The 57,312-nt window shown below is 69.0% G+C and carries 52 protein-coding genes and 3 pseudogenes (1 of these 55 only partly in view); 30 read left to right on the plus strand and 25 right to left on the minus strand.

What is annotated here, in order from left to right; translation table 11 throughout:
- Nucleotides 1-370 precede the first annotated feature (370 nt).
- From BIV23_RS54070 to BIV23_RS47030, 6 genes and pseudogenes are all read right to left on the minus strand, one after another.
- Nucleotides 371-1,452 (minus strand): IS630 family transposase gene (locus tag BIV23_RS54070; RefSeq protein WP_425443539.1). Its coding sequence is split into 2 segments (ribosomal slippage): nt 371-997 and nt 1,000-1,452, totalling 1,080 coding nucleotides; the frame shifts between segments, so codons are not numbered across the junction.
- 24 nt (nt 1,453-1,476) lie between these two features.
- Nucleotides 1,477-1,825 (minus strand): annotated as a pseudogene (locus BIV23_RS47025) (transposase); the annotation flags it as partial.
- Between the two features lie 178 nt (nt 1,826-2,003).
- Entirely contained in the window at nt 2,004-3,206 is a 1,203-nt protein-coding gene (locus BIV23_RS29190; protein ID WP_071383979.1) for a cytochrome P450 family protein, read from the minus strand.
- Nucleotides 3,203-4,426 (minus strand): MAB_1171c family putative transporter, encoded by a 1,224-nt coding sequence (locus BIV23_RS29195; RefSeq protein ID WP_071383980.1) that lies wholly within the window; start codon nt 4,424-4,426, stop codon nt 3,203-3,205. Before BIV23_RS29195 ends, BIV23_RS29190 begins: the two co-directional genes overlap by 4 nt.
- A gap of 4 nt (nt 4,427-4,430) precedes the next feature.
- Nucleotides 4,431-4,964: a hypothetical protein gene (locus BIV23_RS29200; protein WP_071384032.1), complete on the minus strand. Its 534-nt coding sequence runs from the start codon at nt 4,962-4,964 to the stop codon at nt 4,431-4,433.
- A 174-nt stretch (nt 4,965-5,138) separates the two neighbouring features.
- A complete protein-coding gene (locus BIV23_RS47030) occupies nt 5,139-6,101 on the minus strand; it encodes a hypothetical protein (RefSeq protein WP_143079136.1) in 963 nt (320 codons plus the stop codon).
- Between the two features lie 1,121 nt (nt 6,102-7,222).
- Here BIV23_RS47030 and BIV23_RS47035 point away from each other — a divergent pair.
- From BIV23_RS47035 to BIV23_RS29240, 7 genes are all read left to right on the plus strand, one after another.
- Nucleotides 7,223-7,732 carry a GntR family transcriptional regulator gene (locus BIV23_RS47035; protein ID WP_079173455.1) on the plus strand — a complete coding sequence of 170 codons (510 nt, stop codon included), beginning with the start codon at nt 7,223-7,225 and terminating at the stop codon, nt 7,730-7,732.
- 266 nt (nt 7,733-7,998) lie between these two features.
- On the plus strand, nt 7,999-8,502 hold the full coding sequence (locus BIV23_RS49760) for a hypothetical protein (protein ID WP_143079137.1): 504 nt from the start codon (nt 7,999-8,001) through the stop codon (nt 8,500-8,502).
- 155 nt (nt 8,503-8,657) lie between these two features.
- Nucleotides 8,658-9,284 (plus strand): DUF5819 family protein, encoded by a 627-nt coding sequence (locus BIV23_RS29220; RefSeq protein ID WP_071383982.1) that lies wholly within the window; start codon nt 8,658-8,660, stop codon nt 9,282-9,284.
- Nucleotides 9,284-10,321, plus strand: a complete 1,038-nt coding sequence (locus BIV23_RS50575) for a hypothetical protein (protein ID WP_071383983.1) — start codon at nt 9,284-9,286, stop codon at nt 10,319-10,321. Before BIV23_RS29220 ends, BIV23_RS50575 begins: the two co-directional genes overlap by 1 nt.
- Nucleotides 10,314-10,682 carry a thiol-disulfide oxidoreductase DCC family protein gene (locus BIV23_RS29230; protein WP_071383984.1) on the plus strand — a complete coding sequence of 123 codons (369 nt, stop codon included), beginning with the start codon at nt 10,314-10,316 and terminating at the stop codon, nt 10,680-10,682. Before BIV23_RS50575 ends, BIV23_RS29230 begins: the two co-directional genes overlap by 8 nt.
- The gene (locus BIV23_RS29235; RefSeq protein ID WP_071383985.1) at nt 10,670-11,908 is read left to right on the plus strand and encodes a M23 family metallopeptidase; all 1,239 of its coding nucleotides are present in this window, start codon (nt 10,670-10,672) and stop codon (nt 11,906-11,908) included. The genes BIV23_RS29230 and BIV23_RS29235 overlap by 13 nt, the downstream gene beginning before the upstream one ends.
- An 84-nt stretch (nt 11,909-11,992) precedes the next feature.
- Nucleotides 11,993-13,936 (plus strand): S53 family peptidase, encoded by a 1,944-nt coding sequence (locus BIV23_RS29240; protein WP_079173458.1) that lies wholly within the window; start codon nt 11,993-11,995, stop codon nt 13,934-13,936.
- 30 nt (nt 13,937-13,966) lie between these two features.
- Here the strand turns inward: BIV23_RS29240 and BIV23_RS52300 are convergent, their stop codons facing one another.
- Complete coding sequence (locus BIV23_RS52300; RefSeq protein ID WP_245790690.1) at nt 13,967-14,329, minus strand: hypothetical protein; 363 nt, start codon at nt 14,327-14,329, stop codon at nt 13,967-13,969.
- 257 nt (nt 14,330-14,586) lie between these two features.
- Nucleotides 14,587-15,615 (minus strand): PDDEXK family nuclease, encoded by a 1,029-nt coding sequence (locus BIV23_RS49765; protein ID WP_071383988.1) that lies wholly within the window; start codon nt 15,613-15,615, stop codon nt 14,587-14,589.
- Between the two features lie 855 nt (nt 15,616-16,470).
- On the opposite strand from BIV23_RS49765, the gene BIV23_RS50580 reads away from it, so the two are divergent.
- A complete protein-coding gene (locus BIV23_RS50580) occupies nt 16,471-17,034 on the plus strand; it encodes a hypothetical protein (protein ID WP_071383989.1) in 564 nt (187 codons plus the stop codon).
- A 236-nt stretch (nt 17,035-17,270) separates the two neighbouring features.
- On the opposite strand, the pseudogene BIV23_RS52305 reads toward BIV23_RS50580, so the two are convergent.
- Nucleotides 17,271-17,510 (minus strand): annotated as a pseudogene (locus tag BIV23_RS52305) (transposase); the annotation flags it as partial.
- Nucleotides 17,511-17,624: 114 nt separating this feature from the next.
- Here BIV23_RS52305 and BIV23_RS50585 point away from each other — a divergent pair.
- The gene (locus BIV23_RS50585; protein ID WP_177240080.1) at nt 17,625-17,768 is read left to right on the plus strand and encodes a hypothetical protein; all 144 of its coding nucleotides are present in this window, start codon (nt 17,625-17,627) and stop codon (nt 17,766-17,768) included.
- Between the two features lie 344 nt (nt 17,769-18,112).
- Here the strand turns inward: BIV23_RS50585 and BIV23_RS29260 are convergent, their stop codons facing one another.
- Both BIV23_RS29260 and BIV23_RS29265 read right to left on the minus strand, forming a co-directional pair.
- The gene (locus BIV23_RS29260) at nt 18,113-19,690 is read right to left on the minus strand and encodes a S1 family peptidase (protein WP_071383990.1); all 1,578 of its coding nucleotides are present in this window, start codon (nt 19,688-19,690) and stop codon (nt 18,113-18,115) included.
- A gap of 290 nt (nt 19,691-19,980) precedes the next feature.
- Complete coding sequence (locus BIV23_RS29265) at nt 19,981-20,436, minus strand: hypothetical protein (RefSeq protein WP_245790691.1); 456 nt, start codon at nt 20,434-20,436, stop codon at nt 19,981-19,983.
- Nucleotides 20,437-20,743: 307 nt separating this feature from the next.
- Here BIV23_RS29265 and BIV23_RS53285 point away from each other — a divergent pair, with 307 nt between their 5' ends.
- Together BIV23_RS53285 and BIV23_RS49770 are read left to right on the plus strand one after the other, a co-directional pair.
- A complete protein-coding gene (locus BIV23_RS53285) occupies nt 20,744-24,784 on the plus strand; it encodes a polymorphic toxin-type HINT domain-containing protein (protein ID WP_079173460.1) in 4,041 nt (1,346 codons plus the stop codon).
- Complete coding sequence (locus tag BIV23_RS49770) at nt 24,774-25,139, plus strand: hypothetical protein (protein WP_143076689.1); 366 nt, start codon at nt 24,774-24,776, stop codon at nt 25,137-25,139. The genes BIV23_RS53285 and BIV23_RS49770 overlap by 11 nt, the downstream gene beginning before the upstream one ends.
- Before the next feature lie 496 nt (nt 25,140-25,635).
- Here the strand turns inward: BIV23_RS49770 and BIV23_RS29275 are convergent, their stop codons facing one another.
- Nucleotides 25,636-25,965, minus strand: a complete 330-nt coding sequence (locus BIV23_RS29275) for a hypothetical protein (protein ID WP_071383993.1) — start codon at nt 25,963-25,965, stop codon at nt 25,636-25,638.
- Between the two features lie 78 nt (nt 25,966-26,043).
- Nucleotides 26,044-26,481 carry a transposase gene (locus BIV23_RS53635; protein ID WP_079173469.1) on the minus strand — a complete coding sequence of 146 codons (438 nt, stop codon included), beginning with the start codon at nt 26,479-26,481 and terminating at the stop codon, nt 26,044-26,046.
- On the opposite strand from BIV23_RS53635, the gene BIV23_RS29285 reads away from it, so the two are divergent.
- Nucleotides 26,384-27,031, plus strand: a complete 648-nt coding sequence (locus BIV23_RS29285) for a thymidine kinase (RefSeq protein ID WP_071383995.1) — start codon at nt 26,384-26,386, stop codon at nt 27,029-27,031. The genes BIV23_RS53635 and BIV23_RS29285 overlap by 98 nt on opposite strands.
- 20 nt (nt 27,032-27,051) lie before the next feature.
- Here BIV23_RS29285 and BIV23_RS29290 read toward each other — a convergent pair whose 3' ends face one another.
- Nucleotides 27,052-27,843 (minus strand): VOC family protein, encoded by a 792-nt coding sequence (locus BIV23_RS29290; RefSeq protein ID WP_071383996.1) that lies wholly within the window; start codon nt 27,841-27,843, stop codon nt 27,052-27,054.
- 321 nt (nt 27,844-28,164) lie between these two features.
- On the opposite strand from BIV23_RS29290, the gene BIV23_RS29295 reads away from it, so the two are divergent.
- The gene (locus tag BIV23_RS29295) at nt 28,165-29,016 is read left to right on the plus strand and encodes a sulfurtransferase (protein WP_071384035.1); all 852 of its coding nucleotides are present in this window, start codon (nt 28,165-28,167) and stop codon (nt 29,014-29,016) included.
- Between the two features lie 70 nt (nt 29,017-29,086).
- Here BIV23_RS29295 and sepH read toward each other — a convergent pair whose 3' ends face one another.
- Nucleotides 29,087-30,148, minus strand: a complete 1,062-nt coding sequence (gene sepH, locus BIV23_RS29300) for a septation protein SepH (RefSeq protein ID WP_071383997.1) — start codon at nt 30,146-30,148, stop codon at nt 29,087-29,089.
- Between the two features lie 508 nt (nt 30,149-30,656).
- Between sepH and BIV23_RS29305 the strand changes: the two genes are divergently transcribed.
- A complete protein-coding gene (locus BIV23_RS29305) occupies nt 30,657-31,400 on the plus strand; it encodes a hypothetical protein (protein WP_079173462.1) in 744 nt (247 codons plus the stop codon).
- Here the strand turns inward: BIV23_RS29305 and BIV23_RS29310 are convergent.
- On the minus strand, nt 31,324-32,643 hold the full coding sequence (locus tag BIV23_RS29310; protein WP_071384036.1) for a D-arabinono-1,4-lactone oxidase: 1,320 nt from the start codon (nt 32,641-32,643) through the stop codon (nt 31,324-31,326). The genes BIV23_RS29305 and BIV23_RS29310 overlap by 77 nt on opposite strands.
- Nucleotides 32,603-33,837 (minus strand): annotated as a pseudogene (locus BIV23_RS50590) (MFS transporter). The gene BIV23_RS29310 and the pseudogene BIV23_RS50590 overlap by 41 nt, the downstream one beginning before the upstream one ends.
- Before the next feature lie 182 nt (nt 33,838-34,019).
- Between BIV23_RS50590 and BIV23_RS29315 the strand changes: the two are divergent.
- Both BIV23_RS29315 and BIV23_RS29320 read left to right on the plus strand, forming a co-directional pair.
- A complete protein-coding gene (locus BIV23_RS29315) occupies nt 34,020-35,147 on the plus strand; it encodes a ferrochelatase (protein ID WP_071383999.1) in 1,128 nt (375 codons plus the stop codon).
- Nucleotides 35,148-35,155: 8 nt separating this feature from the next.
- Nucleotides 35,156-35,971, plus strand: coding sequence for an inositol monophosphatase family protein (locus tag BIV23_RS29320; protein WP_071384000.1), 816 nt, complete (start codon nt 35,156-35,158; stop codon nt 35,969-35,971).
- A 120-nt stretch (nt 35,972-36,091) separates the two neighbouring features.
- On the opposite strand, the gene BIV23_RS50595 is transcribed toward BIV23_RS29320, so the two are convergent.
- On the minus strand, nt 36,092-36,265 hold the full coding sequence (locus BIV23_RS50595; RefSeq protein WP_167381439.1) for a hypothetical protein: 174 nt from the start codon (nt 36,263-36,265) through the stop codon (nt 36,092-36,094).
- Between the two features lie 417 nt (nt 36,266-36,682).
- Between BIV23_RS50595 and BIV23_RS29325 the strand changes: the two genes are divergently transcribed.
- From BIV23_RS29325 to BIV23_RS29340, 4 genes are all read left to right on the plus strand, one after another.
- Nucleotides 36,683-37,336 (plus strand): response regulator transcription factor, encoded by a 654-nt coding sequence (locus BIV23_RS29325; RefSeq protein WP_003993508.1) that lies wholly within the window; start codon nt 36,683-36,685, stop codon nt 37,334-37,336.
- 5 nt (nt 37,337-37,341) lie between these two features.
- Complete coding sequence (locus tag BIV23_RS29330) at nt 37,342-38,589, plus strand: sensor histidine kinase (protein ID WP_071384001.1); 1,248 nt, start codon at nt 37,342-37,344, stop codon at nt 38,587-38,589.
- Between the two features lie 390 nt (nt 38,590-38,979).
- Nucleotides 38,980-39,276 carry a DUF4193 domain-containing protein gene (locus tag BIV23_RS29335; protein ID WP_071374226.1) on the plus strand — a complete coding sequence of 99 codons (297 nt, stop codon included), beginning with the start codon at nt 38,980-38,982 and terminating at the stop codon, nt 39,274-39,276.
- A gap of 13 nt (nt 39,277-39,289) precedes the next feature.
- On the plus strand, nt 39,290-40,195 hold the full coding sequence (locus tag BIV23_RS29340; protein WP_107471299.1) for a hypothetical protein: 906 nt from the start codon (nt 39,290-39,292) through the stop codon (nt 40,193-40,195).
- Here BIV23_RS29340 and BIV23_RS29345 read toward each other — a convergent pair.
- Nucleotides 40,192-40,671: a DUF3093 domain-containing protein gene (locus BIV23_RS29345; protein ID WP_071384002.1), complete on the minus strand. Its 480-nt coding sequence runs from the start codon at nt 40,669-40,671 to the stop codon at nt 40,192-40,194. The two genes, BIV23_RS29340 and BIV23_RS29345, sit on opposite strands and share 4 nt — an antisense overlap.
- Nucleotides 40,672-40,783: 112 nt before the next feature.
- Here BIV23_RS29345 and BIV23_RS29350 point away from each other — a divergent pair, with 112 nt between their 5' ends.
- The 7 genes from BIV23_RS29350 (at nt 40,784) to BIV23_RS29380 (ending at nt 47,338) form a co-directional block, all read left to right on the plus strand.
- A complete protein-coding gene (locus BIV23_RS29350; RefSeq protein ID WP_071384003.1) occupies nt 40,784-41,368 on the plus strand; it encodes a PaaI family thioesterase in 585 nt (194 codons plus the stop codon).
- A complete protein-coding gene (gene dut / locus BIV23_RS29355; protein WP_071384004.1) occupies nt 41,365-41,916 on the plus strand; it encodes a dUTP diphosphatase in 552 nt (183 codons plus the stop codon). The genes BIV23_RS29350 and dut overlap by 4 nt, the downstream gene beginning before the upstream one ends.
- A gap of 1 nt (nt 41,917) precedes the next feature.
- Nucleotides 41,918-42,676 carry a DUF3710 domain-containing protein gene (locus BIV23_RS29360; protein WP_071384005.1) on the plus strand — a complete coding sequence of 253 codons (759 nt, stop codon included), beginning with the start codon at nt 41,918-41,920 and terminating at the stop codon, nt 42,674-42,676.
- Nucleotides 42,677-42,868: 192 nt separating this feature from the next.
- Nucleotides 42,869-45,424 carry a sensor histidine kinase gene (locus BIV23_RS29365; RefSeq protein WP_071384006.1) on the plus strand — a complete coding sequence of 852 codons (2,556 nt, stop codon included), beginning with the start codon at nt 42,869-42,871 and terminating at the stop codon, nt 45,422-45,424.
- On the plus strand, nt 45,421-46,107 hold the full coding sequence (locus BIV23_RS29370; RefSeq protein ID WP_071384007.1) for a response regulator: 687 nt from the start codon (nt 45,421-45,423) through the stop codon (nt 46,105-46,107). Before BIV23_RS29365 ends, BIV23_RS29370 begins: the two co-directional genes overlap by 4 nt.
- Before the next feature lie 58 nt (nt 46,108-46,165).
- Nucleotides 46,166-46,564, plus strand: a complete 399-nt coding sequence (locus BIV23_RS29375; RefSeq protein ID WP_079173464.1) for an OB-fold nucleic acid binding domain-containing protein — start codon at nt 46,166-46,168, stop codon at nt 46,562-46,564.
- A 3-nt stretch (nt 46,565-46,567) separates the two neighbouring features.
- On the plus strand, nt 46,568-47,338 hold the full coding sequence (locus tag BIV23_RS29380; RefSeq protein ID WP_071384008.1) for a DUF3159 domain-containing protein: 771 nt from the start codon (nt 46,568-46,570) through the stop codon (nt 47,336-47,338).
- 88 nt (nt 47,339-47,426) lie between these two features.
- On the opposite strand, the gene BIV23_RS29385 is transcribed toward BIV23_RS29380, so the two are convergent.
- The 3 genes from BIV23_RS29385 to BIV23_RS53290 form a co-directional block, all read right to left on the minus strand.
- On the minus strand, nt 47,427-48,098 hold the full coding sequence (locus BIV23_RS29385; protein ID WP_071384009.1) for a potassium channel family protein: 672 nt from the start codon (nt 48,096-48,098) through the stop codon (nt 47,427-47,429).
- A complete protein-coding gene (locus BIV23_RS29390; RefSeq protein ID WP_071384010.1) occupies nt 48,098-48,769 on the minus strand; it encodes a potassium channel family protein in 672 nt (223 codons plus the stop codon). Before BIV23_RS29390 ends, BIV23_RS29385 begins: the two co-directional genes overlap by 1 nt.
- A 221-nt stretch (nt 48,770-48,990) precedes the next feature.
- A complete protein-coding gene (locus BIV23_RS53290; RefSeq protein ID WP_281250172.1) occupies nt 48,991-49,119 on the minus strand; it encodes a hypothetical protein in 129 nt (42 codons plus the stop codon).
- 161 nt (nt 49,120-49,280) lie between these two features.
- Here BIV23_RS53290 and BIV23_RS29395 point away from each other — a divergent pair, with 161 nt between their 5' ends.
- On the plus strand, nt 49,281-51,356 hold the full coding sequence (locus BIV23_RS29395) for an APC family permease (protein ID WP_071384011.1): 2,076 nt from the start codon (nt 49,281-49,283) through the stop codon (nt 51,354-51,356).
- A gap of 132 nt (nt 51,357-51,488) precedes the next feature.
- Nucleotides 51,489-52,820 (plus strand): class I SAM-dependent RNA methyltransferase, encoded by a 1,332-nt coding sequence (locus BIV23_RS29400; RefSeq protein ID WP_071384012.1) that lies wholly within the window; start codon nt 51,489-51,491, stop codon nt 52,818-52,820.
- Between the two features lie 8 nt (nt 52,821-52,828).
- Here the strand turns inward: BIV23_RS29400 and BIV23_RS50600 are convergent, their stop codons facing one another.
- The 3 genes from BIV23_RS50600 to BIV23_RS29410 all read right to left on the minus strand — a co-directional run bounded on the left by BIV23_RS50600 (nt 52,829) and on the right by BIV23_RS29410 (nt 55,420).
- Complete coding sequence (locus BIV23_RS50600) at nt 52,829-52,972, minus strand: hypothetical protein (protein ID WP_177240078.1); 144 nt, start codon at nt 52,970-52,972, stop codon at nt 52,829-52,831.
- 181 nt (nt 52,973-53,153) lie between these two features.
- Nucleotides 53,154-54,662 carry a sensor histidine kinase gene (locus BIV23_RS29405; protein WP_079173465.1) on the minus strand — a complete coding sequence of 503 codons (1,509 nt, stop codon included), beginning with the start codon at nt 54,660-54,662 and terminating at the stop codon, nt 53,154-53,156.
- Nucleotides 54,659-55,420, minus strand: a complete 762-nt coding sequence (locus BIV23_RS29410) for a response regulator transcription factor (protein WP_071384013.1) — start codon at nt 55,418-55,420, stop codon at nt 54,659-54,661. The genes BIV23_RS29405 and BIV23_RS29410 overlap by 4 nt, the downstream gene beginning before the upstream one ends.
- Before the next feature lie 409 nt (nt 55,421-55,829).
- Here BIV23_RS29410 and BIV23_RS29415 point away from each other — a divergent pair, with 409 nt between their 5' ends.
- A protein-coding gene (locus tag BIV23_RS29415; RefSeq protein ID WP_071384014.1) for an IucA/IucC family protein crosses the window boundary here: on the plus strand, nt 55,830-57,312 show its 5' portion. Its footprint extends 92 nt past the window's final position; the window shows 1,483 of its 1,575 coding nt (coding positions 1-1,483); it begins with the start codon at nt 55,830-55,832; its stop codon lies off the right edge, out of view.

The following is a 57,312-nucleotide window of genomic DNA, read 5'->3' on the forward strand; positions in this document are numbered from 1 at the left end:
GTTTCACGAAAATCTTGCCAGGGCCACATTCCGGTGTACGCCGACAATCAGCACCACGATTGCCCGTCGCAGCCGGATCGGATCCTTCGAGGTCCGGCCGATCCGCTGCAGTCTCCGGCCCTCCTCCATGCTCACTGGCCGGACAAACACTCCCGGACGACGCCCCACGCCACCTCCAAGATCAGACCCTGGGAGACAGCCTGACGGGCAACCGGTAACGGATCAATTACCGGGTCGACCCTCCGAGCAGAGCCACTAGAACCAGGCGAACCGCCTGACTGCACACTCAAGCCTGGGACGGCGTCTCCAAGGCGGGAAACGATCACCTTCGAGACGGGAAGCGATCTTCACAAGGCCGGGACGCCACAGCTCACCCTACTCGTGAACACCCCATGGTCAGGCCGGTGGGTGGCAGACAGCCGTCGACCAGGTGGGGCCGGTACTGGATCTTCTTCAGCTTCCGCTTGATCACGCGGGTGAGGTGCGTGAGGTCGGCGGCGGCGAAGTCGGCCAAGTGCCGCTTGAGAAGCGACCAGATTCCCTCGGCCGGGTTCAGCTCCGGTGCGTAGGAGGGCATCTGGAAGATCTGTAACCAGTTCTTGTGTTCCTCGGCGAAGTCGGCCAGCTCCTTGACCAGGTGCACGTTCAGGTTGTCCCAGCACCACACCACCGGGGTGCCGAGCTGCAGGTGGGTCATGACGATCAGGTCGCGGTACTGGCGCCAGGAGAACGCCTTTGGCTCGCCCCGGCGCCCGTGCCAGATGTGCAGCTTGAAGAAGAACCGGGAGCGGTGTCCGGCGCGGTAGCAGACCACGCCGGCGATGTTGACCCGTCCCCGGTTGCGGCCGCGCACCCGCACCACCGGTCGGGCTCCGCGCGGTGCCCAGGTGTGTCCCTTCGGCGGCCTCAGCCCCTGACCTGCCTCGTCCTCGAAGCAGATGTGGGCGCCCAGGTCCGCCGCGGTCCTTTTACCTGCGGCCACACCTCGGCCTTCCACATCTCGATCGCCTCGTCGTCGCGTTCGATTGACCGCCGCAGGGGCACCTGCGCGGACCAGCCGTGCCGCCGCAACAGCTTCCACACGCCCTGGATCGTGTACCCGACGTGGAACATCCGCCCGATCAACAGCTTGACCCGCTTCAACGTCCACCCCTGGAACTCGTCGTCCCAGCCGTGCGCGAGCGGGCCCCGCTTCAACTCCCGCTCCAGCCGCTCCCATTGCCTGGGGCTCAGCCGTTCCACCGAGGCCGGCCCCTTCGAGCGCAGAGCGTCCGCACCGCCCTCCTCCCACTCCCGCCGCCAACGTCTCACCGACCGCGACGTCACCCGAAGCTCCCTCGCGACGGCCTCGGTCTTCTCACCACGAGCGAACCGCTCGGCCGCCTCAAGACGCACCCGCTCCCGCTTTTCCTGCCCCTTGGGCGTCAGCCCGCCCCCATGCGCATACCGCATGACGACGTCGTACCGCGGCCATCAAGAACCGTCACGGCCCATGGGACTCCGCGAGTTCAACCTGAGTATCTCCACCGGCCCGACGTCGGTCAGCACCGTCTTGGAGCGTTTGCCATTGCGCGAGTTGCCGCCGTTCTTGCCGGCTGGATAGTGTTTGTCATAGCCGAGGTGGTCGGTGATCTCGCCCTCCAGGGCGGACTCCAGCAGCCGCTTGGTCAGCTGCTGCAGCAGCCCGCCCTCGCCGGTCAGCTGTAGACCCTCGGCCTGGGCCCGGGTGCACCAGCTCGTCGATCGACTTGTCGTCCACGGCCTTCGCCGACACCGCTTCTGCCGACTCGACAGACGTCGGCGCGGACACGTTCTCACTGGTCATCAATGCATCTTCCATGACCGGGAGTTACACCGAACGTCTTACAGTCCCTGATCACGGACCCGGACGCGATCAGACCACCGGACATCGCGAGTTCAACCTGAGTAATTGATGGCTCGGTTGCGAAGGAATGGCTTGGTGTACTGATGCGATGAAGGGGGTGGGAGCCCCCCTCATCGGATCAGTAAGTCACCACAGGGAGGCTGCGCAGTCCCCGTTTGTGAAACGTCGGCAACCACTCCAACTCGTCAGGGTCTACCGCCAGTTCAAGCACACGGAACCGTTCCAGGAGGGACCGTACGGCGATTTCCGCTTCCATCCGTGCGAGCGGGGCGCCAATGCAGTAGTGCACTCCGTAGCCGAACGCCAGGTGAGTTGGTGCACGGCCTGGGTTGAACACGTCGGGAGACGCGAACTCTCGCCCGTCCCGGTTCGCCGAAGCGATGGAGACCCACACTCGACTGCCAGCGGGGATGAGAGCGTTCCCGATGCTGACATCTTCGAGGGCAAAGCGGCGCACTGCCAGTGCGAAAGGAGGGTTCCAGCGCAGCGTCTCCTCGACTACCGACCGTATCGGGATGGCGCCACCTCGGACTGCCGTGAGGAGTCGGGGGTGCAGCAGCAGGCTCAGTGCTGTGTTGCCGATGAGATGTACGGCGTTGTCATAGCCGGCGAACAGAGTGAGGAACGCCAGGGAGACGAGTTCAGGCTCGGTGAGTACGTCGTGGTCGTCGCGTGCCTGGACGAGGGCAGACAGAAGGTCCTCGGTTGGACTGTTTCGTTTGTCCTCGATGACCCTTTTGAGGAATTGCTGCATCTGCCTCATCGCAGTGCGTGACTCCGTTGCCGCTCCCGGCGCTGGTGAGAATAGTGTGTCGGTCCAGGCCCGAAAGTCGCGCCTCGCTGTCTCCGGGATGCCGAGGAGTTCGCAGATGACGCCCATCGGCAGTGGGACGGCCAGGGCGTGGACGAGGTCTAGGCGAGGGCCGGTCATGGTGGTGAGGAGTTCGTCGGTCAGCTTCTGGATGCGCATGCGCAGGCCCTCGACGCGACGGGGAGTGAATGCCTTGGCGACGAGTCGGCGCAGGCGAGTGTGGTCGGGTGGATCCATGTTGAGCAGGTGAGCGTCGAGCTCGGGGGGCATGGAGGATCTGTACTCGCCGCTGGTCTCGGCGTTTGCCTTGTTCAGGGAGAGCCGGGGGTCTGCCAGAGCCGCACGGGCCTCGGCGTACCGGGTGATCAGCCACACGGGTTCGCCGTCGGGAGTGGTGGTGCGGTGGACCGGGGCGGTTTCGCGGAGCTGGGCGTAGGCGCCATGTGGGTCGGCGAGGAGTGCTTCACTGAGCAGTGACGAGACGCTGGCGGTCCGTTCTGTGCTGCTCATGCGTCTGTTTTCGCCGATAGGAGCCGCTTGAGAACGGCGGGGATGACGGCGGAGGTGTTGAAGGCGTCGGCGACCCGAGTCAGACGAGCACCTTCCTTGTTGAGGTCGCCGTTGGCGGCATCGTCGAAGTCTGTGCCGTTTCCCCCTGACGCCTCGTGGCCGGTGGACCGAGCCTGAAGGGCTGCTGCGATGTGCGCGGCTTCTGCGACGGCATCCGCCTCGTCACCGGTGATGTTCTGGTTCGCCGCTACTTCTCGTGTCATGCGGCTGATTTCCGGGTCATAGTGGGGACGAAGTCTCATTTCGCCGTCGAGTATCTCGATCACCTGGCGACTGAGGAAGAACCGGAGGTCGCGAGCCAGTTCCCTGCGGGAGGCTGGCGGGGCGACGAGGACGACTTCGGGGAAGGCACGGGTGATCGCCTGCCAAAGGGGGTAGCGGCGGTGGAAGGTGCGGTAGTCGGACATCCATGCCATGGCCCTGCCGAGGCCGACGCCCCAGGCGGGCATGGTGAACCCTACGGCGAAGAGTGCCGCCGAGATGCTGGCGAACATGGGGGCGACAACGGAGTTGACGAAGCCGAGTGGGGAGATGCCGAGCTTGTCCCAGATAAGGGAGATGACCTTGGGCAGGCAGTAGCCCAAGCCGGTGACTGCTCCCACGGTGACGATGCGCAGGCCGCGGCGCAGCCACGGCTGGCCGACGATCTTGGAGTAGCGCCAGCAGAGCCGGATCAGGCCGATCATGCTGACCGTGAACAGGGTCTGGTGGACGAGGAGGAACTCCCAGATGTACGCGGTCTTGGCATAGTGAACGTCGAAGTCAAGGGCGTGCGACGCGTCGGTGGCGCCCCCAAGAAAGAACAGCACCCAGTTCGTGGTGACCGTGGCGATGGCGTATCCGAGGATCAGCCGGTGACGGAGCCGGACCTTCGACTGCGCAGACGACCAGCTGACGAGGAGGGCCAGGAAGGAGGTGAGGCAGACCTCCACGGTGGTGTAGATGATCAGCGAAGTGATGTTGGGCGTGCCGAACAGGGCATCGACACGTACGTACACCGCGGGGGTGGCGAAGCCGAACGGTGCGGCGAACGTGGCGATCGCCAGGCAAAGCCGCTGCAACTCCTTGTTGCGCCAGTCGCGGGCCAGGTCCCTCAGTTTGAAGGCGAATGCGCTCCAAGTGATCAAGGAGAGCATCCCGTAGACGACGTTGAATAACACTCGGCTATGTCCTTGGTGTGGAACTGCGCCCCAGAGCGCGCTCGAGGTGACTGACGAGGTTGACCACGTCCTCCGAAAGACTTGTCGTCGGCCGGGGAGCGGCGTTGGTGGCCTGCAGGGGGATCAGCGAGGCAACAAGCTCGGCAGCCTTCTCCTCGCTCCGGTCGTAGCAGGTGCGCCCGAGGACGGTGCGCACGAGCGCAGGGTCGATGTTGGGCAGAAGGAGTCGGGAGACCTCTTCCTCCTCTGCCGGGGTGGACTCGTGCTCGCAGAGCATGTGGCCGATCTCGTGGAGGACGATGTGGCCTTGGTGCGCCTTTCTGGCCTCCGCCTGGTAGATGACGTAGTCCACGTCGGGGGTGGCGACCCACATGCCGCACAGGCCTCGGTCGGCGGGTAGCGGCATCGGCACGAGCGAGATGGGCCGTCCGCGGCGTTCCTCTATCTGGTCAACGAGGGCATTGATGTTGAACGGCTCGGGGATGTCGAGTTGCCCGACCAGATCGGCGCAGTAGCGACGCAGCTCCCTGTCGTTCATCCCCGCTCCCCCCGGGTCGGCCCACTGCCACTGGACAAAGACCACTTTCGTGCTCCCCCCTCACCACCACCGCGGCGCCTGCCTCGCTCGGCAGCGGCGGAAGGTCGCATGGACCGCCGGACCCAAACCAGTTGGCTGCAGTGGAGCACCTTCGTATACCGCCCTACCAGCAGCTCACATCCGTTGCCTCTTACTTGCCCGCTGCAGGTGCTGGATCACGGGGACGAGGGCAGCAAGCGCCTCCTCGTCCAGGTCGGCAACTGCCCGTAGAGCGATCTGGCGGGGGCCGATGCCCTGGGACTTCAGTGTCTCCACCAGGTTGAGATCCGCGGAGACCTGAGAAGCTACTTCGTCGTTGACGAAGTAACCGACGGGTACGCCGAAGAAGGTGGCGAGCGCATCGAGTTGCTCAGGACTCGGCGAAGTCCAGGTGCCGTGTCGTAGCTGCTCGACTTGTGCTGCTGCGATCTTGACCCCGTGCGCAGTGATTGTCTCGGCAACCTCGTGCGAGGTGTACGTTCCACGCCCCCTCGGGTGCATGACGGCGAAAAGGCGGTTCAGTCTCGCCGAGAGCTCCGGGACGGCGGACGGCGGCTGTGCAGGCCTCGGCGGGTTCTCGACGTCCGCCTCCCGGGGTGGGGACACCGCCACTTCGCGCTCTGCCGGCGAAGTGGCCGAACCATCGACCTCCGGCCCCCCTGACGTCTCCTGCAGCGCGGCCAACATGAGCAGCAGTACACGGTTGAGGGCCTCAGCAGCCGGCGCGGTGAAGAACGCCTCGCCCCCCTCGACTCCGAAGAATCCCACCAGGCCGTGCAGCAGTTCAACACTGGGTACTTTGTCGCCGGAGCACACCTGGCGTGCCCAGAAAGAGGAAACACCCAGCTGTCGGGAAATACTGCCAGCCAGGTCTGACATGGGCTTTCCGGTGCGCGCCAAGTATGCATCAGCGAGGACCTTGATACGGGCGCTGACCCGGGCGGCCACGGTGTCAGACGGAATCTGGCCGCCTCCGAGCAGGACGGCGACGGTGTCTTCGGGCAGCGCCGCCTTGGCTGCCAACTCCCTGATGTCGAGCACTTGCGATCGATTCATGCCCCGTTCTTTGAGCAGTGCCTCGAGACGCGCAAGCGTCATCGGCAGCGGTGAGGCAGAGCCCACTGAGACACTCCCAGGCTACGGGTGGATTAGGTTGGTCTGCGCATGGCACCCTACAGTGCCCCTGGTCGCAGGCTCAACGATCATTTATCGCCGAAAAAGAGATCGCTGCGCATCGGTCCGCTCGTGCTGGCAGAACGTTGCGAGGCAGTGCGTTGCTACTCGACATCTGTCATGGCCGGCGCTGTTGGTGCAGCTCCGCAAATGCGGCACGCTGTCACCCCTGTTGCGGGGGCCGTTGGTGCGGCCCGTGACCTGCCCTACGAGGTGCCGGATGGCCGTAGAGGGGGCGTGGGTGAGTCCGCCACGTCAGGTAGCACCTGCAGCGCCGCGCTGTCTGGTCTAACGCCAGGTGTGCAAGACCAGCAGATGGGGTCCACTGCATCCTTCAACGATCCTTTAGCCGAAAACGATCGTTGACATTGCTTATGGGACCTAGCACGATCCTGGCGAGTCGAGCCGTGTCCGATGGGCAACTTCCTGTGACGGACACGCCATGATCGTTCGCTTTTCAATCGTTGAATCGGAGACGTGTATATGCATGCGCCAACTGTGCGGACGGCGCTCCAACTGGCTGAGGACGACTTCACCAAAGCGGATGTGGCCGAATTTCATCGCTTGATGGCGGAGATGGTCGTGGTGTGCAAGGCGATCGGGGAGCTGTACAAGCCTGGCAGCGAATGGGCCCCTACCGCCTCTGGTCTCCTTGACCAGTTCGAGGAATCCATCCAGGTCACCGCTGATATTTCTCGGCAGCTAAACAAGACGCGCAGGGGTATCCGGAGAATTACCGACAGGGCCCGTACACGCAGGGACAGCGGTCATGGCGGCCGCTGCGGGCATACGTGGTGGCCCTAGGGAGGCAGTGCCTCGGCACGGCTGGCCCTGCAAGCCCCATGCCTGGATCTGCCTGGCAGTACTTCGTCCTTGGCCCGGTACCTGCCCCGCCGCCGCTGCCAGAGCCAGAATCTGTCAAGTCGATGCCCGAACGTCACGCCGACTGACCTCCGGCGGACGCGTGGTGCGGCAACACTTCGACGACTCTTCGAGTCTGTGCCGCACTGGTGCACTGAAGGAAAGCACAAGGGGGAAACGCTCTGATGACATCCGTACCACATCCGCCCGCGTCCAGTGCCGATCCACTTGGCAAGGACAGTAGAGCCGGCGCCGCACCAGGTTACGGGTCGGCGCTCTACACCCGGATAGGACGCAAGCTCAAGAAGGAGATCGTGTCCGGTGTGTATGCACAGGGGGCGTACCTGCCTTCGTCGGGCGAACTCGGAAAGTTGTACGGCGCGAACAAGAACACCGTCCTCCGGGCACTTCGGATGCTGCGCGCCGAAGGGTTGATCGACTTCGGCCGGGGCCGTGGCGCGGTCGTGGTGCACTCGGCGCACAAAGTGGGCCTCGCGGAGATATCGGAGCAGCTCCGTCACGTCGTGAACCTTGCCGACGTCTCCGGGATTTCGCGGGCTGCTGTCGTGGCTGCAATACAGCGGATTCCGCCATCGCAACGCCCGCGCACCACTGGGGCCTTGCCCGCCGCGGCGGCCCGACGTGGGGGATCGGACCGCACAGCGTTCAGGCCGCACGGGCGTGGTGCCGCGTGACGGCGGCACCACCGAGACAGTGGCAAGGAAGCTAATACGCAGGGTCACAATAGTGCCAAGGAAGCTATCTCTCCTGGCCGATGACCCCTTCGTCCGCGATGACTCGGAGCAAGGGCAAAAGACCAGGCAGCGCCGTAGCCCGAGGGGCGGTTGATGTAATCTCCGTGGCGACCACGCAGCGTACAGGAATCATTCTTTCATTGATCGTGTCATTCACCCGCGCCTAGATTCACTGGCGGGCGCCGCGACCGGCATGACCGAGGCAAGTGGGCAAGACCGGATCGCGGTCTGACCGACCATTTCCGGAACGCTTAATTCCGGAGCACACCCACAACAAACGAGGGGAACACATCGTGATGAGAAAACGGCTCCTGGCCGGCGCTGTTTTGGTGCCCGTTGTCGCCGCCAGCATTTCTGGCCTGCTGGCAGCGAGTGCCAATGCGGCAGCACTTCCGCAGCAGAAGGTCGCTGCTCAGCAGTCGATGGCCAGTGCGACGGTTCTTGGTAAGGGCGCGCAGCCGCAGTTCCTGCAGAACGTCGCCGGCGACATGGTGGCGGCAATGGCCGGCGCCGCGTCGAAGGACCTGTACGACGGAACCAAGAAGATCGTCACCAAGACGAAGACCATCGTCACCAGGACGAGGAGCAGCTCGGAAGAGTCGTCGTCGTCCAGCGACTCGTCGTCGTCGTCCAGCGGTGGCCCGGTGACCAACTCTGCGGCGTTGCACGGGGCCATCCCCGGCGATGTGCAGTTCAACGCCACGAACTGAGCCAATCGCGTGCATGCCCGGCGCCCCATCTGGGTGCCGGGCATGTTTCTGGCGAATGTAGGAGTGGATTTCTCATAGCGATGAATGAACTCACAACAGCCGCATCCGGTCAACCACCCCTTGGGACCCATGTGCTCACAAGGCTGCGGATATCCGTGCTGCTCGCGCTGGTCCCTGTGATGCTGTTCACTGCCGCCTGTCTCGTCTACAACGCTCCCAACTCGCCGGCCAAAGCCCGCGTGGCGCGGCCGGTTAACCGGTTTATGGGTGCGTACTTCGAGCAGGACTGGCAGCTGTTCGGCCCCAACCCTGGCACGAGCGTGGATCTGGTGTATGTGGAGGCCCGGATCAAACCTGCAGGAAAAAACGAGGTCGTGCAGACCCAACCGGTTGAGATAGAGGATGCCATCGATCGGACTCCACGGGACTTCCGCGTGAATCCCACGAAGCTTCCCGGCGTGATGCTGGGGTTCAACGAGTTCGCGACCAAGTACATCAAAGAAAAAGAAGAGGTCGACCAGCTTCCGGCGTCCCGTCGTGCGCAGGCTGTGAAGTACCTCGCGAGCGATTTCGCTCCGGACTTCGACGAACTACAGCGATTCTTGTCGGTGCGTGCCACATCGCTGTTCCCTAACGCCCGCATCATCTCGATTCGAGCCACGTTCCGCAGTAAGCCCATCACGCCGTTCGCCAGCCGGTACGAGTCACCGGCGCCGAAGCAGAAGATCGAGGGGCGGCTGCAGACGTCGTGGCTGACCTACGTACCGGGAGTGGCTGACTGATGGGTACGGTACGTGCCGCGTTGGCTCGGCTGGACGCGGTGATACTGAGGTTGGCCTGCCGCGAGCACCGGCTGATCGGTATCGCGTTGCTGCGGATCGTCATCGGATTCGCGACGATCCTGTACTGCCTCGCCGACTACTCCAACCGCCAGTTCTTCTGGGGGCCTCACTCATACGACTCGCCGGCGGTCGCGTCCAAGCTGCTTCCGCACTGGGGGTTTTCACTCTTCCTGGCAAGCGACTCGCAATGGTGGTTCGAGTTTCTGTTCCATGCGACGATCGTGGTTGCCGCCGCGTTCATGGTCTTCGGGGGGCGTGCGCTCACGCTGCTCCAGGCGGTGATGATGTGGTCCCTGCACTTCCGTAACCAGGACGTTCTCGAGGGCGGCGACAACCTTGCCCAGATCCTCATCATCTTCATGGTCTTCACCGTGTCCAACGCTTATTTCGCCCCCGGTGCGAAGCAGCGGCGAGCGGAACTGCTCGGTGACGACAGGCCAACACTGCGGACGAGTCTGCACAATCTGGCCGCCTACTTGATCGTGTTTCAGACGGCTGTTCTTTACTTCACCGCCGGGTACTGGAAGATCACTGGCAAGGTGTGGCAGGACGGTGTCGCGATGTACTACATCACGCGACTGACCGGGTTTCAGATGTCGCCGACGTTCGCTCACTGGATGAGCAGCGCCTACCTCGGCACGTTCGTGTGCTACTTCACCATCGCGATCGAACTGGCGCTTCCCTTCGCGATCCTGTCCACCCGCCCTTGGGTGCGCAAGAGCAACACCATCGCATTGGAGGGGATGCATCTGGGCATCATGGCCTTCATGGGCCTGGTGTGTTTCGGTCTGCTGATGGTCGGTGCGGACTGCACTTGCCTGAAGGATGAGGACTACCGGTCCCTGGGGAAGCGGGCCAGGCGCGTCAGAGACGCCGTCATCGTCCGGTTGGGGCTTGCCACCGTCGGCCCCCGTACCGCCGTGGCGTCTTCGGGTGTGCTCGACAGTGCCTCCCGTCAGGAGGTCCACCATGCATGATGACGAAGCGCTGGTTGTCTTCGACGGGACCTGTGGGTTCTGCCGTGCGGCGGTTGCTTACCTCCAAAGGCGCCTGGTCCTTGCCGCTGCCTGTCGCCCCTGGCAGGGCCTGGACCTCGATTCGGTCGGGCTGACCGAATCCGACACGCGCCAGAGCATGTGGTACGTGTCCACCAGTCGCCGTGAAAGCGGTCCGATGGCCTTCGCGGCCTGGTTCGCCACGGGCAACCGTACAGCCCGCCTCATCGGCCGTTTCCTGAGCCTTCCTGGTGCCCGGCACCTGGCGCAGGCCGTCTACTGGCTGGTGGCCCGCAATCGCCACCGTATCCCGGGCCCATGGGAGCACGCGTGCACGATCTGAACGAAGACCACCACACCCGCGCGGTCGCGCGGGCGGTTGAGGAACTCCTCAATGCGCCGGCCGATCAACGGGCTCGCCAGGCACCTCACCTGATCAGCGAAGTGGGCGCCGCACGCCTTGAGAGGATCATCGCCGCAACCCGCACGAGGATCGGAACCGAACAGGCCGAGGTGACGTACACCCACCGGCGAGGGATGACGATCAACGGACCCAAGGGCCGTGTCGCGGCCTGGGGCAGCCTGGACGGCGAGGGGCGGTTGGCTGGTCTCCTCATCGACGCCTCAAGTGTTCCGCGATGGTGGCCGAGTGGGATTCCGATCCGCCTGGTGTGGGCCACCGCCGCGTTCGGCATGTGGGTGTACTCGATGGTGGACCTGTCCATCGGTGACGCTACGGCTCCGACAATGCTCACCTGGTTGTCCTACGCCGTGAGCGCACTGCTGGGCTGCCTGCTGCTGATCGGCTTCTCCGCTCCGAAATGTTTCCCGCGGTGGGTCCGCTTGTTCCCGTACGTCGTCCTGGGCATCGTTGCGGCCACGTTCGTGTGGCTGCTGGTGTTCCGGGGCGTCCCCGTGGGTCACGGCGGACTCGATCAGGTTGGCTACAGCCACATCGCCCTGCTCATCGCCGCCCTGGTGTTCCTTGCACGGGGTCGCGGCCACCGGTGGGGGCAGCCGGTCTCCACATCCTTGCACTTTCCCCTGACGGGGCCCGGTTGGTACGTCGCACAGGGCGGCGGCAGGTTCCTGAACCACCACCGGACCGTTGCCGCCCAGCGAGGCGCGATAGATCTCGTCAAGACGGGACCTAACGGGACGAATACCGGCATGTTCCGGTTCCTCGTCCCCTCCCGTGACCTGGACTCCTACCTTGCCTACGGGCAGCCGGTCCTGGCCCCGTGCAGCGGGAGCGTCGTCACTGCTGTCGATGGCGTAGCCGACCAACCCCCCGGCCGCATCCATTACGGGCCGCTCTACGGCAATCACGTGATCATCGACACCGGCCATGAGCACGTGGTTCTGGCGCACCTGCGGCTGGGGACCGTCAGCGTCACCGCGGGAGATGTGGTGTGTGTCGGCCAACTCCTCGGTGAGGTCGGCAATTCGGGGCGCAGCACGGAACCGCATCTTCACATTCATGCCGAACGCGACGGAATGGGCCTGGATCTCCAGTTCATCGGAGTGGCCGGTGGGCTGTACCGAGGTCGAACCATCCCCGCCCAATAGTCGCGTTGTTCACCATTCCGTCACGGCACCGCCCTCGTTGCTGGGGCGGGCACTTTTGCCGTTCACCAGACAGAAGGCATCCTGGTGTTCACTCGAATACATAAAGCCGCCGCGGTGGTATCAGCGGTCCTCGTCGTCACCGCATCAGCGAGTGCTGCCCACGCCGCCGGCCCGTCCACCCGCCATGTACTGGCCGGATCACATCCCGCCTACGCCGCGCCTGCCAGCGACCAGGGTCCGATACCCGGCGATGCGACCCTCACCGCACGTCTCTACCTGGGGTACCGCAATCCTGACCAGTTGTCGACGTTCATTCGAACCGTCACGGATCCCCAGTCCCCTCGCTACCAAAACTTCATCTCGCCCGAGGAATTCGAGCGTGAATACGGACTCACCGCAAACCAGCGCAGGAACATCGCCCGCTGGCTGACCGGCGCCGGACTGAAGATCACAGCGGACACCTCGCACTATGTCCAGGTGAGTGGCCCGGAGCAGGCTATGAAGTCCGCACTGGGAACGAGCATCCACCGCTATCAGACTTCCTGGGGACCGATGCAGGCCCCGGCGGCCGACGTGAGCTTGCCGCAGTCCGTCGGTGATGCCGTCGTGGCCCTCACCGGCATCGGCGAACCCCCAGCCGCGATGCCACTCGGCCACCCGGCCCCGGCCCCGGTCGAGAAGGCCACGTGCTCCGATTACTTCGGACAGCACACCGCCGATGGTCTGCCGCCCGCCTACGGCAAGCCGGTGTCGTATGCGCCGTGCCCCTACGTTCCGCGCCAGCTAAGGGACGCCTACGGTGTCTCGGCATCCGGAGCGACCGGGAGGGGACGCACGGTCGCGATCGTCGGTGCCTACGGATCCCCCACCATGGCCTCCGACGCCGACCGTTACGCCAAGGTCACCGGCGACCATGCGTTCCGCCAAGGCCAATACCGTGAACACGTCACGCCTGCTCACTGGAAGGTGACCCCCGCCTGCGCACCACCCAGCCAATGGGCGGGCGAACAGGCCCTCGACGTCGAGATGGCGCACGGGTACGCCCCGGACGCCAATGTGCTGTACGTGGGCGCCAACTCCTGCCTGGACAGCGATCTCATGGACGCCGAGGCCTATGTCCTCGACCACCATAGCGCCGATGTGATCTCCAACTCCTGGGCGGAAATCATCCATTCTCAGCGAGCACACCTCACCCCTGGCTTGGTGAGCGCGTGGAACATGCTGTTCGAGCAGGCGGCAGCTGAAGGAATCGGTGTCTACTTCGCCGCAGGCGACTGCGGAGACTCCTCTCCGCAAGCTGCCGGCACCGGACTCAACTGCGACAAGAACACCACGCAAGCACAGGCCGACTTCCCCAGCGGTTCGCCATGGGTGACTTCCGTGGGCGGTACAACCCTCGCCCTGACCCGGAAGGGCGGCTACGGCTGGGAGACCAGCATGGGAGACGACCTGTCGATCCTGTCAGGCAACCCGAAGACAGCCTGGACACCACTACCAGGTGTGTTCGCCTTCGGGGGCGGCGGCGGACCCAGCGACTTCCCGCAGCCCTGGTATCAGCGCGGCGTCGTCACCGAATCCTTGGCGAACGGCCGTCGTGTCACACCTGATGTGGCTGTGGAGGGGGACGGCGCCGTTCCAGTCGCCGTCGGCTACACCACCGGGGGTGCATTCCATGTGATCGGCTACGGTGGAACCTCTGCCGCCTGTCCTGCCTTCGCCGCCATCCAGGCCGACGCCGAGCAGAAATCCGGCCGCAGTATCGGCTTCGCGAACCCCTTGCTGTACTCCCTTCACGGCACGGGCGTGTTCCACGATGTGACGGACCGCCCATCGCCGGCACAGGGCAGACCGGTCTCCGTCGTACGGGACATGGGGCCGACGGCCCACCCATATCGCTACATCCTCTATACCCTGGGCCGGGACTACGGCCTTCGCGCCACCAGTGGCTTTGACGACGCCACGGGCCTTGGGACACCCAACATCAATTACCTACGGTACTTCCAGCGGGGAGGCACCCGGCCCCAATAGTCGGGTAGCTGGAGCAGGAGATGCTACTGGTCACAGCGACAGGCCGATGCGGTGGGCCAGGCCCCGCAGGTCACGTGTGGCATGGGACGGCAGTTTCCGAGCGGTGAGGAACTCGACGGTGTGCCTCACCAGGGCGTTGGCGCGGATCCGCTGCGGGGCGATCTCCTCGGCGATCAGCAGAGCCGCGACCGCCTCGGCCTCCCGACCTCGGATATGCGCCAGGGACCGGCCCAGGTCGAGGCGCTCCTCACCAGGGACGGAGCCGACCCGCTCCACCCCGGTTTCGCACTCGTGGAGATCGACAGGCGGCAGGACTTCGCCCACCGTCTCGGCGGGGACACGGAAACAGGAGAACGGGGGGGCGCGTGTGATCTGGGCGGTGGTGCAGCTCAAGAGGTGGGGCCGCTGGCCGCAGGTTTGAGGTTGGGGGGCAGGATGGGTGACGGGCGCGATATGCGGCGTGGTTCGCCTTCCTGCGGGGAGTCGCGGTGTCTTTGGCATCCAGCGACGCGGCTGCACCGGCGCTGACCTGGAATCCCGTGTTGGTCGTGGGGATGGTCGCCGCCTGAACCGCGCGGACGGGATTTTTCGGCAAGCGCAGGGATCCCCTTGGGCACGGGTGGTTCTGGCCGTAGTGAAGCGGGCCGCCTCTACGGTGAGGTGGTGGCGGCCCCCGGGGTCTCGGTGTCCTGCTTGCGTATGGTCCGCCAGAGGGCGGCGAGGTGGGTTTCCATTGAGTAGCTCGCCACGCCGCCCGGCAGCCAGTTGATGCCGACCGGCCATTGGTTCTGCGTGAAGCCGTGGGCGGGGTTTTTCAATCGCATGGTCAGGCCAGCCAGTTGACCGCGGACCGAGCCCTTGGTGACGCCTGCGTGTGTGGCGACTTCTTCGACACCTACGTGTCCGGCGTCCTCGACGGCACAGAGGTCCAGGAGCGCGATTGTGGAGGGGTTGCCCAGTTCGGCGAGGCGGCGCAGGGAGTCCTCGTCCCATGGTGCTCCCGGATCGTCGGTGGTGGTGGCGGGGGAGTCCGGGCGGCGGCCGATGGTGAACTCCTCGACGTCCGGAACTGGGTACAGGCGGCTGAAGGAGACGACGGTCTGCTGGTTGCCGAGCCGGTAGGGGCGGAAGCGGATGAGAGAGATGTCGACGTGTTGTTCGCTGAGCCAGACTACGGTTGCGGTGACCGAGGGCGGGAAGTCGGAGGCGATCAGGACGATCCTTGGATGGCGGATGGTCTCGGCCGTCAGAAGGAATTCGGTGGTGAGGCGGTTGAGGACGGAGTCGGTGTCGGCTTCCTGGCCGCGGCGGCGTCTGTCCGACGCGTACAGTTCCGCGACGTCCTGGGGCGTGAGACGGCTGACCATCGCCGCGTAGGTGATTGCCTGCATGTGGATGCTGTGCGGCGCGGTCTCGCGCTTGAGCTCGGCGACGATCAGGTGTCCGTCCGGGGCGATGGCCAGGAGATCCAGCCGGTCCAGTACCCGGTCTCCGTTGGCGGCCTGCCAGCCGTCGTACTCGCTGGTAATGATCTCCACGCCTGGTCCCAGAATGGTGGGGTTGGCCAGGATCCACTCCTGCAAGTGCGCGCGTTCCTGCAGTTCAAGGACCGGCAGGGTCACGCGGTCGACGGGTGAGGCGGTGCTTCCGTCAACCGTGAACAGGACCTCGTCGTACACATTGGCTCCTGGCTTGCGTGGTCGGGCGGTACGAGGCTACGGCCGGGCTCTTGCTTCCGCCCCCGCTTTCGGTGGGGCGGGGCGGCACGATGGGACCAACACCGCCGGCCGCGAGAACGTGTGGACACTTTGGTCTCGGGCGGGGACCGAGACGAGGTGTCCCTATGACTTTGGTCAACGGGTGGTCAGGCCGCGAAGGTGTGGTCGGCAATGTTGCACTTCGTCGGCGGAGTCATGGTGGGGCAGGATACCGGCGGGTCGTAGCCTTCTACGTGGATTCAGCTGTGGAGGCGCTTGCGAGGGCAGCGCGCCCCGAGACTGGTCTCCATGACGCGTGAGCGGGTCGGAGGGAGAGGAGCTCGGGTGCCGTCAGCGGAATCCGGTATGCGACGTCCTCGCGGGCCTCCTTCCGCTCTCCAATTCCTCGACCGCCGCGGACACACCAAAGGAACTCTGGTCATGCCTCGGCGGCGCGTTCCCACGCACCGCTGTAGGGCCGCGGATGCATATCCCGGACATCTCATCTCGGCAGCTATGTCGAACTGGCTGTGCCCGGGCCGTTCTTGAGGTCGTTGGCGAGGTTCTGGAGCGCTGCCCAGGCTTCGGGGTCGGTGCCGCTGCCCAGTGGGTAGGTGGGGCGCCGAGTTGCCGGGGCTTTGCGGCGAGGGGTGGGCGGCGGGCGCGGGTGAGGCCGATGGCGCGAATGTCGCGTGGGCCGAGAGTGAAGGGGAAACCACTCTCGCGTACTTTACCTGTACTTTGGGTGATCCCGACTAGTGCGTTAACCTCGTCGTGTCTGACCCATGGCCCGGACCAGGCCATTGGGGCGCCATTGGCGAACAGGGGACCACCATCGTGCGCAAGCGCACCACAGCCGCCACGGCCGTCGCCGTACTGCTCACCGCCGCATCAGTCGGCGGTTGCGGTGCGAACTCGGACACCGGCCCCAACTCGGCGGCCATCGAGGCGAGTTCCGCCACGTCGTCGGCGGATACCGCACCCGCCGACTGGGGCAAGGGTGACTACGAGAAGGCGATGAAGCACCTCACCCGGACCCTGCGCGATGCGGACGCCGAACTCGTCGACAGCGGCTTTCCGAACGTCATGGACGGCCTGAGCCGGACCTTCCGCACGCCCGGAGACCGCCCGTACCGCCTCGACGTCGACTGTGCAGTGCCAGGCACCGACGAGCTCACCCTCGCCCTCAAGCGCGGGGGTGAGGAGCAGGACTGGGCGGTGACCTGCAACGACCGGGAAGCGGACCGGTTCAACGTCCCCGCCGCCGGCGAGCCGTTCACGGCATCGATCGCCGCACCCGACAGCAAAACGACCGGCATCATCCACTGGCGGCTGGTCACCGTCCGCGAGGACCAGGCCGCGGGCGACTGCGGCGACGACATCAAGGGCTGCGATGGCTGAGCGCGAGCCGACTCACCTTGGTTCAAGGTGAGTCGATCCCGAAGCGTGGCGCGACATTTGCATACCGCCTCCAGGACCAGCTCCAGGCGGGTCAGCTCACGCACCGAGGCGAGCAGGTAGGTGGAGTCGGTGCGCTGCCGGCCCCGGGCCTTGACCAGGCCGGCATCCTCTAACCGTGCCAGCACGAGATCGAACAGGGCATCGGCGCGGCCGGCCTCAGCCAGCCGCTCACGGAAGTCCGATAACACGCCGTGATGGAAGCCCGGATCGTCCAGATCCAGCGCGCAGGCGTACTTGAAGTCGATGCGGCAGCGCACCGCCTCGGCTGCCTGCCGGTCCGAGAGGTTCAGCAGTAACTGCAACACGCTCACCGTGGCGAGTCGGGCCGGGGATAACCCTGGTCGCCCATCGGGCGGGTACCAGGTGGCGAAGTCATCGTCACGCCACAGTCCGTCCAGCCGGTCCCGTACCCACATCGCGGTCGTCCCCGCGGGATTACTCGCCCGCTCCACCTGCGCGGTCAGGGACGGGACTTGCTCACCGGAACGGGGGCGCAGCGACACCGACTCACCTCATGCAGACGAACGACCTTGGACACCAAGTCGAGCCTGCCCGACAACCACGCCGACCCGCCTACGAACCCCAAGATCCCCGACTGTGTCTCTCAATGGAAGCTGAACGTGACCAGCGCCGAGAAGACCGCCATCGGCTCCATGCTCGACAGCTGCTCTTGATCACCAGCCGGCCACCTGAACGCCGCGTGCCGCCGGTACACGAAAGGGTCCACGAAAGCGGCATACTTCCCGAACCGCGGGGCTATCACAGCAGCGGCCGCCTCGACGGGGGATGCGAGACGGCCGCTGGAGCCAGTGTGGCACAGAGGCCTCGACTGCCGCGTAGGCCGCCGGCCTCCTCGGTCAGGGCGCGTCCGGCCCGCAGCTCTCCCCGTAGCGCGGGCCGGACACCACGACCCGTCTCGCTATGACACGCGTCCCAAAGATGGGCGGCGCGTCCGCGCTGATGAGGAGAGTGGTGGAGAGCCCGGTTGTGGGCACCCTCGGGAGCTTTGTCCCTTGCGTCAGTTGGCCGGTGCGAGGGGGAGCTCGTCGTGTAGGCCCTTGGTGTCGACGTCGGGGAAGAGGCTGACGTGTCCGTCGGTCCAGCGGACGATGATGTCGTCGGCGGCGGTGTTGGCGGTGAAGGCGCCTGCGGCGACCACGGTGGCGTTCTTCCAGTACGACTTTGCGGGGCGGATCTTGATCTCGCCGGGCAGGGTCCTGGTGGTCGTGCCGGGGTAGACGGTGGTTTCGCCGTCGACCCAGCGCACCAGCAGGTCATCGGTGTTCTTGCCGGTGAAGGACCCGGTGGTGAGCTGGGAGGCGTAGGGCCAGGTGGTGTTCTTGGCGACGGTCTGGGTCTGCTTCTTCAGTCCGTTGGCGGCCACGTCGCTGAAGACGGAGACGTGGCCGTCCTTCCAGTCGACCAGGAGGTCGTCGCGGCGCCCGCCAGCGGTGAAACGGCCGCCGGTCAGCAGCTGGGCGTCGTCCTTCCATGTGGTGTTCTTCGGCGGGGCGAGCTGCTTCTCGCCGTGGAAGCCCTTGGCGTCCACGGTGGGGTAAAGGGTCATCTCGCCGTCGATCCAGCGCACCACGACCCCGTCCGTGCCGCCGCCCGTGTTGACGCTGGTGACCGCGAGGGCCTTGGCCCAGATGCTCTTCCTGGGCTGGAGCCGGTACTCGGCGGAGAACGGGTGGGCGGGGTCGGTGCCGTCGCCGCCCTGGTAGAGGGTGACCTCGCCGTCGTCCCAGACGACGATCAGGTCCATGCGGCGACTCCCGGCGGCGGCGCCGGTGAAGTAGCCGGCGGTCATCTGCACGGCGTGCTTCCACGGCGCGTTGGCGAACGTGGTGCTGTAGGCGACCTGCTGCACCCAGGAGGCCAGGTCGTCGACGCGGGCGGCTGCGGCCCCGGTACGGGTCTCGGCCGGGTCACTGCCCAGGCAACCGCCCTGCCAGGAGCGGCTGTTGATGCCGACGATCGCGGCGCGGCCGTCGGCCGTGGTCAGCGTGGGGCCACCGGTGTCCCCCTGGCAGACGGCGGCGCCGTCGGACCTCGCCGCGAGGTCCACGGTGGTGGCGCCCACGTTCTGGACGGTGAAGGTGGCCGCGTGCGCCTGGTCGGGTACCCACTCGTCGCGCGTGCGCCCATAGCCTGCGGCCTGGACCTCGTCCCCGGCACCGGGCGCGCTGCCGGCCACCGCGACGGGGGTGATGCCGCTGACAGGCTTGGCCAGTTGGGCCATCACCACGTCACGTTCGGTACGGGGTACGAGGTTCACCACCTGCTGGGCGGTGCCGCCGATGGTGGCCGTCGTCCTCAGCTTCGGTGCGCCGGGGGCGAGGGTGGCGCCCGGGGTGTCGGCGAAACAGCTCGCGGCGGTCAGCAGCCACTGCGGAGCCACCAGCACGGCCGAGCAGCCGCGCTGGTCGCCGATGTGGTTGCCGATGTCGAGGCGGGCGAGGGAAGCCGCGGTGACTGCGGGGGTCTGCGGGCCCGATACGGCGGTCGCGGGCGTGGCCGACACGGCGGTGGCAGCCAGGGTGGCAGCGGCGATCAGGCCGCCGGTCCGCGCGGCGTGCGGGCGAAAGTCGGACATGGAGTTCCCCGTTTTCTGTGAGGTCGGTGAGAAGAGGAGGCGAGTGAGCCTGGTCGGCTCGCGAGAACCCGGTGCCGGCAGGAGGGCCGGCGCGCCTTCGGGTTGATCAGCCCTCATCGGCTGCCGCTGGCACACCGGGCGAACGGCGACGTGGTGGATCGGTCGGTATTCGGCGTCCGCTGTGGCCTGTCGGGAGCGGCAGGCTGTCGCGCTGCCTGCGAGGGGTGATGACGCGTGGCGCGGGAGAGGCGCGAGGGGCGGATCCGTCGGCGGCAGCGCTCACGCAGGGATCAGCTGGTGACGCGGAGTTCGACGAGGACGGACTTCTTGCTGGTGTCGCCTGCCTCGCCGACCGGTGTGTAGTCATTCTTCGGGGCGTTGACGACGCTCTTCTTGCCGTCGGTGGTGAGCGTGGCCTGGACCGGGTGGTCCTGGGTCCAGATACCGTAGGCGTCGGGGAGTTCCATGGTCAGGTACCCCTGCTTGCCACTGACCTTGAAGCAGTAGTACATGCCCGCGGTGCGGGACTCGACCTTGATGTCGTAGGCCGAGTTGCAGTCCGTGAGCACGATGTGGCCGTCGCCGCGCTTCAGAGTGATCTTGCGCTCGGCCTGGATCTTCGCGGCCCCGGGATAGTCGAACGTCTCGACCGCGAACGGCATGTCCGTGGCAGTGGCGGTGGCTCCGGGTGCGGCCGGCGAGGCCCCCACGGCCGACGCGTAGGCGACACATCCGACAGAGCTCACTGCAGCGACTGCAGCGCCCACAACGAGCGTCTTCCCGATACGGGACATCATCGTGATTCCTTCCGATCAGGGAAGCCTGATCAACCCTAAGTACGTAAAACATAAGTGAATCATATGTAAAGTAGTCGCGAAGCACCCCCCAACTGCTTCGAGCTCCAACGAGTTGGCGCCATGTCAGAACAGTCCACCGGGCCACCCGTTCAGCGACGAACATTCACTTTCGTTAATCGCTAGGTGGACACGCAGGTGGGTCCGTCAATCGACTTCCAGGCGCCGTGGAGCTCATCAGGCACGAAAAGGACTTTGCATGAAGAAACGTTGGCGTCCCGTGCGGGCGTCGCGCAACCGGTCTGGCGAGCCCATACGCACCCGGAGCCGCACCGCCTTGCGCGGCACAACTACCGGACTGCTGCCGCTCGCCCTCGCGGCTGGGCTACTCGGCGCCTCGCCCGCCACAGCGGCTGACGACGACTCGCACTCTTTCCTTGGCCGCGGGCCGGTGGTCGAGTACTGGCGCACCGGTGGCAGTGGTGTCAAGGAAGCTGCCGAGCGGGCGCTGCTCGGCGGTGACGACGAGATCCGCGCGTTCCTCCACGACAGGCCGGCTCTTCAGGCCGTGGATGACCGGGTGGATGTCAGCCGGATCGTCAACGCCGGTGGACCGGCGGTGCGTGAAGCCGCGAAGGCCGCGCTCGGGTCTCAGAAGCCGGATGACGTGGCCGCGTTCCTGCGTGACGGGTGGAAGGCTCCCCTGGAGCAGGACCGGCGCGTCGAGGCCTCCAGGGTCATCAATCTCGGTGGCCCCGGGGTCAAGGAGGCGGGCAAGGCGGCGTTGCAGGGTTCGCCGGAGGACGTGGCGAAGTTCCTCGACGAGGGCCAGTACTCGGCGCGTGAGACGGACAACCGGGTCGAGGTCTCGAAGCTGATCAACTCGGGTGGCCCGGCGATGAAGGCGGCCGGGAAGGTCGCCTTGCAGGGGACGCCGGACGACATCGTGGAGTTCCTGGAGGTCGGGCAGTTCACCGCGCGCAACCGTGACCAGGAACACGCCACCATCGCGCAGCTGACCGAGCAGGCCAAACAAGCCGGCGCGCAGGCCGATGACGCCACGAAGCGCGCGCAGGAGGCGTCGGCGAAGGCGGTCGTGGCCTCTGCGCTGGCCAAGGAGGCGGCACAGACGGCGGCGAAGGAGACCGCAGCCGCGAAGAACGACTCGCGCACGGCCGCGTTCAAGGCGGGACAGGCGGCTGATGCGGCACGGGCCGCCGCCGACGCAGCACAGACCGCGATCGGCGCGGCGAACGCCGCCGACCGTTCGGCGCGTATCGCGGCGCTGGCCGCCGCGCAGACCGCCGCGGCGGCGACCGCTGCCGCCAATGCGGCCGGAGCCGCCTACAAGGCCGCAGCCGACGCGGCCACCGACAAGAACAAGGCCGGTGCGGCCCGGGACGCTGCCAAACAGGCCCGTGCCGCCGGGCTTCTGGCGAAGTCGTCCGCGGCCGCCGCCGAGCAGGCCCGCAGAGCCTCATCAGCCGCAGGGGCCGCCGCCGAGGCGTCAATGAGTGCGATCAGCGACGCGAACGCGGCCGCCGACGCGGCCGACGAGGCCAGCCGTGCCGCGGATGCCGCGGGTGTTCACTCCGCCGAGGCCCGGGCGGCCGCGGCCGAGACGCGCCGTCACGCCCGCGAGGCGAACCGGGCGGCAAATGCGGCCGTGGCGCTGGCCAAGGAATCCGCCCAGGCCGCCTCTGACGCCCGGGACGCGGCGAACTCAGCGGCCACACACGCCGAGAACGCGGCGGATGCGGCGGACGAGGCCGCCAAGCAGGCGGGGAAGGCCACGAACGCGGCCAACGAGGCCGCCAAACAGGCCGCCAAGGCCAAGGAAGCCGCCGACACCGCGACCAAGGCCGCTGCCACCGCCCACACGGTGTTCACCATCGCCCGCAAGACCGAGGCCGAGGACCTGGCCACCCGGACAGGCGCAGCGATGGAGGCCGCGCAGTCGCAGAAGGACGCCGCCGACACCTTCACCTCCCAGCTGGCGAAGATCGCCCTGGAGGACAAGCGGATCGGCGAGGACACCGCGGCCCTCGCCGCCGAGGCCGGCAAGCCCGGAGCCGATACCAAGGCCGTCGCCGCCAAGGGCCGCGCCGTGGCGCTGCGCGCGCTGAAGCAGTACGGCTCCTGGCGCCAGGAAGCCGCCGCCCAGGCGCTGTCCGGCGATGACACCGCGATCCTGGACTACTTGCGCACCGGCGCTGAGCAGGGAGAGACGGACGAGATCCGCCAGCAGGTCGGCGATCTCGCCGAGACCAGCCCGTACGAGAGCGTCCGCAGCGCTGCCGGGGATGCGGTGCAGGGCAGCGACGAGCAGGTCCGGGACTTCTACACCACCGGCCAGTACACGGTGGCCACCGCCGACTACCGGGTGCTCGTCTCTCGGATCAACAACGCCGGGGGCCCGGCCGTCAAGGACGCCTCCAAGGCCGCCCTGGCCGACGGCAGCCCGAAGGCGATGACGGGCTTCCTCAACGGCGGCCAGTACCAGGCCCGCAACCAGGACGAGCGGGTACTGGCGTCCAAGCTGGTCAACGACGGCGGACCGGAGGTCAAGGCAGCCGCGAAAACAGCGCTGACCGGCCCCGCCGACCAGCTGCACGAGTTCATACAAGTCGGCCAGTACATGGCCGACCGCAAGGACAAACTCACCCAGACCCACACCGCGCAGATGCAACGGCTGCTCGACGAGGCCGACGGCGTCGCCGCCCACGCGCGCAAGGACAGCGCCCTGGCGGCCAAGGCCGCCGCGGACGCCAGACACGCAGAGACCGAAGCCAAGAAGGCGGCGGCCGAGGCACAGCAGAACGCCGACCAGGCAGACAAGTACGCCGCCAGCGCCAAGAAATCCGCCGACCGCGCGCAGACCAGCGCCGACCAGGCAGCCTCCTCCGCCAGGACCGCCCGCAACGCCGCCGACCGAGCCGACCAGGACGCTGCCGACGCCGGCGAATCCGCCGCCCAGGCAGAATGGTCCGCGTCCTACGCGCGTGACTCGGCCTACGCCGCCAACGACGCGGCCACGGAAGCCCAGTGGTCTGCGATCTACGCAGGCAAGAGCGCCGCTGAAGCCAAGACCGCTGCCTCCCAGGCCTGGTCGGACGTGGTGACCAAGCGCCGCGCGGAAGAGGCCGTGCTCCGCAAGCAGGTTGAGGAGCAGCTCAAGCAGCAGCGCGAGAAAGAGAAGAAGGCCAAGGACAACAAGCGCTGCATCGCATACATGTCCCGGGACAACCTCCCGCCCTGCGGACTGGCCGGCCAGCCTGTCGAACTGCCCCAGGCATCCCCGGACCTGGCCAAGCTCCTGCTGAAGGGCGGCATGGAGGTACTCGGCGTCAACGAGCTCCTGGAGTGCGCCAAGAACCCCACCCTCGGGCAGTGCACCCTCGCCGTGGCCGGCGTACTCCCCATCGGCAAACTGAAGCTGTTCAAGAAAGCCGCTGACGGCGTCGAGGACATCGCCAAGGCCTCCCGCGCCGCAAAGGCCGCAGAGAAGTGCCTGCAGTGTTTCCTCGCCGGAACCAAGGTGCTCATGGCCGACGGCTCGACCAAGAACATCGAGTCCGTCAAGGCCGGCGACTCCGTCACCGCCACCGACCCCCTGACCGGAGTCACCGGGCCGCGGACCGTGACCGACACGATCGTCACCGAGCACGACAAGCACTTCGACGAACTGACCCTGGACACTGGCCGCGGTAGCGAACACCTCACCGCCACCAACGAACACCCCTTCTGGTCACCCTCCTCCCGAACCTGGGTAGAGGCCGGCCAACTGCGCGCAGGATCGACCCTCCGGACCGTCGACGGCACCACGGTCACCGTCCGACACAACCGCTCCTTCGAAAAGAGCGCGCGGACATACAACCTCACTGTCGCCGATCTCCACACGTACTATGTGCTGGCGGGCGAGACGCCGGTCCTGGTGCACAACAGCAACTGTGGTGTGACCATTGATGACGGCAAGTGGGACTACTTCTTCGGGCGCGTTAACTCCAACCCGCACAATGCGGAAAGGTCAGCCCAGAACGCCTATCAGCTGGAATCCATCGGAATCCGTGACAACGCTGCGGGGCGCGAAGCGCTGACCGGGCACTTCAACGAGGCGATGAGGAGTGGGGTCGTGGAGACTTACGTGAATCCGAAGTCTGGACTCACGAACATTCGAACGGAGTCACTCCTTTACGGTCCGCGCGGGGCTCTCCTGATTCGCGCTAACTTTGAAGTGACAGACAATGGAGTACGGCTCACTACAATGATCCCTATCGGAGGGAGGGGCTATGGCAAGTGACGTCATGGAGATTCCAGAGGATCTGGATTTCCTCGAAGTGCTTGGTGCGACCCCTGAGCCTACGGAACACGACCCTGATGTGTGGCGAGTCGAGGCTCCGGCAGGTGCTGCTGGCGAGCTTGTGGCACTGAGCTTCGACATCGGCGCAAGGTCTGTACGTTTGACCAGGGAGTCGATGGGCGAATGCGATATCGAAATCTATCGTGAACAGGTGGAGCGTATTCTCCTGTACTCGCGAGACGAGGAGCGCGGCATCGTTATCGAAGTGGGTGTCCCTGGCTTCAGGTGCGAACTTAGGGTCGTCATTTCTCCCAGATTTCGTCTAGTGGACCCCATGCTATATCTGGGACGTTAGCGAGTGCCCCTGGCGCGCATTCACTGAAGTGAGGTTTTCTCGACTCGACTCCTATCAATCCTAAAGGCAGGATTGTCGAGTAGGTCGCCTCACTGACATCCACAAAACAGAAGCCTCGTCAGGGCCTGGCGGGGCTTCTGTGTGGGTTGACGGCCCTCCCAGGGGAGGACGTGGCCAAGCGCGCTCGATCGAGTCCGTCGCGGCGGCGATGCCGAGGCGCCACGCCGATGAACGACGAGCGCTCGCTGGTGCGCCGGGCGTGCTACCCAAGCTGTCTCCGGGCGTATCCCTGTCCGCGCCTGAGGGAAAGAGGGTCAAGTTTCCTGGTCCCGGCAGACGATTCGGCACAGAAGCCAGCGTCCGGCCCTCACTTGGATCCGCCCACAAGGCTTGCCCTTCACCCGGAGCTAAGGACGCACAGAGTCATCAAAAAAAGGGGCACCTCCCCTCGACCCGAGCGGTTCGCCAGTCCCTTTCAGTATCGCGGATAGATGCTTCACCCGTCGTTGAACATGTCCGCACCCGTATAAGCCAGCATGTGCGCGAGCTCGTGCTCCACGATGTGCGGCAGACTCGCCACGCCTTCAGGGAAGAACCAGAAATGCCCCAGCTCGATGTGGCTCAATGTCCTGAAGCTGCACACGGATTCGGCAGCGTCCCAGCAGCCGAGTCGGGAGCCGGCCACGGCCAGGGTGATGCGTTCCAAGCCGTGCTCGGTCGCGAAGTCCGTGACGCGGGCTTCGACCTTGCGTATCTGCTCCGCCTCGGCCGCCATCGCGACCTCGTGCGGCTCCCACACACGGTTGCGGTACACATCCCAGGTCATCTGCCGGCGCCATAAAGCCGTGATCCCCGAGTTTCCAAGGCACCGAACTCCAGAGCGGCGTGCAGCCCCCCGGCAAAGTCACAGCCGACAGGACCTGGACCCGGTCCCGCAGAGGGTGGCTCGGGCTGCGTGGACATGGTGCTTCAGATCGGCGTTCAACAACTCGCCGGGATTCAGTTCGGGGCTGTATCCGGGCATCAGGTGCAGTTCGACGCGCTCGGCGTTTGCGGTGAGCCGGGCCCGGACAGCTGGGCTGCGGTGGACCGGGTACGGGTCGGCGATCACGTGGACCTCGAGGCCGGCGCGCCGGGCGAGACGGTCGAGAAACGCGCAAAACATCTGTGAGGTGAACTTGCCCAGTGGGCTTGAGTCGTCTGTTTCGACGCACAGCCGCAGCGATCCGAGACCACGTAGTGTCATGGTGGCGATGCTACGGATAGGTGGTCGATACCCAAGCAAAAGGACGCTGGCTCTCCAGATCGAGCACAGCCGCTCGGCCCGGGGTCTCGCCGGCATGATTTTCACCCGGAACGACCGCGCGGGGGAGGGCAAGCTGTCCTCCCGGCTCGGCCTGGTCACCGACGCAGTGGAGGTCGAGGACGACCAGGACCTGTACGCGTACATCGTCGACCACCTCTCCCACGGCGGCCGGGTGGACTACGTGATCGCGGACGAGGCGCAGTTCCTCGCGCCCGGCCAGATCGACCAGTTCGCGCGCGTGGTGGACGATCTCGGCCTGGACGTGTACGCCTTCGGGATCACCACGGACTTCCGCTCCAAGCTCTTCCCCGGCTCGCAGCGACTGGTCGAGCTGGCCGACCGCATAGAGGTGCTCCAGGTGGAGGCGCTGTGCTGGTGCGGCGCCCGGGCCACGCACAACGCCCGCACGATAGGCGGCGCGATGGTCGTCGAGGGCGCCCAGGTGGTCGTCGGCGACGTCGACCAGTCCGGCGGCGAGGTCGGCTACGAGGTGCTGTGCCGCCGCCACTACCGGCGCCGGATGACCGCTGCGTCGGCCCGCGCGGCGGCCCTGTCCCCGGACGTCCTGCCGGTCCCGCCCGCCTGAGCCGGCCCCGGGGGGCGTGCTCAGTGCGGCTCCTGGATCAGCGAGAACTCCGCGCCCTCCGGGTCCGCCACCGTCGCCACGCGCCCGTGCGGGCTGTCCCGCGCCGGCCGGACGACCCGGCCGCCCAGCTCCGTGACCTGCCGCAGCGTCAGATCGGCGTCGGCGACCTCGAAGTACGTCCGCCAGTGCGACCCCCGGTCCCGGGGCAGACCGTGGCCCACGCCGTGCAGCCCGGCGACCGGCCGGCCGTCCAGGTGCAGGGTCACGTAGTCGAAGTCGGCGGACACCACCGGCTCCTCCTCGTAACCGAACACGGTCGCGTAGAACTTGGCGACGCTCTCCGTCTCGTACGTCACCAGCTCGTTCCAGGCCGGTGTGCCCGGCACGCCGGTGAGTGCCGTGCCGAGGTGCGCGGAACCCTGCCAGATGCCGAACACCGCCCCGGAGGGGTCCGAGGCGATCGCCATCCGCCCGGCCTCGGCCGCGTCCAGCGGGCCGACCGCCACGGTGCCGCCGCACAGCCGCACCGTGTCCGCCGTGCGGTCCACGTCGTCCGAGGCGAAGTACGGCGTCCAGGCGATCGGCAGCCGGCGGTCCGGCGGCAGCTGGCCCATTCCGGCCACTTCCCGCCCGTCGAGCACCGCCCGCACGTACGGGCCGAGCTGCTGCGGGCCCGGCCGGAACTCCCAGCCGAACAGCTCGCCGTAGAACTCCTCGGTGGCGGCCAGCCCGTGCGCCATCAGGCTCACCCAGCAGGGTGTGCCGGGCGCGCGCCGCGCGTGCGGCCGGGCCGGCTCCCGTGCCTCGGTCATCGATCACTCTCTCCCCGGCCCCTCGCGGTGGCCGTGTCGCTTCCGCTCCCCGGACGGGGTGCCCACGCCGACGGCGGGAACGCCCGTGCCGGTGCCCGCATCCTCCACTCCGCCGCGGGCGATACCGCGCCGCCGCTCGGCGACACCTCCGGGAGGATGCCCGTTCTGCCGACTATCGGCGCTTCCTGACGGTGGCCGGGGGGTGTCCGTCGGCTGTACAGCACGTGCTCGATCCCGCACTCCTCGTGATCGAGCCTGTCCGGCCGAGCAGAGTAGCCGGACCTGGACGCCGCGGCCACCCCTGGCGTATGCATGGACGCCATGAACGTCATCATCACCGCAACCGACCTCGCACACGAGCTGTCCGGCGAGCGCCCGCCGGTACTGCTGGACGTGCGCTGGCAGCTGAGCACGGCCAAGGCGGCGGGCGCGCCGGCCTTCGACGGGCGGGCCGAGTACGCGGCCGGGCACATCCCGGGCGCGGTCTTCGTCGACCTGGACCGGGAATTGGCCGGAGTGCCCGGGGCGAGCGGCCGGCATCCGCTGCCGGACCTCGGGGAGTTCGGCGCCGCGATGCGCCGCGCGGGCGTGTTCGCGGACCGGCCGGTCGTCGTGTACGACGGCGGCCAGGGCTGGGCGGCCGCGCGCGCGTGGTGGCTGCTGCGCTGGACGGGTCACCCGGACGTGCGGGTCCTGGACGGCGGATTGCCCTCCTGGGCGGGCGAACTGTCCACGCAGGTACCGGATCCGGCCGAGGGCGACTTCCGTCCGGCACCGTCCGCCACCGGCCGGCTGGACGCGGACGAGGCCGCGGCCCTGGCCCGCACAGGCGTGCTGCTGGACGCCCGCGCGGGGGAGCGCTACCGCGGTGAGGTGGAGCCGATCGACCGCGTCGGCGGGCACATTCCGGGTGCGCTGTCGGCGCCGACGACCGAGAACGTGGGTCCGGACGGCCGCTTCCTGCCCGCGGCCGAACTGCGCGACCGTTTCAAGGCCTTGGGCGTCGCCGAGGACGCCGAGACGGGCGTCTACTGCGGCTCGGGCGTGTCCGGCGCCCACGAGGTCCTCGCGCTGGCCGTGGCGGGCATCCCGGCGGCCCTGTACGTCGGTTCCTGGTCCGAGTGGTCCTCCGACCCGAACCGCCCGGTGGCGGTGGGGGCTGACCCGCAGTAGCGAAAGGCCTTTCGGGCGGTGAAAAGTGGGGGCACGCACGCGTGCCCCCACTTCTGCTGTACGGCTCTGGCTACTCCTGCTTCTTGCGGCGCGTGCCGAACACGATCTCGTCCCAGCTCGGGACGGCGGCGCGACGGCCGGGGCGGACGCCGTCGGCCTCGGCCTGGCGGTCGGTGGCGCCCACGAGCCGGTCGCGGTGGCTGCCGACCGAGCGGGGCATGAGGACGTCCGCGTACGCCGAACCGGCCGAGGCGGCGGGCGCCGGCGGCTCCTCCGCCTCCGGTTCGTCGACGGGCTCCTCCGGCACCTCCTCCCGGCGCTCCGGGACGACCAGGTCGCCCCGGAAACTCGGGACGGCCTCCAACAGGCTGGTGAGCGAGTCGCGTTCGCCCGTCGACGCCGTGGAGGCGGGCTCCTCGGCGGGTTCGGACGGCGGCGCGGGCAGGCTCGGCCGCTCCCGGTCGCGGTCGACCCGTTCGAGGGCGCGGTCCATCGAACGCTCGCGCGGCAGCCGGGCGATGCGCGGGACGAACGGGAAGCTCGGCTCCGGTACGGCCAGATCGTCGGACTCGCCGATCAGCGAGCGAGCCTCGTCGTCCACGGCCTGTACGAGCCGCCGGGGCGGGTCGTACGTCCAGCTCGCCGAGTGCGGCTCGCCCGCGACCCGGTAGACGAGGAGCACCTCCCAGGTGCCGTCGTCACGGCGCCAGGAGTCCCACTGCACGCTGTCCTTCTCGGCGCCGCGCAGCAACAGCCGCTCCTGTACGGCCTCGCCGAGCAGTGGACCGGAGTTCTCGCCGGGACGGCGGACCGGGGTCTTGCGGGCGCGCTCGGCCATGAAGGCACGCTCGGCCAGCACGGGCCCCTCGAAGCGCCGTACCCGGTCGACGGGGATGCCGGCGAGCTGCGCGACCTCCTCCGCGGTGGCACCCGCGCGTATCCGCGCCTGGATGTCACGGGGCCTCAGATGGCTCTCGACCTCGATCTCGATCTGGCCGAGGCGGGGCCGGTCGCCGCGCACGGCGGCGCGAAGGCGCTCGTCGATCGGAAGGGTGTACTCCGTTGCGTCGGCAGCTTTCAGCACCAGCCGTGTGCCGTCATTCGAGACGGCCACGACACGCAGTTCGGGCATGGGGACCTCCCGGGTGGTGCCTGCCGACGTCACGTGCGTCGCTGCTTCCGCTAGTCGAGTGTGGCCTGCCCGGGTGCAGCCTGCCACAACCTTGCCGAGTTGCCCGGCGTGTCGGGCACGGGCCCTGGGCCGCCGTTATGGCACGGTGACCGTTCGCAACGCTAAGTGACCAACTCCGTCACCCTGTGCAACTTGCCCCCTCCCGGCGGTCCTGCAAGGCCCCGGACATCCTGGTGGGAGACCGGACCCAGGGCTCGCAACAGTACTCCATTTGGACCATGTGCGTGGATGGGCGCGCCGCCCAACTTCCGGCAAGGGCGGCCGCGCGGCTCCCGGCAAACGGTTTCGCCGATCACGAACGTGGCGAACTTCACGTAATCCCCAGAAGCGGAACTAATGGTTTCCGCTGTACGTCCCTTTCTCATGCAATCGATGGATCAATGTCGTCAATGTCGTCCATGACGCCAGGTGCGTCATCACGTAGGGGAAGGGCAGGCAAGTTCCGGGTATGCGTGAAACGCCCGAAGGGGTCCGCGTGGACGCGCGCCGGCGGATCGACCTGAACGTCCCCCAGGTCGCGGGCAGCGCCCTGGCGGCGGTCGTGGCGGCCAAGCTGGCGTCGTACTTCGGTGTGTACGGCACGATCCTCGGTGCGGGAGTCGTCAGCGTCGTCGCCACCTGTGGCGCCACCCTGTTCCAGCACTTCTTCAAACGCACCGGGGAGCAGCTGCGGGACGCGACGGTCGCGCCCCGCCCCCGGGAACAACTGGCACCGGGGCCGGGCGAGTTCACCGAGGGGACCGTCTACCGCGCGCGCGTGAAGAGCTGGCGGCGGCCGGTGGTCGCGGCCGCCGTCGTGTTCGGCGTGACGATGGCCGGCATCACGACGTACGAACTGGTCTCCGGCAGCAGCCTCAGCGGCGGCACGGGCACGACGGTCAGTGACGCGGTCGGCGGCCGGGGCGCGTCCGCGTCCCACCTCGAGCGGTCCGATTCCGATGTCCCCTCCGGCGGGCCGGCGACGCCCTCGGACGGGCGGTCCCACGGGCACGCGCCCGGTTCCGGCGGGAGTACGGCGCCCGGCGGAACGCCGACGCCCGGCGACTCGCCGAGCGGGCGGCCGAGCGAGGGCTCCGCCACTCCGACGCCCACGCCCAGCGGGTCCGCCGCGACGCCTACGCCCCCAGAACCCTCCGCACGTAGTCGTTCTGGAACAGCCGATCCGGGTCAAGGCGGTCCCTCAGCGCAGTGAACTCGCCGAAACGCGGGTACACGCGCGTGAAGTACTCGGCGTCCCGCGTGTGGACCTTGCCCCAGTGCGGCCGGCCCTCGTGCGCGGTGAAGATGCGCTCGGCGGCGGTGAAGTAGGCCTGGTACGGCGTGCCCCGGAACATGTGGACGGCGATGTAGGCGCTGTCCCGGCCGGAGGCGGTGGACAGGGTGATGTCGTCGGCCGGTGCCGTGCGGACCTCGACCGGGAAGCTGACGCGCAGGCCCGAGCGGTCGACCATGTCCTTCAGCTCACGCAGCGTCTCCGTCAGGGCCGCGCGGGGCACCGCGTACTCCATCTCCACGAAGCGCACCCGGCGCGGCGAGGTGAAGACTTTGTAGGGGATGTCGGTGTACGTCCGGGCGGACAGCGCCTTGCTGGAGATCTGCGCGATCGCGGGGATGGTCCGGGGCACCGCCCGGCCGACCCACTGGGCCGCCTGGAAGACGCCGTTGGAGAGGAACTCGTCCTCGAACCAGCCGGCCAGCTGCCCCACCGGCTGCTCCGGGCCGGCGCTGCGGTTGTTGCGCTTGGTGTTGGTGTTGCCGGTGTGCGGGAACCAGTAGAACTCGAAGTGCTCGTTCTCGGCCCAGAGTTGATCGAACTCAGCGAGCACCCGCTCGAACGGCATCGGTTCCTCCCGCGCGGTGAGCAGGAAGAGGGGCTCCACGGCGAACGTGATCGCGGTGACGACGCCCAGGGCGCCGAGACCTATTCGGGCCGCGGCGAAGACGTCGGGATTCTCCTTCTCGGAGCAGCGGAGTACCGAGCCGTCGGCCGTGACCAGTTCGAGTCCGGTGATCTGCGCCGCGATCGAGGCGGACTCGCGCCCGGTGCCGTGGGTGCCGGTGCTGGTGGCGCCGGAGACGGTCTGCTCCATGATGTCGCCCATGTTGGTGAGCGACAGGCCCTCGCGCGCGAGGGCGGCATTGAGACGCTTGAGCGGGGTGCCCGCCTCCACCGTGACCGTCATGGAGTCCCGGTCGAGGGTGCGGATACCCGTCAACAGTTGAGGGCGGATCAACACACCGTCGGTGGCCGCGATCGACGTGAACGAGTGCCCCGTACCGACCGCCTTGACCTTCAGGCCGTCCTCACGGGCCCGGCGCACCGCCTCGGCCAGCTCCTCCACCGAGGCCGGTGCGACCTGCCGGGCGGGCCGGGCGGCGACGTTCCCGCCCCAGTTACGCCAGGTGCCGTTCTTCCCGCTCGCTGTGCTGCTCAACGGTGCCTCCCCCGAGGCCGGCCTGCGCAGCCGGCGGTACCCGAGGAAACCGACCGCGACCGCGACGGTCCCGGACACGGCCGGAACCCCGTACCCGGCGCGCGCCCCGGCTGCGTCGATCACCCAGCCGGCCACGGACGAGCCGAGCGCGACGCCGACCGCGAGGCCGGTGCTCACCCAGGTCATGCCCTCGGTCAGCTTCGCGCGAGGTACGTGCTCTTCGATGAGGGACATCGTCGTGATCATCGTCGGTGCGATGGACAGCCCCGCAACGAACAGCGCCACGGCCAGAAGCGGCAGGTTTCCGACCAGTAGGAGGGGGATCATACTCACGGCCATCGCCGACACGCCCAGCAGCCAGCGACGTTCCGGCGCCCCGGAGAACCGCAGCAGCCCGAAGACCACCCCGGCCGCACAGGAACCGGCCGCGTACAGCGCCAGCACGATGCTCGCGGCTCCCTTGTGGCCGCGCTCGTCGGCGAAGGCGACGGTCACCACGTCCACCGCCCCGAAGATCGCGCCGGTCGCCGCGAAGGTGGCCACCAGCACCTGGAGTCCGGGCGAGCGTAGGGCGCTGCCGCCGCCGTGGCGCTCACGCGGGTGCGGCTCGGGCTCCGTGGCCCGCTGGGCGGTGAGCCAGAAGACGCCGAGAGCCAGGAAGCAGGCGGCCAGCAGCGGTCCGGCCTCCGGGAACCACGTCGTGGACAGCCCGATGGAGATGATCGGGCCGAAGATGAAGCACACCTCGTCCACGACCGACTCGAACGAGTACGCCGTGTGCAGCTTCGGGGTGCCCCGGTACAGGGCCGCCCAGCGCGCCCGGACCATCGCGCCGAGGCTCGGCACGGAGCCGATCCCGGCGGCGCACACGAACAGCACCCAGTCCGGCCCGCGCAGCTGCGCGGCGAGCAGCAGCCCGGCCGCCGCCGTGAGCGCGACCAGGGTCGCGGGGCGCAGCACCCGGCGCTGCCCGTGCCGGTCGACCAGCCGGGAGATCTGCGGCCCGACCGCCGCCGCGGACAGCGCGATGGTGGCCGACAGTGCGCCCGCGAGGCCGTACCGACCGGTCAGCTGCGAGACCATCGTGACCACGCCGATACCCATCATCGACAGCGGCATGCGGCCGAGGAATCCCGCGGTGGAGAACGCCTTCGTGCCGGGCTCGGCGAACAGGGCGCGATAGGGGCTGGGCACGTGGTCTCCGGGACGGCTCGTAAGGTCCGAATGCGGCTGACACAGCTTACGGACGAGGCGACCCCGAGCGCACCCGGATATCGCCACTGAAATCCACGGGAAAAACCGCCCTAAACCTGCTGGAACCCGACTCGTCACCCCGTCGTTCCCCGGCTGTCAGTGCCGGGTGGCATGATCGACTCATGCCAGACGCGCTCGATGCCACCCCGTACGACGCCCTGCTCCTGCTCTCCTTCGGCGGCCCCGAAGGCCCCGACGACGTGGTCCCCTTCCTGGAGAACGTCACGCGCGGGCGGGGCATCCCGAGGGAACGCCTCAAGGAAGTCGGACAGCACTACTTCCTGTTCGGCGGGGTCAGCCCCATCAACGACCAGAACCGCGCCCTCCTGGACGCCCTGCGCAAGAACTTCGCCGAACACGGCCTGGACCTGCCGGTCTACTGGGGCAACCGCAACTGGGCGCCGTACCTCACGGACACGCTGCGCGAGATGGTCGCCGACGGCCGTCGCCGCGTCCTCGTGCTCGCCACCAGCGCCTACGCCTCCTACTCGGGCTGCCGGCAGTACCGCGAGAACCTCGCCGACGCGCTGGCCGCGCTGGCGGCCGAGGGCCTGGAGCTGCCGAAGATCGACAAGCTGCGGCACTACTTCAACCACCCCGGCTTCGTCGAGCCCATGATCGACGGCGTGCTGCGCTCCCTCGCCGATCTCCCCGAGGACGTCCGCGCGGGCGCCCACATCGCCTTCACCACGCACTCCATCCCGACCTCCGCCGCCGACACCTCCGGCCCGGTCGAGACGCACGGCGAGGGCGGCGCCTACGTCGAGCAGCACCTGGACGTGGCCCAGCTGATCGCCGACGCGGTCCGCGAGCGCACCGGCATCGATCACCCCTGGCGGCTCGTCTACCAGTCCCGCTCCGGCGCCCCGCACATCCCGTGGCTGGAGCCGGACATCTGCGACCACCTGGAGGAGCGGCACGCGGCGGGCGTCCCGGCCGTCGTCATGGCCCCCATCGGCTTCGTCTCCGACCACATGGAGGTCCTCTACGACCTCGACACCGAGGCCACGGCCAAGGCCGAGGAGCTGGGCCTGCCGGTGCGCCGCTCGGCCACGGTCGGCGCGGACCCCCGCTTCGCCGCCGCCGTCCGCGAGCTGGTCACCGAGCGTGCCGCCGTGGAGCGCGGCCAGGAGGTCACCCCCTGCGCCCTGGGCGCCCTCGGCCCCAGCCACCACCTCTGCCCCGTCGGCTGCTGCCCGGCCCGCGCCCCGCGCCCGGCCGCCGCGGGTGCCGACAGCCCCTACGCGTGAGGAGCCCCGTGACCGACGCCCTGCACCGGGATCTGCTCGAGCTGGCCCAGGAGGCCGCCCGCCGCGCCGGAGAGCTGCTGCGGGACGGCCGCCCGGCCGACCTGGCGGTGGCGAGGACCAAGTCCAGCCCGATCGACGTCGTCACCGAGATGGACATCGCGGCCGAGAAGCTGATCACCGATCTGATCTCCGGCCGCCGCCCCGACGACGGCTTCCTCGGCGAGGAAGGCGCGGCCGCCCCGGGCACGAGCGGCGTCCGCTGGGTCATCGACCCGCTCGACGGCACCGTCAACTACCTGTACGGCCTGCCGACCTGGGCGGTGTCCATCGCCGCGCAGCAGGACGGCGAGACCGTCGCCGGGGTCGTCGCGGCGCCGATGCGCGGCGAGACGTACCACGCCGTGCTCGGCGGCGGAGCCTGGGCGACCGGCGCCTGGGAGGGCGAGCGGGCGCTTGCCTGCCGCCCCGCGCCCCCGCTGGAGCAGGCGCTGGTCTCCACCGGCTTCAACTACGTCACCGAGGTCCGCGCCCACCAGGCCGAGGTGGCCGCGCGGCTGATCCCGCTGCTGCGCGACATCCGGCGCGGCGGCTCGGCCGCGATCGACCTGTGCGACGTGGCCTGCGGCCGGCTGGACGGATACTACGAGCGCGGGCTCAACGCATGGGACTTCGCCGCGGGCGACCTCATCGCCCGGGAGGCGGGCGCGCTGGTCGGCGGACGGGCGGGGGAGCGGCCCTCGCGGGAGCTCACCGTCGCCGGGTCGCCGGGCGTGTTCGAGCCGCTCCAGGGCCTGCTGGAGGACTTCGGCGCATGGCATGACTGAGCACGGCTGAGCCCGGTTCGACAGGAGCGCCCCACAGCGCGGCCAGAACGGACGGCCAGAACGGACGGGACCCCCGGTGCTGGATTCACCGGGGGTCCCGCCGTTGTGCTGCCAAGCCGGTCAGACGCGTGACGCGCCGACTTCCACACCGTGTTCGGCGGCGAGGCGTCGCAGGTCGTCGAGCTCTGCCTGCTCCACCTCCACGAGGAAGTCGTCGCCCTCGTCACGAGCCCGCGACAGGTCGGACTCGGTCGCCTTTATGCGCTGGAGAAGTCCTGCGGTGAAAGCGTCCATGCTGCGCCCCCTCGTCCTTGGGTCGTGGGTCGGTGGCACGGGGGTGTGCCGTCGGGAAAAGGGGCGATCACGGCCCTCGCGAGTGCCCAGCGCTGCCCTGCCGGGCGGCGACGGTGCCGGACACCCGCGCCCGCTCTGCGAGAAGCGGCGGCGGAGTACCGCATGGTGCTGCGGCACATGCAGAGCGTGATCGCGGGGTGTAAAGCCGTCCTCCCCCCGCTCCCTCACCCGGAAACCTCAACCGGAGGAGAAAATCTCGTATTCCTGCCCCGGGACGCCGATCCGTACGGTCCGCAACCCCGCCTTACAGCCGACTTACGGCCGAAAAGGGCAGGATGGAGGTCACACCCCACGAACACTCCTGCCCGCTCGCGCCCACGGTGTGCGACGGCGGGCGGACAGAGGAAGGACTGCGACGTGCGCGTACTCGTCGTCGAGGACGAGCAACTGCTCGCCGATGCGGTGGCCACCGGACTGCGCCGGGAGGCCATGGCCGTCGACGTCGTGTACGACGGTGCGGCCGCCCTGGAGCGCATCGGCGTCAACGACTACGACGTGGTCGTCCTCGACCGCGACCTCCCGCTCGTGCACGGCGATGACGTCTGCCGCAAGATCGTCGAGCTGGGCATGCCCACGCGCGTGCTCATGCTCACGGCGTCCGGCGACGTCAGCGACCGCGTCGAGGGCCTGGAGATCGGCGCCGACGACTATCTGCCCAAGCCCTTCGCCTTCAGCGAGCTGATCGCGCGCGTGCGCGCTCTCGGCCGTCGTACGAGCGTGCCCCTGCCGCCGGTGCTGGAGCGCGCCGGCATCAAGCTCGACCCCAACCGCCGCGAGGTCTTCCGCGACGGCAAGGAGGTCCAGCTCGCACCGAAGGAGTTCGCGGTCCTGGAGGTCCTGATGCGCAGCGAGGGCGCGGTCGTCTCGGCCGAGCAGCTGCTGGAGAAGGCCTGGGACGAGAACACCGACCCGTTCACCAACGTGGTCCGCGTGACGGTCATGACGCTGCGCCGCAAACTGGGCGAGCCACCGGTCATCGTCACCGTGCCCGGCTCCGGCTACCGGATCTGATCCCCGTGGCCGCGACCCCCGCCCCCGCTCAGGCGCCACCGAAGCCCACCTGGGACCCCAGGAGACCGCAGCCCCCGTTCCCCTGGCTGCGCCCCACCATCCGCATACGGCTCACGCTGCTGTACGGCGGCATGTTCCTGATCGCCGGCATCCTGCTGCTGTCGATCATCTACCTGCTGGCCGCACAGGCCATCAGCACGGGCAACCAGCCGCTGTTCAAGATCGTCAGCTTCCAGGAGCTGAAGGTCTCCAGCGACAACTGCCCTGCGATCAACACCACCAGCCTCTCGCTCGCGGACTTCAACCACGCGATCAGCCAGTGCGTCGACGGGCAGCGCCAGGCGGCCCTGGACGACCTGCTCAGCCGCTCGCTGCTGGCCCTGCTGGGCCTCGCCGTGATCGCCTTCGCGTTCGGTTACGCGATGGCCGGCCGCGTGCTGTCCCCGCTCGGCCGGATCACCCGCACCGCACGTCAGGTGGCCGGCTCGGACCTGTCCCGCCGGATCGAGCTGGACGGCCCGGACGACGAGCTGAAGGAGCTGGCGGACACCTTCGACGACATGCTGGACCGGCTCCAGCGCGCCTTCACCGCCCAGCAGCGCTTCGTCGGCAACGCCTCGCACGAGCTGCGCACCCCGCTCGCGATCAACCGCACGCTCCTCGAGGTGCACCTGTCGGACCCGGACGCGCCGGTCGAGCTCCAGCAGCTCGGCAAGACCCTGCTCGCCACCAACGAGCGCAGCGAGCAGCTGGTCGAGGGCCTGCTGCTGCTCGCCCGCAGCGACAACCAGATCGTCGAGCGCAAACCGGTCGACCTGGCCGAGGTCGCCACCCAGGCCGTCGACCAGGTGCACGCCGAGGCCGAGGCGAAGGGCGTGAAGATCCGCGGCGAGCGCAAGCCGGCCGTGGTGCAGGGCAACGGCGTCCTGCTGGAGCGGATCGCGCTGAACCTCGTGCAGAACGCGGTGCGCTACAACGTGGCCGAGGGCGGCTGGGTCGAGGTGACCACCGAGATCGAGCACGGGCAGGCGGTACTGACGGTCTCGAACACCGGGCCGGTGGTGCCCGCGTACGAGATCGACAATCTGTTCGAGCCCTTCCGGCGATTGCGCACGGAGCGTACGGGCAGTGACAAGGGGGTCGGCCTCGGCCTGTCGATCGTCCGGTCCGTGGCGCGCGCGCACGGCGGGCACATCGTGGCGAGGCCGCGTGAGGGCGGCGGCCTGGTGATGCGTGTCACCTTGCCGCTGTGATCCGTTGACACGCGCGGAGGGTGTTCGCTTTACGCGGAATTTTCCGGACCTCTTGCAAGGTTCTTGCTGTGTGATCAATCACATGGGCGGATTTTCAGCCATGCACCCTCCGTGATCATGACACATGGCAGAAAGCCGGGAAAGTCCGGGTTTTCGGGGCTCTTGATCACGGGAAGTACACGGTGAGGCGCCTTTGAGGTGCCCCATTCGGACCGTGTACGGTCCTCACCGCCATCCAAGCCGATCACACTTGAGGGGTCGGGTTGGGTGTCGATTGAGTAACAGACCTTGATGTGAGGCAAAATCTCCGCCTCAGGTCGGGCACAAGTCCGGCCTCTCACGCGTTACGTGCGCTGGAGACACCGCAGACACCCAGAGGGGGAGAGCGATATGGCAACCGATTACGACACTCCACGCAAGACCGACGACGATGTCGACTCCGACAGCCTTGAAGAACTGAAGGCCCGGCGGAACGACAAGACCTCCTCCACGGTGGACGTCGACGAGTTCGAGGCCGCCGAAGGCCTCGAACTGCCCGGCGCCGACCTTTCGAACGAGGAACTGGCCGTCCGGGTCCTGCCGAAGCAGCAGGACGAGTTCACCTGCATGAGCTGCTTCCTGGTGCACCACCGCAGCCAGCTGGCCCGCGAGAAGAACGGTCAGCCGATCTGCCGCGACTGCGACTGAGGACGGGTCGGCCATGACTGGCTCGACCCCTCCCCGGAAGCGCCGCTTCCCTGTGCGGAAAGCGGACTCAGGGCCGCTCGACGGCCCGCACGGCGCGCGTGAAGAAGAGCGGGGCTCATCCGGCAGGGGAGCCTCGCTCGCACCGGTGGACGACCGGGCCGACCACCCGGTACCGGTGCGGCGGCAGCCCGCGCCCGTCGCCCGACGGGCCGCGGTGGTGCGTGACAAGGCCCGGGACCTGGCCCGGGAAGGGGCCCGTAAGGGCGGCAGAGGCGCTCGCGCGGGGCTGGCGTACCTCGCGGACCGGATCATCGAGATCGCCCCTCGTGTCCCCGTACGCGACCTCGCGACCCTGCGCAGGCAGTTCCCCGGCCTCGGGCCCGAGGAGCTCGCCGACAAACTGGTGGCGGGAGCGGCGGCCGGGACCTCGACGGTCGGAGCCGGGGTCGGAGCGGCGGCGATGCTGCCGGTGCCGCCCGCCATGCCGACCGAAGTGGCCGCGGAGATCACCGGGGTCGCCGCGATCGAGCTGAAGCTCGTCGCCGAGCTCCACGAGGTCTACGGCGTACGCCCGCCGGGCGGCCTCAAGACCCGGAGTACCGCGTATCTGTCCTCCTGGTCGGGGGAGCGCGGGATCGACGTGCTGAAGCCGTCGACGTACGACGCGGCCCTGAGCGGCCACATGAAGCGCGAGCTCCGCCAGCGGATCATGAAGCGTGTGGTGCGCGACCTGCCCAACCTCATGCCGTTCATGGTGGGCGCGGCGGTCGGCGCGGTCATGAACCGCCGGGACACCAGAAAGCTCGCCGCCCGCATCCGCACCGACCTGCGCAAGATCCAGGTGCCCTGGGACGAGCTGCCGGAGCTGCCGCCCCTGGAGGAGCCGGAGACGCCCCTGAGAGGCCTCGAAGGACTCTAGGCGTCCGAGCCCTGGGCGTGCGCCGTCCGCGCCGCCTCGATCGCCGCCGCCAGCTGCTCCGGCTCCCGCGTGGACAGGTACAGGTACGGCGTCGGGTCCGCGGGGTCGGTGACCTCCACCCGCAGCGCCCCCGGGATGTAGGCGCGCAGCAGCAGGAACGCGCGCGTGTCGGCCTTGTACGTCCGCCAGGCGCGGGCCTCCTCCGCGTCCAGCACCTCCGACGTGCCCAGAGCGGACACCGGGATCTTCGCCTCGCCCGCGATCAGCGAGTCACCCACCACACGGATGCGCGGGGAGCCGTACGCACTGGCGACCACCGCCGCCGCGGCCGTACCGCCGACCAGGCCGCCGAGCAGCGGAAGCGTGCCGAACGGAAGCAGGATCAGGGCGAACGAGACGCCCACCAGGAAGCTGATGAACCACCACGAGCGGGGGGCGGTGAGGCGTTCTTCGTACGGCGTGGCGGAAAGCTGCATGAGGCCAAGCTTGGCACGGGATCCTGATGTGCCCGAAGTCAGGGCAGTCGGCGCGAAGCGCTGTCGAGCAGCGCGGTGGCGGGTGACGGGCGGGCGGGTAAGGTCTGCGCCTGTGAGTGGTAGTTCCGCAAGCCTTCGGCCTCCTGTCGACGCCTCGAAACCGGTACGGCACCCCGACGCGCCCGCGCCCGGGGAACTCCTCGGTGCCCACTACGAACACTGTTTCGGTTGTGGTCCCGGACAGCCGCACGGACTGCACCTGGAGGCACGGGCCGGCGAGGGCGTCTCGCTGACCGCCGAGTTCACCGTCCAGCCCGCCCACCAGGGCGCCCCGGGCCTCGCGCACGGCGGCGTGCTGGCCACGGCCCTGGACGAGACCCTCGGCTCGCTGAACTGGCTGCTGCGCACCATCGCCGTCACCGGCCGGCTGGAGACCGACTTCGCGCGCCCCGTCCCGGTGGGCACCACGCTCCACCTCGCGGCCGAGGTCACCGCCGTCGCCGGGCGGAAGATCTACTCCAGGGCCGTCGGGCGCATCGGCGGCCCGGACGGGCCCGTCGCCGTCCGCGCCGACGCCCTCTTCATCGAGGTGAAGGTCGACCACTTCGTCGACCACGGCCGCCAGGAGGAGATCCAGGCCGCCATGAACGACCCGGACCAGATCCGGCGCGCCCGCGCCTTCGAGGTGAACCCGTGAGCCCCAGCCCCCTCGACGTCCTGCTGCGGCGCGTCGACCCCGACGTACCGCTTCCGGCGTACGAGCATCCCGGCGACGCCGGGGCCGATCTGCGCACCACCGAGGCGTGCGAGCTGAAGCCCGGCGAGCGGGCCGTGCTGCCCACGGGAGTGTCGATCGCCCTCCCGGAGGGGTACGCGGCCTTCGTGCACCCGCGATCCGGCCTCGCCGCCCGCTGCGGTGTCGCCCTCGTGAATGCCCCGGGGACGGTTGATGCCGGGTACCGTGGGGAGATCAAGGTGATCGTGGTGAATCTCGACCCGCACGAGTCCGTGCGGTTCGAGCGCTTCGACCGGATTGCCCAACTGGTCGTCCAGCAGGTCGAGAGGGTCCGCTTCCAGGAGGTGGCGGAACTTCCCGGCTCGGCGCGGGCCGAAGGGGGCTTCGGGTCCACCGGTGGCCATGCCGCGGTGGGCGGCGAGAGCGGCACAAGCGGTCGGGCCGCCGCAGGCGGACCGACGGGTGGGAATCGATACGCTTCGGTCGTATCCGACCGGGAAGGACAGTGACGTGTTCGGACGTCGCAAGAAGAAGGGTGCCGCCGAGGACGCGGCCGGCGAGGCCGAGCAGGTCGTCGACAGCGTCGACACCGAGGCGGACGGGAACGAGGAGCCGGCCGAGCGCGTTCGGCTGGAGCCCGAGCCCCGGCCCGAGGGGCCCTGGGACAGCGAAGAGGTGAGCGACCCGGGCGAGGGCCGCGTGGACCTCGGCGGGATGTTCATCCCGGGCGTCGACGGCATGGAACTGCGGGTCGAGGTCGCCGGTGACGCGATCGTCGCCGCGACCGTCGTGCTGCGCGACAGCGCCGTCCAGCTCCAGGCCTTCGCCGCGCCCAAGCGCGAGGGCATCTGGGGCGAGGTCCGCGAGGAGATCGGGGCCGGCATCACCCAGCAGGGTGGCATCGTCGACGAGGTCGAGGGCCCCCTCGGCTGGGAGCTGCGAGCCCAGGTGCCGGTGCAGCTGCCCGACGGCACCGGCGGCTTCCAGGTCGTGCGGTTCGTCGGCGTGGACGGCCCGCGCTGGTTCCTGCGCGGCGTGATCTCCGGCCAGGGCGCTGTGCAGCCGCAGGCCGCCGGGCTGCTGGAGCAGATCTTCCGCGACACGGTCGTGGTGCGCGGCGAGGGCCCGATGGCGCCCCGCGACCCGATCGTCCTCAAGCTGCCCAACGACGCGCAGATGGTCCCCGAGGGCGTGCAGCAGGACGAGTCCCGCTTCTCGGGCGGCGTCGACCAGCTGCAGCGGGGGCCGGAGATCACCGAGGTTCGTTGACCGCGGCAGTTCTCGTACGGGCCGTGCCTTTGAAAGGCGCGGCCCGTTGTCACGGGGTCGTGCCCTACGGGGTGCCTCCCATCAGAATTGCGTCAAAGACCCCCCTTGACCCGGCTCTTGTCCCCTTTGTCCGCATCATTGGCCGTAAGGTCGACGCTGCGTAGGCAGCAGTCACCGGAAGACAATGGAGCCATGACACGCGGCAAACTTCGGATCTACCTCGGCGCGGCACCGGGTGTGGGCAAGACCTACGCCATGCTCTCCGAGGCACACCGCCGTGTGGAGCGTGGCACCGACTGCGTCGTGGCCTTCGTGGAGCACCACGAGCGGCCGCGCACCGAGGTGATGCTGCACGGGCTGGAGCAGATCCCGCGCAAGAAGCTGGAGTACCGGGACGCCGTCTTCGGCGAGATGGACGTCGACGCCGTGCTGCGCCGGGCGCCCGCCGTCGCCCTGGTGGACGAACTCGCCCACACCAATGTCCCCGGCTCGCGCAACGCCAAGCGCTGGCAGGACGTCGAGGAGCTGCTCGCCGCCGGGACCGACGTGATCTCGACCGTCAACATCCAGCACCTGGAATCACTCGGCGACGTGGTCGAATCGATCACCGGGGTACGCCAGCGCGAGACCGTCCCGGACGAGGTCGTCCGCCGGGCCGACCAGATCGAGCTGGTCGACATGTCCCCGCAGGCCCTGCGCCGCCGGATGGCCCACGGCAACATCTACCAGCCCGACAAGGTCGACGCGGCCCTGTCCAACTACTTCCGCCCCGGCAACCTCACCGCCCTGCGCGAGCTGGCGCTGCTGTGGGTGGCCGACCGGGTCGACGAGTACCTCAACGCCTACCGCAGCGAGCACCGGGTCTCCAAGATCTGGGGCTCGCGCGAGCGGATCGTGGTCGGCCTGACCGGCGGTCCCGAGGGGCGCACCCTGATACGCCGCGCCGCCCGGCTCGCCGAGAAGGGCGCCGGCGGCGAGGTGCTGGCCGTCTACATAGCCCGCAGCGACGGCCTTACCTCGGGCTCCCCGAAGGAGCTGGCCGTCCAGCGCACCCTCGTGGAGGACCTGGGCGGCACCTTCCACCATGTGATCGGCGACGACATACCGGCCGCCCTGCTCGACTTCGCACGCGGCGTCAACGCCACCCAGATCGTCCTCGGCTCCTCGCGCCGCAAGGCCTGGCAGTACGTCTTCGGGCCCGGCGTCGGCGCCACGGTCGCCCGGGAGTCCGGCCCTGACCTCGACGTCCACATCGTCACCCACGAGGAGGTCGCCAAGGGCCGCGGACTGCCCGTCGCCCGGGGCGCCCGGCTCGGGCGGGCCCGGATCGTCTCGGGCTGGCTCGCCGGACTCGGCGGCCCGGCCGCGCTCGCGGTGCTGCTGAACGCCGTCGACGTCGGCCTCGCCAACGACATGCTGCTCTTCCTGGGTGTCACGGTCGCGGCGGCCCTGCTCGGCGGTCTGCTGCCCGCCCTGGCCTCGGTGGCCTTCGGCTCGCTGCTGCTGAACTACTTCTACACACCACCGCTGCACAAGTGGACCATCGCCGACCCCAGGAACATCGTCGCCATAGTGATCTTCCTGTGCGTCGCGGTGTCGGTGGCCTCGGTGGTGGACCTCGCCGCCCGGCGCACCCACCAGGCCGCCCGGCTGCGCGCCGAGTCGGAGATACTCTCCTTCCTCGCCGGGAACGTGCTGCGCGGTGAGACCAGCCTGGAGGAACTGCTGGAGCGGGTCCGCGAGACCTTCGCGATGGAGTCCGCCGCGCTGCTGGAGCGCGCGGGCGACGTCGAGCCGTGGACCTGTGCCGGGCGCGCCGGATTCGGGCGCCCGCTGGAGCGGCCCGAGGACGCCGACGTCGACATGCCCGTCGGCGACCACATGGCGCTCGCGCTCACCGGCCGGGTGCTGCCCGCCGAGGACCGGCGCGTGCTCGCCGCCTTCGCCGCGCAGGCCGCCGTCGCCCTGGACCGCCGGCGCCTTCAGGAGGAGGCCGACCAGGCCCGCGCGCTCGCCGAGGGCAACCGCATCCGCACCGCCCTGCTCGCCGCCGTCAGCCACGACCTGCGCACCCCGCTCGCCGGCATCAAGGCCGCCGTCTCCTCGCTGCGCTCCGACGACGTGGCCTGGTCCGAGGAGGACCGGGCGGAGCTGCTGGAGGGCATCGAGGAGGGCGCCGACCGCCTCGACCACCTGGTCGGCAACCTGCTCGACATGTCCCGCCTCCAGACCGGCACGGTGACCCCGATCATCCGCGAGATCGACGTGGACGAGGTGGTCCCGATGGCCATGGTCGGCGTACCCGAGGACAGCGTCGAGCTGGAGGTCCCCGAGACGCTGCCCATGGTCGCGGTCGACCCCGGGCTGCTGGAGCGGTCCGTGGCCAACCTGGTCGAGAACGCCGTCAAGTACAGCCCGCGCGGCCGGCGGGTGCTCGTCTCCGCGAGCGCCATCGCCGACCGCGTCGAGGTCCGCGTGGTGGACCGCGGACCGGGCGTGCCGGACGAGGCGAAGGCCCGGATATTCGAGCCCTTCCAGCGCTACGGCGACGCTCCGCGCGGCGCGGGCGTCGGGCTCGGGCTCGCCGTCGCCCGGGGCTTCGCGGAGGCCATGGGCGGCACCCTCAACGCCGAGGACACGCCGGGCGGGGGACTCACCATGGTCCTCAGCCTCCGCGCGGCAGGATCACGTCCAGGAGCCCTCCCGACGGGCCAGGACCTCGCAGAACCAGAAAGGCAGACCCTATGACCCGGGTGCTCGTGGTCGACGACGAGCCGCAGATCGTGCGCGCCCTCGTGATCAACCTCAAGGCGCGCAAGTACGAGGTCGACGCGGCTCCCGACGGCCGTACCGCCCTCGAACTCGCCGCCTCCCGCCACCCCGACGTCGTCGTGCTCGACCTGGGCCTGCCCGACATGGACGGCGTCGAGGTGATCAAGGGCCTGCGCGGCTGGACCCGCGTGCCCATCCTGGTGCTGTCCGCCCGCCACTCCTCCGACGAGAAGGTCGAGGCCCTCGACGCCGGCGCCGACGACTACGTCACCAAGCCCTTCGGCATGGACGAGCTGCTGGCCCGGCTGCGGGCCTCCGTGCGCCGGGCCGAGCCGGCCGGGCCCGGCGAGGAGGACCTGACGACCGTGGAGACCGACGGCTTCACCGTCGACCTGGCCGCGAAGAAGGTCAACCGCGCGGGCAAGGACGTCCGGCTCACCCCGACCGAGTGGCATCTGCTGGAGGTGCTGGTCCGCAACACCGGCCGCCTCGTCAGCCAGCGGCAGCTGCTCCAGGAGGTGTGGGGGCCGTCGTACGGCACCGAGACCAACTACCTGCGCGTCTACATGGCCCAGCTGCGCCGCAAGCTGGAGACGGACCCCTCGCACCCGCGGCACTTCATCACCGAGCCGGGGATGGGATACCGGTTCGAGAAGTGAGGCGGTCGCGGTGAGCGGGGCTACGGCGGTGTCGGTGCGCCCCGGTACGCTTTCAGGTATGAGTGCTGTTCCCCGTTCCGAAAAGCCGGCAGGCCGGTTCCGGCGCATGCTCGACCGGCTGTCCTCGTCGCAGGAGGACCTGGAGTCCGAGGAACTGCGGGAAGACGCCCAGACCGCCGGCTGCACCAGGATCGGCGACTGCCAGGACCGGCAGATCGTCACCGTAACTGGTACCTTGCGCACGGTCACCCTGCGTCCGCGCGCCGGAGTCCCGGCCCTGGAGGCCGAGCTGTTCGACGGCTCCGCGGCGCTGGACGTGGTGTGGCTCGGCAGGCGTTCCATCGTGGGCATAGAACCGGGGCGCAAGCTGATCGCATCGGGCCGGATCTCGATGAGCCGGGGCCGCCGGGTGCTGTTCAACCCGAAATACGAACTGCGACCCCTCGGACGGGAGTAGCCGGTGACGTCCCTCGACAAGCCGACCGAAGACACCGGTCAGGCGCAGACCGACGACGCCCGGGCGGTGACCGAGGCCGCGCTGTTCGAGGCGTTCGGCGGGGTCCGCGGCATGGTCGAGACGGTCGTGCCGGGCCTGCTCTTCGTCGCGATCTTCACGATCGACAAGAACCTGCACGTGTCGGCGATCGCCGCGCTGATCGTCTCCCTGGTCCTGGTCGTGGTCCGGCTGGCCATGAAGGACACCGTCAAGCACGCCTTCAGCGGCGTCTTCGGCGTGGCCTTCGGTGTCGTCTTCGCGATGTTCACCGGCAACGCCAAGGACTTCTACCTCCCGGGCATGCTCTACACGCTGGGCCTGGCGCTGGCGTACATCGTCACGACCGTCGCCGGCGTGCCCCTGCTCGGCCTCATCCTGGGCCCGGTCTTCAAGGAGAACCTCTCCTGGCGCACCCGCAACCCGGGCCGCAAGACGGCCTATGCGAAGGCCAGTTGGGCCTGGGGCCTGATCCTGCTCGCCAAGTGCGCGATCCTCTTCCCGCTGTACTGGTGGTCGGACACCACCAAGCTCGGCTGGATCCTGGTCGCCCTGAAGATCCCGCCCTTCCTGCTGGCGGTCTGGCTCACCTGGGTCTTCCTCGTGAAGGCCCCCGCGCCGATCGACGTGTTCGCGGAGATGGAGGCGGAGGAGCGGGCGGAGAAGGAGCGCAAGGCCGCACTGGCCGCCGAGGGCGGCGTCGACCAGGCGGGCGGACGGCACCGCCGGGACGCGTAGACACCGCGCGTACACAGCGATCGCGTAACAGCGGTCGTACGGCGAAGAAGGGCGCCCTCGGTCGCGAGGGCGCCCTTCTCCTGTGCGGTCAGCTCTCCTCGCGCCGCACCGACAGCAGTTCCTCCAGCTGCTCCTCACGGGCCTGCGCGGCCACGAAGAGGAGTTCGTCGCCCGCCTCCAGGGAGTCCTCCCGGGACGGGGTCAGGACCCGTGTGCCGCGGATGATCGTGACCAGCGAGGTGTCCTCGGGCCACTGGACGTCGCCCACCTGGGTGCCGGCCAGGGCCGACTCCTCGGGCAGGGTCAGCTCGACGAGGTTGGCGTCGCCGTGGCTGAAGCGGAGCAGCCGGACCAGGTCGCCGACGCTCACCGCCTCCTCGACCAGGGCGGACATCAGACGCGGGGTGGAGACGGCCACGTCCACGCCCCAGGCCTCGTTGAACAGCCACTCGTTCTTGGGGTTGTTGACACGGGCGACGACGCGCGGGACGCCGTACTCCGTCTTGGCGAGCAGTGAGACCACCAGGTTGACCTTGTCGTCGCCGGTCGCGGCGATGACGACGTTGCAGCGCTGGAGCGCCGCCTCGTCCAGGGACGTGATCTCACAGGCGTCGGCCAGCAGCCACTCCGCCTGCGGCACCCGCTCCACCGAGATGGCGGTCGGGGCCTTGTCGACGAGCAGGACCTCGTGGCCGTTCTCCAGCAGCTCGCCCGCGATCGAGCGGCCGACGGCGCCGGCTCCGGCAATGGCGACCCTCATCAGTGACCGCCCTCCTCTTCCGGGCCCTGGGCGAAGGCGGCTTCGACCTTGGCCACGTCGTCCGTCCGCATCATCACGTGCACGAGGTCACCCTCCTGCAGCACGGTCTGCGAACTCGGCAGGATCGCCTCGCCCAGGCGGGTCAGGAACGCCACGCGGACGCCCGTCTCCTCCTGGAGCTTGCTGATCTTGTGGCCGACCCACTTCGCCGACGCGTGCACCTCGGCGAGCTGCACGCCGCCGGTGGGATCGCGCCACAGCGGCTCGGCGCCCGACGGCAGCAGCCGGCGCAGCATCTGGTCGGCGGTCCAGCGCACCGTGGCCACGGTGGGGATGCCCAGGCGCTGGTAGACCTCCGCGCGGCGGGGGTCGTAGATGCGGGCGGCCACGTTCTCGACGCCGAACATCTCGCGGGCCACACGCGCGGAGATGATGTTGGAGTTGTCACCGCTGGAGACAGCGGCGAAGGCGCCGGCCTCCTCGATACCCGCCTCGCGCAGGGTGTCCTGGTCGAAGCCGACGCCGGTGACCCGGCGGCCCCCGAAACCGGGGCCCAGACGACGGAAGGCGGTGGGGTCCTGATCGATCACTGCGACCGTGTGGCCCTGTTGCTCCAGGGTCTGGGCGAGAGCGGAACCAACTCTTCCGCAGCCCATGATGACGATGTGCACGACCGTCCTTCCGGTGTCCAAAAGTTACTGCTCAGCCTCAGGGTCTCAGACCGACGCCCAAAGCTACACAGCGGCGCCGAGGGGTTGGCTACCCCCGTGCGGCCGACAGGGCCGTGTACGGCATGTGTACGGGGTGATGATCAGGTACATACAGAGCGTTGATCATGGGCGTGCACGGTGTTGATCATGTGTGGATCAGGTGGTGGTTACATGTGCGCGTGTCAGCGCTCCGCGTCGGCGACCACCTGACGGGGACGTCGGCGAGTGATGCTGCGCACGCTGCACAGGGTCAGGATTCCGACGCCGACGAGGGCGAGTGTCGCCCCGATCAGCTCCGCGATGGCGGGCATGGAGCCTCCGAAGTGCGATGACAGGCGGGGTTTGCCATCTAGGCACGGGGAGCGCGCGGACCACGGAATCCGCAGTCGCGCGCTCCCGTGATTTCACTCGTGAGGCAGATCGATGACGCCGGGTGGGCGGCAGCCAGTTCGAACCCTTACGATCCTCTGTCGTGTCCAAACTGACCGACGTGCCCAAACGGATCCTGATCGGGCGCGCACTGCGCAGTGACCGGCTGGGCGAAACGCTCCTGCCGAAGCGCATCGCACTCCCCGTCTTCGCCTCCGACCCGCTTTCCTCCGTCGCCTACGCGCCGGGCGAGGTGCTGCTGGTCCTGTCCATCGCGGGCGTGTCGGCGTACCACTTCAGCCCCTGGATCGCGGTCGCGGTCGTCGTGCTGATGTTCACGGTGGTCGCCTCCTACCGGCAGAACGTCCACGCCTACCCGAGCGGCGGCGGCGACTACGAGGTCGCCACCACCAACCTCGGCCCCAGGGCGGGCCTGACCGTCGCCAGCGCCCTGCTCGTCGACTACGTCCTCACCGTCGCTGTCTCCATCGCCTCCGGCATCGAGAACCTCGGCTCCGCCGTCCCGTTCGTGGTGCAGCACAAGGTGCTGTGCGCGGTCGCCGTGATCGTGCTGCTGACGCTGATGAACCTGCGCGGCGTCAAGGAGTCCGGCAAGCTCTTCGCGATCCCGACGTACGTGTTCGTCGGCGGCGTCTTCGTCATGATCGCCTGGGGCGCCTTCCGGGGCCTGGTCCTCGGCGACTCCATGCGCGCCCCGACGGCCGACTACCACATCAAGGCCGAACACCAGGGTCTGGCCGGCTTCGCGCTGGTCTTCCTGCTGCTGCGCGCCTTCTCCTCCGGCTGTGCCGCGCTCACCGGCGTGGAGGCCATCTCCAACGGCGTCCCGGCCTTCCGCAAGCCCAAGTCGAAGAACGCGGCGACCACCCTCGCCATGATGGGCCTGCTGGCCGTCACCATGTTCTGCGGCATCATCGCCCTCGCCATGACGACCAAGGTCCACATGGCGGAGAACCCGGCGACCGATCTGCTCCACAACGGCGTCGGCCTCGGCTCCGGCTACGTCCAGAACCCGGTGATCTCCCAGGTCGCCGAGGCGGTCTTCGGCAAGGGCAGCTTCCTGTTCGTCGTCCTGGCGGCGGCGACGGCGCTGGTCCTCTTCCTGGCCGCCAACACGGCGTACAACGGCTTCCCGCTGCTCGGCTCGATCCTCGCCCAGGACCGCTACCTCCCGCGCCAGCTGCACACCCGCGGCGACCGCCTCGCCTTCTCGAACGGCATCGTGCTGCTCGCGGGCGCGGCGAGCCTGCTGACGATCATCTACGGCGCGGACTCCACACGGCTGATCCAGCTCTACATCGTCGGCGTGTTCGTCTCCTTCACGCTCAGCCAGACCGGCATGGTCCGGCACTGGAACCGCCACCTGGCGACCGAGACGGACGACGCCAAGCGCCGCCACATGATGCGCTCCCGCGCGATCAACGCCTTCGGCGCCTTCTTCACCGGTCTGGTGCTCGTCGTCGTCCTCGTCACCAAGTTCACGCACGGTGCCTGGGTCGCCCTCATGGGCATGTGCATCTTCTACGCGACGATGACCGCGATCCGCCGGCACTACGACCGCGTGGCCGAGGAGATCGCAGCCCCCGAGAGCCCTGCCGCCGACGACGACCTGACCCGCCCGTCGCGGGTGCGCTCGGTCGTGCTCATCTCGAAGATCCACCGTCCCACGCTGCGCGCCCTGGCCTACGCCAAGCTGATGCGCTCGGACACCCTGGAGGCGCTCACGGTCAACGTCGACGCGGCGGAGACCAAGGCCCTGCGCGAGGAGTGGGAGCGGCGCGGCATCGACGTACCGCTGAAGGTCCTCGACTCGCCGTACCGCGAGGTCACGCGCCCGGTGATCGAGTACGTGAAGAGCCTGCGCGCGGAGTCGCCGCGGGACGCGGTGTCGGTGATCATCCCCGAGTACGTGGTCGGCCACTGGTACGAGCACCTGCTGCACAACCAGAGCGCCCTGCGCCTGAAGGGCCGCCTGCTCTTCACGCCCGGCGTGATGGTCACCTCCGTCCCCTACCAGCTGGCGTCCTCCGAGGCGGCCAAGCTGCGCGCCCGCAGGCGCCAGGAGTGGAGCGCGCCGGGCGCCGTGCGGCGAGGGCCGGCGGCGGAGCGGGCCAAGGCGACTCCGGCGGCGAAGGAGTCCCCGGCGGCCAAGGACTGAGCCGTCGACGGCGTCGACGGCGTCGGTGCGACCGCGGACCGAGGGGGAGCGGCGAGGCCGTAGACTGGTGGGCTGTTGTCCGGCCCACCCGTTTGCGGCCGCTTCCCCTTCTGGATCTGGAGTCACCCCGCCATGCAGGCAGAACCGACGAAGTCTCTGGTGGGCGAGGAGTACGAGGTCGAGATCGGCCCCGTCGCCCATGGCGGCCACTGCATCGCCCGTACGGCCGAGGGCCAGGTGCTGTTCGTCCGGCACACGCTGCCCGGCGAGCGGGTGCTGGCCCGGGTGACGGAGGGCGAGGAGGGCGCACGCTTCCTGCGCGCGGACGCCGTCGAGATCCTGGAGCCCTCCAAGGACCGCATCGAGGCCCCCTGCCCCTTCGCCGGTCCCGGCCGCTGCGGTGGCTGCGACTGGCAGCACGCCAAGCCGGGCGCCCAGCGCCGGCTCAAGGGCGAGGTGATCGCCGAGCAGCTCCAGCGGCTCGCGGGCCTCACGCCCGAGGAGGCCGGCTGGGACGGCACGGTGATGCCGGCGGAGGGCGACAAGCTGCCCGCGGGCGAGGTCCCGCAGTGGCGCACCCGCGTCCAGTACGCCGTGGACGCCTCGACGGGGCAGGCGGGCCTGCGCCGCCACCGCTCGCACGAGGTCGAGCACATCGACCACTGCATGATCGCGGCGGCCGGGGTGTCCGAGCTGGGCATCGAGCGGCGGGACTGGACCGGCATGGAGTCGGTCGAGGCGATCGCGGCGACGGGCTCCCAGGACCGCCAGGTCATCCTGACCCCGCGCCCGGGTGCCCGCCTCCCCCTGGTCGAACTGGACAAGCCGGTCTCGGTCCTGCGCGTCGACGAGAAGTCGGGCGGCGTGCACCGCGTCCACGGCCGCCCCTTCGTCCGCGAACGCGCGGACGGCCGCACCCACCGCGTCGGGAACGGCGGCTTCTGGCAGGTCCACCCGAAGGCGGCCGACACCCTGGTGACCGCCGTCATGCAGGGCCTGCTGCCCCGCAAGGGCGAGACGGCCCTGGACCTCTACTGCGGAGTGGGCCTGTTCGCGGGGGCACTGGCCGACCGCCTCGGCGAGAACGGCGCGGTCCTCGGCATCGAGTCCGGCAAGCGGGCGGTCGAGGACGCCCGGCACAACCTCGCCGACTTCCCCCGCGTCCGCGTCGAACAGGGCAAGGTCGAATCGGTCCTCCCGCGCACGGGCATCACCGAGGTCGACCTGATCGTCCTCGACCCCCCGCGCGCCGGCGCGGGCCGCGGCACGGTCGCCCACCTCGCCTCCCTCGGCGCGCGCCGCATCGCCTACGTCGCCTGCGATCCCGCTGCGCTCGCCCGCGACCTGGGGTACTTCCGCGAGGGCGGGTACCGGGTACGGACGCTGCGGGCGTTCGATCTGTTTCCGATGACGCATCACGTGGAGTGCGTGGCGATTCTGGAGCCGGCTGAGAAGGGTCGCTGACCTGCACATCAGATGCGGGCCGACAGGCCGTGGCACACCAGCGTCATGATGCCGCGCAGCCTGCCGACCACCATGACGGCGGGTGCGAAGACTCCGGCCGGCTGGCCCATCGGGAAGTGGCGGTTGACGTCGGTGACTGAGTACGGCAGCAACGCGGGCTCCTCGGAGGGTGGTTGGCGTGCGGGACGGAGGCCGGCGGGTCAGCCCATGGGCCGGCTACGGCACTGGCCGGGCACCGAGGGCGGCCTCGACGTGGTGCGGCGCCTCGCCGGACTGCCCGCCACCGCGCCGCAGAAGTAGCTGCGTGTTGCCCTGCGGCCGGCGTACGGGTGATCACTTCCTCGCTCCCGGCCCTCTCCTGCCCAAGCTCCCGCGAGTCGCGAGCTGGAGTGAGCCGTGAGACCGTTGGGCGTCCGGCACAGCGGCATCCAGATGTTCACGGTGAGTACGGCTCGCGGCACACCGGAGTCGGACGACGGCGTCGAGCCCACCGCCCGGGGCTGCCTCAAGGATGACCTCGCCGCCGCTGGCTCGGGTGAGTTGCCGGACCATCGGCAGGCCGAGACCCGTGCCGTCGTGGTCGGCATCGGGAGCCCGCCAGAACCGGTCGAAGGCTCGGTGCCGTTCGGCCTCGGACATGCCGGGTCCTTGGTCGATCACGTGCAGCTCGGCCATGGGCGGGGTGCGGCTGCCTTCCCCGGGGACGGCGGCGGTGGTCAGGGTGATGGCGGTTCCCGGTGGGGAGACGCGCAGCGCGTTCGAGAGCAGGTTGTCGATGATCTGCTCCAGCGCGCCCGGCACCGCCCACACACGAGCGGCGGGGGCTCCGGAGACGACGATGCCGACCTGCTGTTCGTCGGCGAAGGCCGTCCAGATGGCGGCGCGATCGGCGACGACGGCGTTCAGATCGACGGCCTCCGGCCTGATCGCGGAGTTCTCCAGCCGGGCGAGCGCGAGCAGCCCCTGCACCATACGGCTGAGCCGCTCAAGCTCGCCGAGTGCTCGGTCGAGGCTGTCCTGGGCGCAGGGGGCGAGGTGCGGCTCGAAGTTCTCCAGGCGCAGGCGCAGTGAGGTCAGCGGGGTTTTCAGCTGGTGGGATGCCTCGGAGGCGAATGCCCGCTGGGCCTGGAGCAGGTGCTGGAGCCGGGTCGCGGTTCTGGTGAACGAGGTGGCCAGCCGGCGCAGTTCCGGCGGTCCGTGATCGGTGGCCGGTGGATCGGTGATCCGGCCTTCGGCAAGTTGTGCGGTGGCGCGTTCCAGGGCCTGCAGGGGACGGGTGATCGAGCGGGCGAGCGCGAAGCCGATCAGGGAGACGGCGGACAGGACCCCGAGCCCGACGGCGCCGAGGGCCAGCCAGGTGGCGTGGACCTTCGCCTTGAGCGGGCCCAGCGCGTACACGGTCCGCACGACACAGGCGACGGTGGCGTTGGAGCCGCCCGGCACGGTCACGAAGAGGTCCTCGCCCCCCGCGGGAGGGTCGCCATCGGTGCCGGTGGCGGGCTGATCGCGCAGGGCGGCGGAGATGTCCGGCTCGGCGGACAGGTCCTTGCCGACCAGGGAACGGGTGGCGGTGTCGGCGAGGACGATGCCCTTCCGGTCGGCGACGAGTACGCGGCTCCCGGTGCGCTGCCCGTACGCGCGGGCCAGTTCGGGCAGGTCCGCCGTCAGTCCGTGCTCCATCTTGTCCTCGCAGACCTCGGCGAGCGTCATCGCCCCTTGCCGCGCCGTGTGGGAGAAGCGGGACAGCTCGCTGCGGGCGTAGAAGACGCCGAACGGCACTTCGAGCGCGAGCAGGACGAACAGCATGACGCTCAGGTGACTGACGAGCAGGCGACGCGTCACCGGGCGCCTCCGCCGCCCGCTGACCCCGTGGCGGGCGTGGTTTCGGCGCGGGCCGGGGGAACCAGACGGAAGCCGATTCCGCGGATGTTCTCGATCCAGGAGGAGTCGCCGAGTTTGCGGCGCAGGGCGGCGATGTGGACGTCCAGGGTCTTGGTGGGACCGAAGAAGTTCGGTTCCCATGCCGTGTCGAGGATCTGCTGACGGGAGCAGACGGCTCCGGGGTCTTCGGCCAGGCAGACGAGCAGGTCGAACTCCTTGGGCGCCAGGGCGATGGGCGCCTGGTGCAGGTGCACCTGCCGGGTGCGACGGTCAATGGCCAACGGGCCGACCCACTGGATGTGGGACGTCCCCGGTGGCGCCAGGCCATCCGAGGGCTGCGGCTCCTCACGGCAGGTGTCCGGCACGGGAGGCCGCGCGCGGCGAGTGACGGCACGGATCCGGGCGACGAGCTCGCGCACACCGAACGGCTTGGAGACGTAGTCGTCCGCGCCCAGCTCGAGGCCGAGCACGCGATCGACCTCGTCGTCCCTGGCCGTGATCATGATGATCGGCACGGACGAGCGGGCTCGCAGTGCACGGCAGACGTCGAGGCCGTCCATGTCGGGCAGTCCCAGGTCCAGCAGCACCATCGCCGCCTCCGGCGCGGCGAGGCCGTCGGCACCGTTTCTGGCGTGTTCGACGGTGAATCCGAAACGGCTCAGTCCCTCCGTCAACGGTCCGGCCACCCGGTCGTCGTCCTCGATCAGCAAGACACGCATGCCGAAAGGCTCACAGACCTCGGCCGCGGGGTGTGGCGCAAACGCCGGAACCTCCCCCGAGCCGGTGATCCTCCACGGACGGCCTCACCGCAGAAGCGCGGCACGATGACGACATCCAGGACATGGACAGCGTGGAGTAAGCGCAGAGCCAAGGCCGCGAACGTCAGCGTCCGATTCCTCCAGGTGACAGCCGAAACCTGATGTACGGTCAGGTCGCATCGAGGGGCAGTGTCCCCGGCGGAATTGCCTGAAGGCGAGGAGGGGAAAACGCCTCATCGGAGGAATTCGGCGATCCCCGCTGTATGTGCTCTTGCCATCCGCTTGATCGTCTTCCCGTAGCGTCGATCGCACGGCCGGTGCCACTGGGGCACCGCGCGACAAGCGCCGCCGCAAGCACCTGGGATGCCCCATGCCCCTTGATGAACTACGCCGCACGCGCCCGGACCTGGTGGAGCCCTTCACGACCGCACTCCCGGCAGCGCGCGCCACCGTTCTGGCCCGGCTGTGGGGGGCCTTCGTACGAGAACCCCTGCCCGGCCTGAGCGGGCACCGCCGCGAGTCCGACGCCCTGGTGGTCGAGTTGCGGCACGGTGGTTCACTCTCGGCGGCCGAGTCCGGTGCGCAGCCGTTTGCCGAGGTGTCCGAGGACTTCGCCGTAGCCGGGCCCGAGGGTCCGATCCGCGGGCCGGCCCAACTGCTGGCGCAGCTGGGTCTGCGTACCCCGGCGGCGGAACGACTCGCGGCCGAGCTGGACAACAGCGTGGTCAACCTGGCCCTGGCCAGGGCCGCGAACGCGGCCGGCACGCCCCCGCCGAAGGACCCGGCAGACGCCGAGCAGGCGGTGGTCGACGGCCACCCGCAGCACCCCTGCTGCCGGACGCGTACCGGCATGTCGATCGCCGACGTACTCGCCTACGCCCCCGAGCACCACCCCGTCGTCCGGCTGGCACTGCTGCGTGTCACGGCCGACCGCTGGCAGGGCACCGGCGACTGGCCGCGCCACCTGCGCGACGGCGACACGATCCTCCTCCCGCTGCACCCGTGGCAACGGGATCACGTGCTCGCGCACCACCCCGACGTGACCGTCATGGAAGAGACGATCCCCGCCCGCCCGCTGCTGTCGCTGCGCACCCTCGCCCCGCTGGGCGTCCTGCCCGGCTGCCACATCAAGACCGCGCTCGACGTGCAGGTCACCAATTACCGGCGCACCATCTCCCCGGCCGAGGTCGCCGACGGGCCCCAGCTGTCCGACCTGGTCGCGGCCGTCATCGACAAGGCCGGCTACGGCGGCAGCCTGCGCGTCCTGCGGGAGCTGGGCGGCGGCGCGGTGCGCGTGGACGGACGGCCCTCCGCGAGCCTGGCGGCGATGATCCGGGAGTCGACCGAGTGCTGCCTCGATCCGGGTGAGATCGCGGTACCGCTCACCGCCGTCCACGGGACCGGAGCCACCGTGGTGTCAGGCGACCCGGTGCGCTGGCTGGCGGACTTCGCCGGGCTCGTGCTGCCGCCCGCACTGACGCTGCTGTCCATGGGGGTGGCACTGGAGGCCCACGGACAGAACACCCTGGTCGTCCTGCGGGACGGGCGGCCGGTGCGGGTGCTGTACCGGGACCTGGACGGCGTACGCGTCAGCCCGCGCCGCCTGGCCCGGTGCGGCTTCACGCTGCCGCCGCTGGTCGGCACCCGCGCGGGCGATGACGTGGGCGCGCTGCACACCAAACTGTTCGGCGGCCTGATCAGCGGAGTCTTCAGCGAGCTGGTCGACGTCCTCAGCCGGACACGGGCGGCCGATCCCCGCGCGTTGTGGGGTGCGGTGGCCGAGGTCGGCCGCCGGGTGTACGCCGGCCTGCCGAACGAGGAGGACGCGGCGGCCTTCTTCGGCGACACGATGC

The organism is Streptomyces monashensis, from assembly GCF_001866665.1.
In the GTDB taxonomy this organism is placed as follows: domain Bacteria; phylum Actinomycetota; class Actinomycetes; order Streptomycetales; family Streptomycetaceae; genus Streptomyces; species Streptomyces monashensis.

Bases quoted from the DNA above. Each gene is read 5' to 3' on its own strand.
- BIV23_RS29190 (WP_071383979.1), bottom strand. From the start codon at position 3,206: ATGAGCAGCACAGAACGGACCGCCAGCGTCTCGTCACTGCTCAGTGAA.
- BIV23_RS29200 (WP_071384032.1), bottom strand. From the start codon at position 4,964: ATGAACGACAGGGAGCTGCGTCGCTACTGCGCCGATCTGGTCGGGCAA.
- BIV23_RS47030 (WP_143079136.1), bottom strand. From the start codon at position 6,101: ATGACGCTTGCGCGTCTCGAGGCACTGCTCAAAGAACGGGGCATGAAT.
- BIV23_RS47035 (WP_079173455.1), top strand. From the start codon at position 7,223: ATGACATCCGTACCACATCCGCCCGCGTCCAGTGCCGATCCACTTGGC.
- BIV23_RS50575 (WP_071383983.1), top strand. From the start codon at position 9,284: ATGGGTACGGTACGTGCCGCGTTGGCTCGGCTGGACGCGGTGATACTG.
- BIV23_RS29230 (WP_071383984.1), top strand. From the start codon at position 10,314: ATGCATGATGACGAAGCGCTGGTTGTCTTCGACGGGACCTGTGGGTTC.
- BIV23_RS29260 (WP_071383990.1), bottom strand. From the start codon at position 19,690: ATGTCCGACTTTCGCCCGCACGCCGCGCGGACCGGCGGCCTGATCGCC.
- BIV23_RS53285 (WP_079173460.1), top strand. From the start codon at position 20,744: ATGAAGAAACGTTGGCGTCCCGTGCGGGCGTCGCGCAACCGGTCTGGC.
- BIV23_RS49770 (WP_143076689.1), top strand. From the start codon at position 24,774: ATGGCAAGTGACGTCATGGAGATTCCAGAGGATCTGGATTTCCTCGAA.
- BIV23_RS29275 (WP_071383993.1), bottom strand. From the start codon at position 25,965: ATGACCTGGGATGTGTACCGCAACCGTGTGTGGGAGCCGCACGAGGTC.
- BIV23_RS29285 (WP_071383995.1), top strand. From the start codon at position 26,384: ATGGTGGCGATGCTACGGATAGGTGGTCGATACCCAAGCAAAAGGACG.
- BIV23_RS53635 (WP_079173469.1), bottom strand. From the start codon at position 26,481: ATGCCGGCGAGACCCCGGGCCGAGCGGCTGTGCTCGATCTGGAGAGCC.
- BIV23_RS29290 (WP_071383996.1), bottom strand. From the start codon at position 27,843: ATGACCGAGGCACGGGAGCCGGCCCGGCCGCACGCGCGGCGCGCGCCC.
- BIV23_RS29295 (WP_071384035.1), top strand. From the start codon at position 28,165: ATGAACGTCATCATCACCGCAACCGACCTCGCACACGAGCTGTCCGGC.
- sepH (WP_071383997.1), bottom strand. From the start codon at position 30,148: ATGCCCGAACTGCGTGTCGTGGCCGTCTCGAATGACGGCACACGGCTG.
- BIV23_RS29305 (WP_079173462.1), top strand. From the start codon at position 30,657: ATGCGTGAAACGCCCGAAGGGGTCCGCGTGGACGCGCGCCGGCGGATC.
- BIV23_RS29315 (WP_071383999.1), top strand. From the start codon at position 34,020: ATGCCAGACGCGCTCGATGCCACCCCGTACGACGCCCTGCTCCTGCTC.
- BIV23_RS50595 (WP_167381439.1), bottom strand. From the start codon at position 36,265: ATGGACGCTTTCACCGCAGGACTTCTCCAGCGCATAAAGGCGACCGAG.
- BIV23_RS29335 (WP_071374226.1), top strand. From the start codon at position 38,980: ATGGCAACCGATTACGACACTCCACGCAAGACCGACGACGATGTCGAC.
- BIV23_RS29340 (WP_107471299.1), top strand. From the start codon at position 39,290: ATGACTGGCTCGACCCCTCCCCGGAAGCGCCGCTTCCCTGTGCGGAAA.
- BIV23_RS29345 (WP_071384002.1), bottom strand. From the start codon at position 40,671: ATGCAGCTTTCCGCCACGCCGTACGAAGAACGCCTCACCGCCCCCCGC.
- BIV23_RS29365 (WP_071384006.1), top strand. From the start codon at position 42,869: ATGACACGCGGCAAACTTCGGATCTACCTCGGCGCGGCACCGGGTGTG.
- BIV23_RS29370 (WP_071384007.1), top strand. From the start codon at position 45,421: ATGACCCGGGTGCTCGTGGTCGACGACGAGCCGCAGATCGTGCGCGCC.
- BIV23_RS29375 (WP_079173464.1), top strand. From the start codon at position 46,166: ATGAGTGCTGTTCCCCGTTCCGAAAAGCCGGCAGGCCGGTTCCGGCGC.
- BIV23_RS29385 (WP_071384009.1), bottom strand. From the start codon at position 48,098: ATGAGGGTCGCCATTGCCGGAGCCGGCGCCGTCGGCCGCTCGATCGCG.
- BIV23_RS53290 (WP_281250172.1), bottom strand. From the start codon at position 49,119: ATGCCCGCCATCGCGGAGCTGATCGGGGCGACACTCGCCCTCGTCGGC.
- BIV23_RS29400 (WP_071384012.1), top strand. From the start codon at position 51,489: ATGCAGGCAGAACCGACGAAGTCTCTGGTGGGCGAGGAGTACGAGGTC.
- BIV23_RS29410 (WP_071384013.1), bottom strand. From the start codon at position 55,420: ATGCGTGTCTTGCTGATCGAGGACGACGACCGGGTGGCCGGACCGTTG.